Consider the following 54,634-nt stretch of genomic DNA (forward strand, 5'->3'; position numbering starts at 1 on the left):
CACGGAGACCGCAGTGTTCCGGGTGCGCTCGTTGTGCCGCTGCTCCTCCTGCTTGCGCCACCCGTACCGGGTCAGGCCCTTCGGCTTGAACACCGAGAGGATCACGATGAGGAGCAGGACCACCAGCCCGCCGACGGAATGGGGCAGCGTGCCCGGCAGCTCGCGGGGGTCGGCGGTGCTTGCCGCTGTCTCTGCCAGGTGGCTCACGGTCCGTGTCTCGATCAGCAGGACGGTGGCGGCGAAGACGGTGAGGAGGAGTTTGACCAGCACCCAGTAGTGCCGGAGCAAGCCCCATGGGGTGCCCAGGGCGTTGACGATGCCGATGAGGACCGACGCGAGGGCGAGGGGGACGATGGCGTACAGCACCGTCACTTCCATCGCGGCATAGGCGCCACGCACCGTCGACGCGTCCTGCCCGGTCACCGCCGTGACGTCGAGAGCGAGGTAGGCGAAGACGGCACCGAGCCAGCCGACCGAGGTGGTGACGTGGGCGGTGAGGACCGCCTTGCGGAGGCGCGGCGGCATGGCCATCAGCGGTGTGCCTCCGGTGCGTACGCGGCCGGGTGGCCGCCGGACGTCTGGATCACGGTGACGCCGGTCGACGGTGTCTCTCCGATGCCCGTGTGCCGGCCGGGGCCGTGGTCGCCGCCGAGGCCGGTGAGCTTCACGACCACGGCCAGCAGGATCAGGACGCCGACGACGACGGCGGACACCTTCGCCCAGCGTGGCGCCTTGGGTGGGCCGCTGTGGGGGGACGGGGACGGGTCGGCCATGAGATGTCCTCCACGGGTGCCGGATCTTCGAGCACCGGGCAGTTTACGAGACACTCTGTCTCTATCACGTCAACATGTCACGACAGCGTCGACCCGTACAATGCAGGGGTGCCCAAGCTGTGGAACGAGACGATCGCGACGCACCGCCACGCGGTACGTGAAGCGATCCTGGAAACTACCTGGGAGCTGGTGGCCGAGCGCGGTCTGATGTCGGTGACGATGACGCAGATCGCCGAGAAGGCCGGGATCGGGCGCGCGACGCTGTACAAGTACTTCCCGGACGTCGAATCGATCCTGGCGTCCCACCACGAACGCCACGTCGCCGCCCACCTGGAACAGCTTGCCGAACTCAGGGACGGGCCCGGCGACCCCGGCGAGCGGCTCGAAGCGGTGCTCGGGCGCTATGCGCTCATCTCCCACCACCGCGGGCGGCACGGCACCGAGGAGCTCTCGGCGCTCCTGCACCGCGGCGAGCACGTCACCCGTGCGCAGCAGCAGCTCGTCGACGTTTTCCGCGATGTGCTGGCCGAGGCCGTGGCGAGCGGTGACCTCCGGGACGACGTCGCACCCGACGAGCTCGCGCGCTACTGCCTCCATGCCCTGACCGCAGCCGGTTCCCTGCCCTCCGAAGCTGCGGTCCGCCGACTCGTCGCGGTCACTCTGGCCGGGCTTCGCCCCGCGCGTTGAACCATCGGTCTGTGTGATGTCCGGGACGGTGCTGTCGGCGACGGTGAAGGGGCCCGATTACGATGCGGGGCATGAGTCAGCAGGCGTGGCGCGTGAACCGGCCCAGTGGGGTCCGGGCGTACGTGCTGCTCGTGCTGGCTGTGCTGGCCGGTGTGGTGGCCATGCACGGACTGGGGCCCACCGTCCCGTCGGCGCCCTCCCATGCCGCCCACAGCGCGCACCCGACCGCCATGGCCGGGGTCCTGGAGCACGCCGGCGCTTCAGGCTGTGCTGAGTGCCTTCACGTCGATCACGGCAACGGCGATGCGGGCGGACACGCGGAGCATGCCGACGCCACGTGTGCGGCCGGCGGCACGGCCGGAGCGCCCGCGCTTCCTGCCCTGGCTCTGTCCGGCTCCGCCATGTGCCCGACCTCGGACATGGCCACAGCCGTTCCCGCGGCGACGCTGGGCGGTCGCGCTCCGCCTTCGCTGAGCGAACTGCAACTCCTGCGCATATAGGCCGTCTTGGCGTGCCCGGTCACCGTGACCGGCGCGTCTTCGACAGCCATGCCTGATCCCGTGAAGACACAGGAGTCGCACCACCATGACCGCACACCGTTCCATGATCCGCCGTGCCGCCGCTGTGGCGGCCGCAGGAGCAGCCGCCGTCGTACTCGCCGCCTGCGGCGGGGGAGGCGACATCTCGTCCGGCCACGGCGGCCACGACAAGTCCCCGACGCCGACCGCGTCGGCCTCCGCCCGCCAGGGGGACCACAACGCGGCGGACGTCGCCTTCGCGAAGGGGATGATCCCTCACCACCGGCAAGCGATCGAGATGGCCGACCTGGCGGAGTCCCGCGCAGGGTCCGCGGAGGTCAAGGCGCTGGCCGCAGAGATCAAGAAGGCGCAGGACCCGGAGATCAGGACGCTGTCCGGGTGGCTCACGTCCTGGGGTGAGGAAGTCCCCGAGGAGGGCGAGGGCGGCGAGCACGCCGGGCACTCCATGTCCGGGATGATGACCGCCGAGGAGATGACCGAGCTGGAGAAGGCGTCCGGCGAGGCCTTCGACACCGCATTCCTCGAGATGATGGTCAAGCACCACGAGGGTGCCGTCGAGATGGCCAGGACGGAACAGTCCGACGGCTCGTACCGGCCCGCCAAGGACATGGCCGGCGACATCATCACGTCCCAGAGTGCCGAGATCACGCGCATGAACGAGCTGCTCGGCAAGAACTGACCGCCGGAGCGTCACCGAGCGGGGACGGCCCACCCGTCCCCGCTGCCTCCAGGCCAAGCGCCCCCGGTTCGGTCCATGGATTTCCAGGAGACCAGGCCGGATAACCTGGAGCAATGCTCTCCGAAGTCACAGCGACCCGCTACGTCACGCCCTTGCGTGAGGGCGGTTCGCTCCCCGGGATCGTCGAGGCCGACGATCTCGGCACCTACGTCATGAAGTTCACGGGCGCGGGGCAGGGCCGCAAGACCCTGGTCGCCGAGGTCGTCTGCGGGCAGCTCGGGCGGCGCCTGGGGCTGCGCGTCCCCGACCTCGTCGCCATCCAGCTCGACCCCGTCATCGGACTCTCCGAGCCCGACCAGGAGGTGCAGGAGCTGCTCAAGGCCAGCGGCGGCCTCAACCTCGGCATGGACTACCTGCCCGGGTCGCTCGGCTTCGACCCGCTCGCCTACGAGGTCGACGCGCGGGAGGCGGGCAGGATCGTCTGGTTCGACGCCCTGATCAACAACGTCGACCGCTCCTGGCGCAACCCCAACATGCTCGTCTGGCACGGGGATCTGTGGCTCATCGACCACGGCGCCACCATGATCTGGCACCACAACTGGCCGGGCGCCGCCGCCTCCGCCGACAAGCCGTACGACGCCTCCGACCACGCGCTGGCGCGCTTCGGTCCCGACATCGCCGCGGCCGCCGCCGAGCTCGCGCCCCGCGTCACCGAGGAGCTGCTGACCGAGGTCGCGGCCGACGTGCCCGACGAGTGGCTGGTCGACGAGCCCGGCTTCGACTCCACGGACGCCCTGCGCCGCGCCTACGTCGAGGCGCTGCTGCCGCGTGCGGCGAGCATCCACGAGCGCATCACCCTGGACGCCCCCGCGAAGCCCAGGCAGCCGCAGCCGCCCGGCTGGCTGACCGAGCACCTGACGGAGTGGCCGCACCCGGCCAAGAAGAGCAAGGACGCCGACCGGTGAGCGAGAGGGACGTATTCGAGTACGCGCTGCTGCGCGTGGTGCCCCGGGTCGAGCGCGGGGAGTGCTTCAACGCGGGTGTCGTCGTGTACTGCCGGGCGAGGACCTTCGTGGCCGCCCGCACCCACCTGGACGTGGCCAAGCTGAAGGCCCTCGACCCCGACGCGGACGTCACCGGCGTGCGCGCCGCGCTGCACGCCGTCGAGGGTGTCTGCCGGGGCGGGGAGGACGCGGGACAGGCGGGGCGCGACGACGCCGGGCGGCGCTTCCGCTGGCTGATCGCCCCCCGGTCCACCGTCGTCCAGCCGGGCCCCGTGCACACCGGTCTGACGCTCGACCCCGAGGCGGAGGTGGAGCGGCTGCTGGACCTGCTGGTGCGCTGAGAACCCGTCCGAGCCGGTGTGATGTCCGACGCCGCGCCCTGGTGCCGTTGACACCGGGTGCCAGGGCTTCTAGCGTCCTTTCTGCCGAGGTACTAAGCGGTCGCTCAGCGCATGAGCCGGGAGCGGCCGCCCCGGGGACCCGGCTTAGGCATTTGACGGGCTTCAAGGGCGAGGAGAACCAGAATGTCCACCACCGAGCAGCGCGTGGCTGTCGTGACCGGAGCCGCGCGCGGCATTGGCGCCGCCACCGCCGTCAGGCTGGCGGCCGAGGGCCGCGCCGTGGCCGTACTCGACCTCGACGAGGCCGCGTGCAAGGACACGGTCGAGAAGATCACCGCGGCCGGCGGCAAGGCCGTCGCCATCGGCTGCGACGTCTCCGACGCCGCCCAGGTGGAGGCCGCCGTCGCCCGCGTCGCCGAGGAGCTCGGTGCGCCCACGATCCTGGTCAACAACGCCGGCGTGCTCCGCGACAACCTGCTGTTCAAGATGAGCGAGTCCGACTGGGACACGGTGATGAACGTGCACCTCAAGGGCGCGTTCCTGATGGCCAAGGCGTGCCAGAAGCACATGGTGGACGCCGGCTTCGGCCGTATCGTCTCGCTCTCGTCGTCCTCCGCCCTGGGCAACCGGGGCCAGGCCAACTACTCCGCCGTCAAGGCGGGTCTGCAGGGCTTCACCAAGACCCTGGCCAAGGAGCTCGGCAAGTTCGGCATCACGGCCAACTCCGTCGCGCCGGGCTTCATCGTCACCGAGATGACCGCCCAGACCGCGGCCCGGATGGGCATGGGCTTCGAGGAGTTCCAGGCCGCGGCGGCGAGCCAGATCCCCGTCCAGCGGGTCGGCCGCCCCGAGGACATCGCGAATGCGATCGCCTTCTTCACGGGCGACGACGCCGGCTTCGTCTCCGGCCAGGTCATGTACGTGGCCGGCGGCCCGCTCAACTGATACGGGGGACGACGGACATGGCAGAGGTACACGGAGCAGGGGAGCGGCACGTGCCGGACAGCGGAAGGGTCGCACTGGTCACCGGTGGGAGCCGGGGCATCGGATACGGCATCGCCGAGGCGTTCGTCGCCCGCGGCGACCGGGTGTGCATCACCGGGCGCGGTGAGGAGGCGCTCAAGGAGGCCGTCGAGCGGCTCGGAGCCGACCGGGTCATCGCGGTGGCGGGCAAGGCCCACGACGAGGCGCACCAGGCGGCCGCGGTCGAACGCACCATGGAGGCGTTCGGCCGGGTGGACTTCCTGGTGAACAACGCGGGTACGAATCCGGTCTACGGTCCCATCGCCGATCTCGACCTGAACGTGGCGCGCAAGGTCTACGAGACCAATGTGATCTCGGCGCTCGGCTTCGCCCAGCAGACCTGGAAGGCCTGGCAGAAGGAGAACGGCGGTGCGATCGTGAACATCGCCTCCATCGCCGGCGTCTCCGCGTCCCCGTTCATCGGCGCCTACGGCATGAGCAAGGCGGCCATGGTCAACCTGACCCTCCAGCTGGCGCACGAGTTCGCGCCGGTCGTACGGGTCAACGCGATCGCCCCCGCGGTGATCAAGACCAAGTTCGCCGAGGCCCTGTACGAGGGCCGCGAGGCCGAGGCGGCCGCCGCGTACCCCATGCGCAGGCTCGGGGCGCCCGAGGACATCGGCGGCGCGGCCGCGTTCCTCACCTCCGACCAGGCGGGTTGGATCACGGGACAGACACTCGTCGTGGACGGCGGTATGTTCCTCAACGCAGGTGTGCACTGACGCCCACCGGACCAGCCTGAGCGGTTTTGTGCCGCAATGATCCAAGTGCCCCGCCGGACCACCAGGTTGCTCCGGTGGGGCGCTGCGGTATGGTCTGCCGACCCATGGCTGAACGAGGAGCGTGCACGTGTTCTACCGGACCTGTCTGCAGGCCGCTGCAGCCCTAGCGTCCATATCTCTGCTGGCGGGATGCGGCCTTTTCTCCGACGAGGACTCCGGCGGTGAGCGGAAGATAGCGGTCGGCACGACGAGTGAGCCCAGCACACTCGACCCGGCCGCGGCCTGGGACGGCTCGTGGGAGCTGTACCGGAACGTCTTCCAGACCCTGGTCAGCTTCCCGACGGGCTCCACGACCCCGCAGCCGGACGCGGCGGAGGGCTGCCGCTTCACCGACGCCGCCAACAAGGTCCTCGAGTGCAAGCTCCGCTCCGGACTGTCCTTCACCAACGGTGAGAAGCTGGACGCGGCGGCGGTCAAGCACTCCATCGACCGGATCAGGACGATCGACGCACAGGGCGGTCCCGTCGGACTGCTCGGGTCCCTCGACAGGATCGAGGCGACCGACGACCGCACGGTGACCTTCCGGCTCAAGACGTCGGACGCCACGTTCCCGTTCATCCTCGCCACCCCGGCCATGTCGATCGTCCCGCCCTCGGAGTACCCCGCCGACAAGCTCCGTGAGGACGGGAAGCTGACCGGCTCCGGCCCGTACGCCCTGGACTCCTACGCCAAGGGCGAGCACGCCGAGCTGAGCCGGTTCAGCAAGTACAAGGGCTTCGCCAAGATCCAGAACGACGCCGTCACGATCCGGTACTACCAGGACTCGGACGTGATGATCCAGGCGCTCAAGGACCGGGAGATCGACGCGATCAACCGTGGCCTGACCGCCGAGGAGGTCGTCGAGCTCCAGGAGAAGAAGCCGGAGAACGACCACCTCCAGCTTGTCGAGACCGTCGGCGCCGACATCCGCTACCTGGTCTTCAACCCGAAGGACCCCTACGCGGGCAAGCTCGCCGTACGCCAGGCGATCGCCCAGGTCATCGACCGCGGGGCGCTGGTCGAGAAGGTCTACCACGGTACGGCCGAGCCGCTGTACTCGATGGTCCCCAAGGGCATCGCCGGCCACACCACCGGGTTCTTCGACCGCTTCGGCGAGCCCAATGTGACCAAGGCCAGGGAGACCCTGGAGGAGGCCGGGATCACCGAGCCGGTGCCGCTGACCTTCTGGTACACCACGGACCGCTACGGCTCGTCCACCGCGCCCGAGTTCGCCGAGCTCAAGCGGCAGCTCGACGAGACGGGCCTGTTCAAGATCACGGTCCAGGGCAAGCCCTGGACGGAGTTCCAGGCGGGCTACCAGGCCGGCGAGTACCCGGTCTTCGGCCGAGGCTGGTTCCCCGACTTCCCGGACCCCGACAACTTCATCGCTCCCTTCGTCGGCCCCAAGAACGTGCTCGGTACCCCGTACAACAGCCCCGAGATCACCGAAGAGCTGCTGCCCCAGTCCCGGCGCGAGAGCGACCGCGGGGCGGTCACCAGCCAGTTCGAGCGGGCCCAGGAGATCCTGGTCCAGGACGTGCGGCTGCTCCCCCTCTGGCAGGGCAAGCTGTACGTGGCGGCGAACGAGGAGATCGGCGGCGGCGAGCGTGCCCTCGACCCGCAGACCGTCATGCAGATGTGGGAGCTGTACCGCAAGAAGAGCTGGTAAGCGGATTGTCAGTGGCGGCAGGTAGGTTCTGGGATCTCGGCTCCGAGATCTCGGAACCGCCTGCTGTCTACCGGAGGTTGTTGACGTGACCGACACCGACATGCTGCCCGAGTCCTGGCGCGGCGTCCTCGGCGAAGAGCTCCAGAAGCCGTACTTCAGGGAGCTCACCGAGTTCGTCGAGAAGGAGCGGGCGAACGGTCCGGTGTACCCGCCGCGCGACGAGGTGTTCGCCGCGCTGGAGGCCACGCCGTACGACCGGGTCAAGGTGCTCGTCCTCGGCCAGGACCCGTACCACGGCGAGGGCCAGGGCCACGGCCTGTGCTTCTCGGTCCGCCCGGGTGTGAAGACCCCGCCCTCCCTGCGGAACATCTACAAGGAGATGCAGGCCGAGCTCGGCCACCCCGTCCCGGACAACGGCTACCTGATGCCCTGGGCCGAGCAGGGCGTCCTCCTGCTCAACGCGGTGCTGACCGTCCGCGCCGGCGAGCCGAACTCCCACAAGGGCAAGGGCTGGGAGAAGGTCACCGACGCCGTGATCCGCGCCGTCGCCTCGCGGCCGGACCCGGCGGTCTTCGTCCTGTGGGGCGCCTACGCCCAGAAGAAGCTGCCGCTGATCGACGAGACGCGCCACGCGGTCGTCAAGGGCGCGCACCCCTCGCCGCTGTCGGCGAAGAAGTTCTTCGGCTCCCGACCCTTCACGCAGATCAACGAGGCGATCGCGGCACAGGGCCACGACCCGATCGACTGGCGGATCCCCGACCTCGGCTGACCGTTCACACTCCGGGCTGACGGGCTCGGGCGATGCGCCCGAGCCTGTGCCGGATTGCCGGGGACGGCGGCTAGCGTCGGTACGTCGCAAGCGAGCCAGCGAGCCGTTCGGACGTGGGAGAGCACCGTGGAGGACCAGCAGGAGACGTCAGGGGACGCCGTCATGACCCGGATCGGGCAGGCGGTCATGCTGCTCCACGGCGGCGACCGCGAGGAGGCGCGACTGCGGTTCGCCTCGATCTGGGCGGAGATCTCGGACGCCGACGACGTCCTGCACCGGTGCACCCTGGCCCACTACATGGCCGACGCCCAGGACGACCCGGCCGACGAACTGGCCTGGGACCTGCGCGCCCTGGCCGCGGCGGAGGGACCGAGCGAGGAGCGGACGACCTGGCACGAGCAGTCGCTCGCCGTGCGGGCCTTCTACCCCTCGCTGCACCTGAATCTCGCCGCCGACTACATCAAACTGCGCCACCCGGAGGCCGCGCGGGTCCACCTGGACCGGGCGCGCGCGGCGACGGATGCCTTGGCGGACGACGGGTACGGGAACGGCGTACGGGCCGCGATCGACCGCCTGGAGCGCGCGCTGGGCGCCGACTGAGGGTCAATCGCCGTATGCCTCACGGCAGATGCGGGCCTCGGGGCTGTCGCCGCGCCACCCGCCGTAGTTCTGGCCGAGATCGCAGACGTCGCCCCGGTCCACGGGGATCTCGGGCAGCGGCGGCAGCTTCGGCCGGGGCACGGCAGGAGCCTGCGGCGCGCGGCTGTGCGGACGGGGCGGCGGGGCCTGCGGGGGCGGTGCGGGCATGGCGGCCTTCTCGCGGCGAGGGGCCGGGGGCGATGTTGCTGCCTCGGTCCGCTTCGGCAGGGCGGCCTCCAGGGCGTCGCGGGCGGGTCCCTGGACGATCTGCGGTTCCACCACCTGGTCCGGCTGTCCGGCCGGAGGAGCGGTCGGTGCGGGAGCGCGCTGCGCCTCCACGGAGACGCAGCCGGTCGCGGCGCACGCCGCCACCCCGACCAGGACCATTGCTGTGATCGATGTTCGCTGCACCCGCGCAACTCTGCTGTGCGGAAGGGCGTTTGTCGGGGAGTACAGGCCGTAAGTGGCCCGCACGGGTGAAGCGGCTTTCAGCCGGACTGCCGGGAGTGGCTCATTCGCCGGTGGCGCCGTCGATGCGCTCGCGCAGCAGATCGGCATGGCCGTTGTGCCGGGCGTACTCCTCGATCATGTGCGTGATGATCCAGCGCAGGTTGTAGCTGCGTTCCCCGGACGTCCTGCCCGCGCTCAGGTTGTCGAGCCCCAGCCCTGCGGCCGCCTCGCGGGCGGCGGCCACCTCGGCACGCCAGTCGGCGAGCGTCCGCTCCCAGGTGACCTCCTCGGTGACACGGAAGTCCCCGTCCGGGTCCTCCTCGCTGTAGTAGAGGGCGCCGATGTCCTCGCCGGCCATGACCTGGCGGAACCACCAGCGCTCGACGTCCGCGAGGTGGCGTACGAGGCCCATCAGGGTCAGGGACGACGGCTCGGCCGATGCCGTCCTCAGCTGCTCGTCGCTCAGACCGGCGCACTTGGAGATCAGGGTTTCGCGGTGATAGTCCAACCAGCCCTCCAGCATGTCGCGTTCGGCTGCGGTGGTGGACGGTTCGGTGCGCTCGACTGTGGTCATGGCGGCCATCCTCGTGCAGGAGGGGCCTTCCCGGCCAAGGGTTATCCCCGTTTGCGGTCTCGGTTCTCCCCCTGGCTTCGCCGGGGGTACCCCCACCGGGGCGCTTTCAGCGTGTGTCGACGGTCGATCGTGCCCGACCCCTCGTTCCTCGGGGCCTCCGCGCTCCCCCAGCTACCGCTGGGAGGTGCCCCCACTCCCTTTCGACACCCGCGCGCCCCTTCGGCTCACTTGCCGGCGGCCGGGCCGAGCATGCCGCGCAGCAGCTCGTCGAAACCGGTGCGCAGTTCCTCCTCGCTGGGCACCGCCCGGTGGTACGAACCGGCCGCGCAGGAGAACATCAGGCCCTCGCACCAGGCGACCAGGGACAGCGCGTGCCGCTCCGGCTCGGGGGAGCCCGCGGCGGCCATCATCGCGTTCAGCGGTTCCCGGAAGCGGGCGCCGGCGTTGTCGTAGAACGCCCGAAGCTCCGGGCGGCGGACCGCCTCCAGGGCCAGCTCGTACCGGGCGACCAACAGCTCCCGGTGCCGGGTCAGGTAGTGGTGGAGTGCGCGCGCGAGCCCGTCGAGCAGCGCCTCGCGGCCGTCGTCGCCGGGGGCGGGCATCTCCTCCGGGGCGAGGACGGCCGCCTCGCGTTCGGCCAGCCGGCGCACCGCCGTCTCCAGCAGGGACTGCCGGGTGCGGGCGAGATTGGACGTGGAGCCCTGGGGGAGTCCCGCCGCCTCGTCGACCGCGCGGTGGGTCAGACCGCGCATCCCGCGCTCGAAGAGAAGGGCCAGCGCCGTGTCGCCGATGATCCCGGCGCGCGAGCCGGCGGCCGACGCGGGCGCTCCGGGGGAGCCGGTGCGGGCGGCGGTGCCCGAGGTGCGGGATGTGTGCGGGGTGCTGCGTGCGGCCATGGCGCCAACCTATCGCGCCGACTACAGCTGTAGTACCGTGTGTCTGTCACTACAGGTGTAGTCACCGTGTCGAGGAGCAGTCATGCCCGAAGCCCGTGCAACCGCCCGTGCCGTCGTCGTCGGCAGCGGCATCGGCGGACTCACCGCGGCCGTCGCCCTCAGTCGGCGGGGCTGGCACGTCACCGTCCTGGAGCGGGCCGCGTCCCTGGAGCCGGTCGGCGCCGGCATCGGACTCGCTCCCAACTCCCAGCGCGCCCTGGACGTCATCGGCCTCGGCGACGAGATCCGCGACCTCGCCGCCTGGCAGGGCGCCGGCGGCATGCGCAACCCCGCGGGCCGCTGGCTCGCCCGTACCGACGCGGCCGCCGCGGCCGAGCGGTTCGGCGGCCCCCTCGTCCTCGTCCACCGCGCCACGCTCGTCGACCGCCTCGCACGCCGCCTGCCCGAGGGGGCCGTACGCACCGGATGCCCCGGCGAACTGGCCGACCCCGGAGTCGCCGGCGGCCGACGCGCGCGTGTCACCACGCCCGACGGCGAGATCGAGGCCGACCTCGTGATCGGGGCCGACGGCATCCACTCCGCACTGCGCCGCAGCCTGTTCCCCCGACACCCGGGCCCCGCGTACTCCGGGTTCACCACCTGGCGCCTGGTCGTCCCCGCCCCCGACGCCCCGTTCGCGCCCCACGAGACCTGGGGGCCCGGCTCCCTGTGGGGCACCCAGCCCCTCAAGGACGGCCGGATCTACGCGTACGCCGCCGCCACCGCACCCGCCGGGGCCGCCGCGGGCGACCAGAAGGCCGAACTGCTGCGCCGCTTCGGCCAGTGGCACGACCCGATCCCGGCCGTCATCGCCGCCGCCGACCCCGCCGAGGTGCTGCGCAACGACGTGCACCACATCCTCGAACCGTTGCCCGCCTTCCACCGCGGCCGCACCGCCCTCGTCGGCGACGCCGCCCACGCCATGGCCCCCACCCTCGGCCAGGGCGGCAACCAGGCCATCGAGGACGCGATCGTCCTCGCCCACCACGCCCCGCCCGCCGGCGACCTCGGCACCGGCCTCGCCTCCTACAGCGCCGAGCGGCTGCCGCGCACCATGGCCGTCGTCCGCAAGTCCGCCCGCGTCGCCCGGCTCATGGCGCTGTCCGGCACGCCCGCCGTCGCCGTCCGCGAGACCCTGATGTCCGCGGTCTCCCGCCTCGGCCCCGGCCTCGTACTGCGCACCTTCGACGGCATCGCCGACTGGCGCCCGCCGCAGCGCACGTATGCTGCCGGAGCACAGGACGTGCACGAAGAACAGCCGGCGGCGCGCCGCTGACGCCGGTACGGCATCGAGGGAGACCCCTGTGAAGGTCGGCTGCATCGGGCTCGGTGACATCGCGCAGAAGGCGTATCTGCCGGTCCTCACCACCCTGCCCGGCGTCGAACTGCACCTGCAGACCCGCACGCCCGCCACGCTGATCCGCGTCGCCGACACCCACCACATCCCCGCCCGGCACCGCCACACCGACCTCGACACGCTCCTCGCCGAGGGCCTCGACGCCGCCTTCGTCCACGCGCCGACCTCGGCGCACGCCGAGATCGTCACACGGCTGCTCGAAGCGGGCGTGGCCACCTACGTCGACAAGCCGCTCTCCTACGAACTCGCCGAGTCCGAGCGGCTCGTCGCCCTCGCCGAGGAGCGCGGCACCGCCCTCGCCGTCGGCTTCAACCGCAGGTTCGCCCCCGGCTACGCGCAGTGCCTGGAGCACCCGCGCGAACTGATCCTCATGCAGAAGAACCGCGTCGGGCTCCCCGAGGACCCGCGCACCCTCGTCCTCGACGACTTCATCCATGTCGTGGACACCCTGCGGTTCCTGGCACCCGGGCCCGTCCAGCACACCGATGTGAGGGCCCGGATCGTCGACGGACTCATGCACCACGTGGTCCTCCAGCTGTCCGGCGACGGCTTCACCGCCATCGGCGTCATGAACCGGATGAGCGGCTCCACGGAGGAGATCCTGGAGGTCTCCGGCCAGGACTCCAAGCGCGAGGTCCGCAACCTGGCCGAGATCGTGGACCACAAGGGGCAGCCGAGCGTCAGGCGCCGCGGCGACTGGGTGCCGGTCGCCCGCCAGCGCGGCATCGAACAGGCCGTGCACGCCTTTCTCGACGCCGTCCGCGCCGGGAAGCACCTCAGCGCACAGGACGCGCTGCGGACCCACGAGCTGTGCGAACGGGTCGTACTGAGGGCCCTGGAGCAGGCCGCCGGATAGCCCGCGAGCCCTCGGCCGCCGCCAGCGCGGCCAGCACCGCGAGCGCTCCGTACACCGCCCAGTCGCCGAACCGGACGTACAGCGTCGTGCCCGTCGCCCGCGGCATCTCGTACACCGCCGCGCCGCTGGTCTCCGTGGAGAGCGGGCCGCCGACCGGCTGCCCGTGCGCACCGAACACGGCACCCACACCGGTGAGCGTCGCGTGCACCATCGGGCGGCCGGTCTCGGCCGCCCGCAGCGCCGCCAGCGACGCGTGCTGCTCGGGCGCCCAGCTCTCCTGGAACGTCGACGTGGCGGACTGGGCCACCAGCAGCTGGGCGCCGTCCCGCACCAGGTGCCTGCTCATGTCGGGGAACGCCGACTCGAAGCAGACCAGCGGGCCGACGCGCAGGCCCGCGCCCTGTTCGGCGGGCAGGGTCATCACGACCGGCGCGGTCCCGCGGATCCTGTCCTCGCCCGCCGCCTTGCCCACCGAGGTCACCCAGCCGAGCACGGACCGGGCCGGGATGTACTCGCCGAACGGCACCAGGCGCATCTTGTCGTAGCGGTCGCCGGTCGGACCGGTGGGTCCGACGAGCACGGAGCTCTTGTAGATGCCGGCGGGGCCCGACGCCGTCTCGCTGCGCGCGTCCACGTTCACGAGCACGGGCGCGCCGACGTCCCTGGACAGGGCGGCGAGGCGGTCCGCGAGATCGGGCCGCACACGCAGGTCGGCGCCCACGCTGCTCTCGCCCCACACCACCAGGTCCAGCGCCTTCTCCCGGCGCGCCAGGTCACGCGTCAGCTCCTCGCCCCGGTCGAACCGGCGCTGCACGCTGTCCGCGCCCGTCACGACGCCCGGCTGGACCACCGCGATCCGTATCGGCGCCGACTCGCGGGGCTCCGGCGCCCACGCCCAGGCGGACCCGGCCGCCGTCGCGCACGCCACGACGCCCGCGACGGCGGGCGCACGGGCCCGCTCGACGGCGACGAGCAGCGCGACGGCGGTGTTCACCGCGAGGACCAGGAGGCTCACCAGCCATACGCCGCCGACCGAGGCGAGCCGCAGGGCGGGCGGCACGTTCCACTGGCTGGCACCGAGCAGGCCCCACGGTCCGCCGAGGCCCTCCCAGGACCGGACCAGCTCGATCATGAGCCAGCCCGACGGGATCACCGCGAAGGAGGCCGTGGCCCGTGCCGCGGAGGGACTGCCGCCGGTCATGAGCCGCACGAGCAGGCCCCACGGCGCCCACAGAAGTCCCAGCAGCGCGGCGAGGACCAGCAGGAAGACATGCAGGCTGGGCAGCAGCCAGTGGTGCACCGCGATCATGAACCCGATGCCGCCGAGCCAGCCCTCCACGAGCGCGCGGCGGCCGGTCGGCGCGCTGCGCAGCAGCAGCAGCCACGGGACCAGGGCGACGTAGGCGAACCACCACAGCGAGGGCTCGGGCAGGGCGAGCGCGGGCAGCGCCCCGGCGGCGACGGCAGCGGCCGCGCGCGACACGCGCCCTCCACGCCGGCTGCCCCGCTGCTGCCCTTCCCGGCCGCCCGGAATCCGCATACCGCGCCTCCTCACGACCAGTGTGGGCCACGGAGACCGGGGACGACAGGGCGCGGTGCAGGCCCGGGGCGGGCTGATCCCCCTGCCCGCCCTTTCCCGAAACCGGGGGTCGCCCCCGGGCCCCGCCTGTCCGTCCGCGGGGCTCCGCCCCGGATCCTCTCCCTACGGCCTGGCGGCCGTGGGAGGTACGCCCCATCCGCCCAACCGGGGCTCCCCCTACCGAAACCGGGAATCCGCCGCCGCCCTCTCCGTACGCCCTGTGGGCGTGGCCGACGCCAGCGTCTCAATCGCCGGCGGGATGCTTGTGCGATGCACCCGTTGGGGCTTGGCCCTATGGCGCCCGCGCCTCGAACGCCGGTGAGGCTGCAGGGCCGCACGTCCGGGGCGCCCCTGGGTGCGCCCCGGGCCGCGACGGCCCGCTCGGGCACGGGCCCCGGGGCGGAGGGTCCGGGGGCTTGGCCCCGGTCACGCGAAGGGGCAGGGTGGGGGAAGCGCCCGCCTCAGTCACCCGCGGGCACACCGCCCGCGCGGCGCCACCTCTCCTCCGTCACCACCGTGCGCAGGCGCCACCCCGCGTCCCCGCGCGCCAGGGTGAAGCGGTAGCGGCCGCCCGAGACGAAGTCCTGGCCGGACGCCGGGAGCATCGGGTTGATGTAGTCGGCCCGGACCTCGGCGCTGTCACCCGGGTATCCGCCGAGGTCCTGGAGGCCGACGCGGCGGTTGACGATCAGGTGCTGGCGGACCGGGAACAGCCGCATGGCCTCCGCCAGCCAGCCGGCGACCTCGTCCGCCGTTCCCTCGATGCCGCCGGACCCCCGGTAGTCGGCGCGCCCGTCGTGGGTGAACAGGGCCCGGTAGGCGTTCCAGTCGCCGTCGTCCACGGCGACGGCGTAGCCGGTGATCAGTTCGTCGATGGCAAGGCGGTCCATCACGGTCGCGAGATCCACGCGCTGCGTCATCGGCTCAGTGTCGGGCAGTGCCGGGCAGGGCGCCAGAGCCGTGCGGCGCGCGTCGTCCCTGGGAGACGCCGGGCGGGACACCCCACCGCGTCCGCCGTCGACGAAAGAGCTAGCGGCGCTTCACCGCGCGCAGGACGACGAACTTCGGGTCGCTCGCGACGACGTCGCAGTTCCCGAACAGCCGCCTCAGCCGTACGTGGTAGCCCAGGTGACGGTTGCCGACGACCCACAGTTCACCGCCGGGCCGCAGCACGCGCCGCGCGTCCGCGAACATCCGGCGCGCGGCGGTGTCCGTCGTCGCCCGGTGCGAGTGGAACGGCGGGTTGTTCAGCACGAGGTCCGCCGAGCCGTCGCCCAGCGCCGAGAGACCGTCGTCGACGACGAACTCGGCCTTCCCGGCGGGGACGTTGGCGCGGAACGTCGCCTCCGCCGAGGCGACCGCCGAGAACGACTCGTCCGTGAACGTCACCCGTGCCTCCGGGGCGGCGAGCGCCGCCGCCGTACCGACGACGCCGTTGCCGCAGCCCAGGTCCACGACGTGTTCGGCACCGTGTCCGGTCGGCAGATGGCGCAGGAAGAACCGGGTGCCGATGTCGAGGCGCTCCGCGCAGAAGATGCCCGCGTGGTTGGTGACGGTGCGGCCCGCGAGCGCGCCCGTGTCGGCCGGCAGGTCGTACCGCAGCGGCCACGGGCTCGGCACCCGCGGCAGGTCCGGGTCGGGTGTGCAGAAGATCAGCCGGGCCTTCTTGGCCGCGAGGGAGGTCCGCGTCGGGCCGATGATCCGCTCGAAGAGCTTCAGCGTGGAGGTGTGGATCTCGCTCACCATGCCGGTGCCGACGACGACCGTGTCCGCGTGGACGGCGGGCGCCAGCCGGTGCAGTTGGTCCTCCAGGAGCGCGAGGCTCTTGGGCACGCGCACCAGCAGCACGTCGACGCGCTCCGGCGGGGTGTCCCTGGCCGACAGCAGCCGTACCGCGCCCGAGTCGATCCCGGCCCGCGCGAGGTTCGCCCGGGTCGCCTGCTGCCCGAGGTACGAGTCGGTGATCTGCACCACCGGGTGGTGGCCCGCGATCGAGGTGACCAGCGCGCCCCAGCGGTCGCCGACGACGGCCACGGTGCCGGTCAGCGGTACGGGGGCGGCGTCGTCGATGCCGTGCAGATGCCGCAGCAGGTACTCGTCGGCGGCGTCCCAGGCACGGAGCGTGTCGCGGGGGTCCTCGGGAAAGCGGGCGAGTTCGAACGCGCCCCATGACGTGGTCAAACGGTTCATCGTGCCCTCAGGCTAGCCGAGCGCGGGGCACCTGCCGGTCTCAGGCCGCGTAGCCCTCGTGGGCGGCGCCACCGCGCCACTCCACCAGATGCGGGTCGTCGAGGATCATGTCCGCGTCGTCGAGCCCCGCTCTGCGCAGGAACTCCACGAGGTCCTTGTCGCTGCGGGCGAGCCCCACGATCTCGCCGCGCACGGTGACATGCCGCCCGCCGCCGGGCGAGGGCGGGTGCACGACGATGGGTGCCTGCCAGGCCATGACTCCAGGGTGCGCCGGGCGGGACGGGCGCGCAGCCCGGCGTCAGGCCGCCGGGCGCACGTCCTCGCGTGCCGCGGCGGCCCACTCCACGACGAGCGCCTCGTACTCCGGCCGCCGGTCGTCGGGAAGCTCCCCGTCGGCCCACAGGTCACGGATGCGGGCGTTCAGCTCGGTGGCGGACAGGGCGGCTTCGGAGTCGGTGCGAATGGGGGACATGGCATCAGATTACGGCCTCGCAACGGTCACCGTCCCCCACCGCAGAGTGACCGTCAGCCCCCCGACTCACCCGCGTGCGGGCTCAGCACATCGGTTCCGACCAGGATGAACAGCAGGATCCCGAGCAGGATCCGGTAGATCACGAACGGCATGAAGCTCTTCGTAGTGATGAATTTCATGAACCACGCGATCACCGCGTAGCCCACGCCGAACGCGATGAACGTGGCGAAGATCGTCGGCCCCCATGAGACATGTCCCTCACCGGCGTCCTTCAGTTCGAACAGGCCGGACGCCAGCACCGCGGGGATCGCGAGCAGGAACGAGTACCGGGCCGCCGCCTCGCGGGTGTAGCCCATCAGCAGACCGCCGCTGATGGTCGCGCCGGAGCGCGAGACGCCCGGGATCAGCGCCATCGCCTGGCACACGCCGTAGATCAGACCGTCGCGGACGCTCAACTGCTCCAGCGTCTTGCGCTCCCGGAGCGCCCGGTGGCGGCCGCCGATCTCGTCGCGGGCGGCCAGCCGGTCCGCGACGCCGAGGACGATGCCCATGACGATCAGCGTCGTCGCGATCAGACGCAGATCACGGAACGGGCCCTCGATCTGGTCCTTGAGGGTGACGCCGAGCACTCCGATCGGGATCGAGCCGACGATGACGAGCCAGCCCATCTTGGCGTCGTGGTCCCGGCGCATCGCCTTGTCGGTGAGCGAACGGAACCAGGCCGTCACGATCCGCGCGATGTCCTTGCGGAAGTAGATCAGCACCGCCGTCTCCGTGCCGATCTGGGTGATCGCGGTGAACGCCGCGCCCGGGTCGTGCCAGCCGGCGAACGCGGCCGTGAGCCGCAGATGCGCGCTGGAAGAGATCGGCAGGAACTCCGTCAGCCCCTGGACGAGTCCCAGGATGAATGATTCGAACCAAGACATTGAAAGCTACGCCACCCAAGAAATGATCACGGTCCGACCGGCACACGCACGGGCCGGCGCTGAGGTATCGGTTGCCGGCCGGGACACCGGCCGGTTCATGGGCAGGCGTGTTCAATCGTCGTCATGCGGACCCTTTGCTGACTTGACTGACGGACTGTCAGGCGCCCATGGGACTGACGGCCCGTGAGACGCGCGGGTGCGCGTACGTCTCGGGCCGGCGCCGATCGTGAGGCAGCGTAGCGCCCCGCAACGACGGCACTTCGCCCAGGTCCCGTCCCGCTCCCGGCCGCGCCCGGTTCCGGGGCCCTCCCGGTCACGGAGAATCCGGTCACCGGGGCCGCAGCCGGTGCCGCTTGGTCCAGGCGACGACCGCCGCCGCCACGCCCGTCACCACGATGAACCCGGCCGCGATCAGGAACGCGGGCGAGGTCGGCGACCCCGCCCGGCTGCCCGCGATCACGTACGCCGCCGTGTTGGGGATCGACCCGAGGCCCGTGGCGAGGAGGAACGGCAGGTAGCCCATCCGCGAGACCGCCGCACAGTAGTTGGCCGCGGCGAACGGCACGCCGGGGAACAGCCGGATCGCCAGCATCGACCGGAAGCCGTGCCGGCTGAGCTGCCCGTCCGCCGCCTTCAGCCAGCGTCCGCGCACCAGCGGCCGCAGCGCGTCCTGGCCCAGCACCCGGCCGAGCGTGAACGCGATGCCCGCGCCCAGCACCGTGCCGCCGATCGCCGCGACGAGCCCGGCCTGCGAACCGAAGAGGGCGCCCGCCGCCAGATTGAGGATCGGCCGTGGCACGAAAGCCGCCGTGCACACCCCGTACGCCACGCCGAACAGCACCACCGCCGCGGCCCCGCTCAGCTGCGGCGGCCAGCCCGCCGAGAGCAGCCGCTGCGGCTCGTAGAGCAGCATTGCCGACGCGGCGGACGCGAGCAGGACGAGGAGCAGCGACAGCCGCGACCACGGCGAGAACAGGGCCTTGGTGCAGCGGACGGCGAGACCGGATGCCGGCCGGGGGACGGGGTCGAGCATCCGGGGAGACTAACCGACGAACATGTCCGAACGCCGTAGCGCGGCACACATCGTCCCGCCGGCCGCCACCGCGCCGACCGGCAGGCGCGGTGGCGGCCGGGCCGTGCGGTCCCGTCCCACTGCGGCCCCGGGAAAACCATTCGACGCGGCGGGTGCCGCGCACGATCATCGAGGACATGGTCCGGTACGCCTTCCCCGCAGCGCCGTCCGCAGTCGCGGACGCGCCGAAGGCTGCCGCATTCCCGGCTGCCGCGCTCGCGGCGACCGCATTCCACGCCGCCGCGGTCGCGGCCGACGTCGCCGTGGCTCCCGGCGGCGCCCGAAGCTGACCCTTCCCGGATCGTCCGGCGGACCCCGCAGGGGGAGGGTCGGCGAGGTCCAGGGGTCCTGATCACGCTTCGAGTTCCGGGAAGGAACGAACCCAGTCATGCCCAAGACGGCATACGTGCGCACCAAGCCGCACCTCAACATCGGGACCATGGGCCACGTCGACCACGGCAAGACCACCCTGACCGCCGCCATCACCAAGGTGCTCAGCGAGCGCTCCGGCGGCGGCACGTCGTACGTCTCCTTCGACCGCATCGACCGGGCGCCGGAGGAGGCCGCGCGGGGCATCACGATCAACATCGCGCACGTCGAGTACGAGACGGACACCCGGCACTACGCCCACGTCGACATGCCGGGCCACGCCGACTACGTCAAGAACATGGTCACCGGGGCGGCCCAGCTCGACGGCGCCATCCTCGTCGTCTCGGCCCTCGACGGCGTTATGCCACAGACCGCCGAGCACGTGCTGCTCGCCCGCCAGGTGGGCGTCGACCACATCGTCGTCGCGCTCAACAAGGCGGACGCCGGCGACGACGAGCTCACCGACCTCGTGGAGCTGGAGGTCCGTGACCTCCTCACCGCCCACGGCTACGGCGGCGACGCGGCGCCCGTCGTCCGCGTGTCCGGACTCGGGGCGCTGCAGGGCGACCCGCGCTGGACGGCCGCCGTCGAGGCGCTGCTCGACGCCGTCGACACCTATGTGCCCATGCCGGTCAGGTACACGGACGCGCCGTTCCTGCTGCCGGTGGAGAACGTCCTCACCATCACCGGACGCGGCACGGTCGTCACGGGAGCCGTCGAGCGCGGCACCGTACGCATGGGGGACCGGGTGCAGATCCTCGGGGCGACTGCGTCATGGAAAGAGGGCGACACGGTCGTCACGGGGCTGGAGACCTTCGGCAAGCCGATGGAGTCGGCCGAGGCCGGCGACAACGTCGCGCTGCTGCTGCGCGGGGTGCCGCGCGACGCGGTGCGCCGCGGCCATGTGGTCGCGGCGCCGGGCAGCGTCGTGCCCAGCCGCCGCTTCACCGCGCAGGTCTACGTCCTGTCGGCGCGCGAGGGCGGCCGCAGCACGCCGGTGACCACCGGGTACCGGCCGCAGTTCTACATCCGCACCGCGGACGTCGTCGGGGACGTCGACCTCGGCGCGGCCGGGGTCGCCCGTCCCGGGGAGACGGTCACCATGACCGTCGAACTGGGCCGGGACGTGCCCTTGGAGTCCGGCCTCGGCTTCGCGATCCGCGAGGGCGGCCGCACGGTCGGGGCCGGGACGGTGACCGCGGTCGGGTGACCGCGGGCCGGGGGGCCTCCGCAGGGGGCTGCCCCGGCCCGCCCGGCACAATGGAGCGGTGAACGAGCAGATCCCCGTCCTGCGCGACGTCGACGGCGGCACCGCCAAGCTCATGCCCGACGTCGACCGGGACCGGGCCTGGCTGCTGACCGTCGACGACGCGCCCCAGTCGTACGTCGACCTGGACGAGCCGACGCACCTCGAGTTCGAGTACGCGCGCCGGCTCGCCCATGTCGTCGACCGTGCGACGGACGGCGCCGTGGCGCCGTCCGTCGTGCACCTCGGCGGCGGCGCGCTCGCCCTGCCGCGCCGGATGGCGGCGGTCCGGCCGGACGCCCGCCAGCACGTGGTGGAGGCCGACCGGGGCCTCGTCGCGCTCGTCGCCGAACACCTGCCCCTGCCGCCCGGCAGCGGGATCACGGTCCACGCCGCGGACGCGCGGACCTGGCTGGAGGAGGCGCCGGCAGGCAGCGCCGACGTGGTGATCGGCGACGTGTTCGGCGGCTCGCGCGTCCCCGCGCATCTGACGTCCCTGGAGTACGCCCGGGCGGTGGAGCGGGTGCTGCGCGCGGACGGTACGTACGCGGCGAACCTGGCGGACGGTGCGCCCTTCGCCTTCCTGCGCTCCCAACTCGCCACGTTCGCGGAGGTGTTCGCGGAACTGGCGCTCATCGCCGAACCGGCCGTGCTGCGGGGCCGCCGCTTCGGCAACGCGGTGCTCGTCGCCTCCCACGAGCCGATCGACGTCGCCCGCCTCACCCGCCTGGTCGCGGCCGACGCGTTCCCGGCCCGCGTCGAGTACGGCGAGGCCCTGGCGCGTTTCACCGGAGACGCCCGCCCGGTCCACGACACGGACGCGGTCGCCTCGCCTCCGCCGCCCGACGGCGCGTTCAGCGTGGGCTGAACCCGTCCACTGCCGGAGCCCGCGGCGGCCCGGCCGTGACGGGCGCTGCCGTCACGGCCGGGGAGGGGTCAGGAGTCCGACTCCGTCGGCTCGACCAGACGCACGGTGCTGAGGATCTTCTGGATGGTCGCGTCGTCGACCTCGTCCTTGACGCCGGTGTTGGCGTAGAGCACCCAGCTCTTGAAGTCACCCTCGGTGTTCTTGAAGGAGAAGGCGATCGACTTGCCGTCGGTCTCGCACTTGTTCTCCTTCTTCACGCCCAGGGCCGTGGCCGTGGCCACGCTGCCCTTCAGGCCGGACGTGGTCGTGTAGTCCTTGGCCTCGGTGATCTTGACCGTGCCCTTGGGCTCGGTCTGCGCGTAGCCGGCCCACACCCAGTTGCCGGCCTCGTTGTAGGCGGCCTCGGCGGACGTCTTGGCGCCCTTGCCGCCCTTGGTGCCGACGGTGCTCAGGCCCCACGTCTCGAGGCTGCCGTCCTTGTCGGTGTCGAACTCGCACCACTTGCTCTTGTAGTGAGCAGGAGCGCCCATCACCACCGCGGGCGAACCGTCGCCCTTCTTCTCGTCCTCGAAGAAGGTGCTCACGCCCGAGCCCGCCACCTCCCACTCGGGCGGGACGTCGAACTGGGTTCCGTGCTTGGGGTTGGTGACGACCTTCCAGCCCGCGATGGTGGGCTTGGCGTCACTGCCGTCGCGCGGGTTGTCCACCGACGGCGACGGCGTCGGCTCCGACGAGGCGTCGCCGCCGGGCGACTTGGAGGCCGTGGTGCCGCCGCCCTTGTCGGACGTGCCCTGGTCGTCGTCCTTCAGCACGACGAAGCCGGTGACCGCGGCGGCCACGACCACGGCGGTCGCGGCGACGACGGCGACGATCGTCGTCTTCTTCTTGTCGTCCTGCGGCGGCATGGGCGCACCCGGCATCTGGCCGGGCACGGCGTACTGCGGCGCGGTCGGCTGCTGGTACGGGTTCGGCTGCTGGTACCCCGGCTGCTGATAGGGGTTCGGCTGCTGGTACCCCGGCTGCTGGTACGGGTTCTGGTCCTGCGGGTTCTGCTCGCCCCCGGGCGGCTGCTGTCCTGGCCACATGGCGAGTAACCATAGAGGGGCCGCGACGGCGGATCCACGTCCGCCCCCGGCCGGCTCCCCGCAGGGGATGGCCAAGCGCCCCTACTCGTGGGTAACATCCGGCCCATGAGCGCAGACCAGATGTCCATCGGCGAGATGCTCGCCGCCACCGTTCCCATGGTCCGGACCCTCAACCTCGAGTTCCTGGAGACCACCGCGGAGCGGGCGGTCCTCCGGATGCCGGACCAGGCCGACTTCCACAACCACGTCGGCGGTCCGCACGCCGGTGCCATGTTCACGCTCGCCGAGTCGGCGAGCGGCGCGATCGTCCTCACCGCCTTCGGCGACCAGCTGAGCCGTGCCGTGCCCCTCGCGGTCAAGGCCGAGATCGGGTACAAGAAGCTCGCCATGGGCGTCGTCACGGCCACCGCCACACTCGCCCGCCCGGTGGCGGACGTCGTCAAGGAGCTCGACGCCGGACAGCGTCCCGAGTTCCCGGTGCACATCAGCATCCAGCGCGAGGACGGCGCCGTCACCGGCGAAATGACCATCGTCTGGACCCTGCGCCCCAGCAGCTGACGCCGTCGCACCGGGTAGGCTGCCCCGGCGTGCGCCGACGCGGGTGCACGCCGGGCAGCGGCCCGGTGGGTACGGAAGGAACCGGCGTTGCACGTCCAGGAGTGGCTCGAGACCATCCCTCCGCTCAGCATCTACCTCCTGGTGGGTGTGGTCATCGGACTCGAAAGCCTCGGCATCCCGCTGCCGGGCGAGATCGTCCTCGTCAGCTCGGCACTGCTCGCGTCCCAGCACGGCGAGATCAACCCGTACGTCCTCGGCGCCTGTGCCACCGCCGGCGCCATCATCGGGGACTCCATCGGATACGCCATCGGCCGCAAGGGCGGCCGGCCGCTGCTGGCCTGGCTCGGCGGAAAGTTCCCCAAGCACTGCGGCGAAGCCCAGATCGCGATGGCGGAGCGCTCGTTCGAGAAGTGGGGCATGTGGGCCGTCTTCTTCGGCCGCTTCGTCGCCCTGCTGCGCATCTTCGCTGGCCCGCTGGCCGGCGTGCTGCGCATGCCGTACTGGAAGTTCCTGATCGCCAACGTCTTCGGCGGCATCCTCTGGGCGGGCGGGACGACGGCCGTCGTCTACTCGGTCGGCGTGGTCGCCGAGGCGTGGCTGAAGCGGTTCTCCTGGCTGGGCCTGGTCCTCGCGGTGCTGATCGGCGTCACGTCGATGCTCGTGCTGAAGAACCGTGCCAAGAAGGCCGCGGCCGAGGCGCCCCCGGTCCGCGAGCCGGAGCCCGTTCCCGTCGCCGACTGACGGCGAGACGAATCCGGTTCCGTGAGCCCCGGCCCCGCTCCCGTCGAGGGGGCGGGGCCGCGCTGTGCCGGGCCGCGGGATCACGCCCCGGACGCCGAGCGGCCGCGAGGGTCGCCCAGGCGTGTGCCGCGCCGAGCGGGCCGCGCGGTTCAACCGCCCCGCGCGAGGCGGCCTTCCGCGCGCCGTGCAGGGCCCGGCGGTCACCCGCCGTGTGCCGCGCGGTGCTCCTTCGCCAGGTCCACGTACACCGCCGCGTTCAGCTTGATGCCCTCGCGCTCCTCGTCCGTCAGCTCCCGGCGGACCTTCGCCGGGACGCCCGCGACCAGCGAACCCGGCGGCACCCGCATGCCCTGCGGGACCAGCGCCTGGGCCGCGATCAGCGAACCCGCCCCGATGTGCGCGCCGTTCAGGACCGTCGCACCCATGCCGACCAGGACGTCGTCCTCCACCGTGCAGCCGTGCAGCACCGCGTTGTGGCCGACCGACACCCGCTCGCCCACGGTCACCGGGAAACCGGGGTCGACGTGGACGGTGCAGTTGTCCTGGATGTTGCTCTGCGCGCCGATCACGATCGGACCGCCGTCCCCGCGCAGCACGCTCTGGTACCAGACGCTCGCACCGGCGGCCAGCGTCACCTCGCCCATGACCACCGACGTGGGCGCGGTGAAGGCGTCCGGGTCGACGTTCGGTTGCTTGCCACCCACACCCGCGATCAGTGCCCGCTCCGCCATGCCGTCTCTCCTCGGTGATCCGTGCCGCGCCTGCCTGCACCGTAAGCGACCTTGCCGCGGGCCGAACGGCCAGGGTGCACCGACCCGGTTGGGGCGAACGTCACAGCACCGTGCGCGGATCGGGCCCCGGGCGGCCGACTACCGTGTGCGGGTGCCGAAGAACAGAAACACGTTCTCATCGCTGACCGCCTGGCGGCGGCGTGTTCTCGCGCGTGCCGTCCACCGCGGCTGGCGCTGGGTGCAGGAGGCGGGTTCCGTCACCGCCGAACACCCCGGCCGGCTGCGCTTCAGGCGGCTGGGCCACGGCACCCGGCTGGCCTTCCCGCAGGGGACCGTCTTCGGCGAGGGCTGGATCGAACTGGGCGACCACTGCATCATCGCCGAGCAGGTCACGCTCACGGCCGGCATGATGCCGGGCCTGGACCTCGGCCCCGACCCGGTCCTGACCCTCGGCGACGGCGTCGTCCTCGGACGCGGCAGCCACGTCATCGCCGACACGCGCGTCACCATCGGCTCGGACACCTACTGCGGTCCGTACGTCTACATCACGTCGACCAACCACAGTTACGACGACCCCCGAGAGCCGGTCGGCAAGCAGTGGCCGCGTACGGAGCCGGTCGAGATCGGACCGGGCTGCTGGCTGGGCACGGGCGCCGTGATCCTGCCCGGCGCCCGGCTCGGCCGCAACGTCGTGGTCGCCGCGGGCGCCGTCGTACGGGGGGAGGTGCCCGACCACGCGGTGGTGGCGGGGGCGCCGGCACGCGTCGTGCGCCGCTGGGACCCGGTGGACGGCTGGCAGCCGCCGCTGCGGACGCCCGCCCCCGTGCCGATCCCGGAAGGCGTCACGCCCGAGCAACTGCTCGCGCTCGCCGAGCTGGAGGAAGGCTGACGGGCACGTCCCCCGGCCGTGCACACCGGGGGTGATCAGCCCGTCGCCAGAAGCACCGTGCCGACGAGGGCGAGCCCCGCGCCCGCCGCCTGCACCGCGCGCAGCCGTTCCTTCAGGACGGCCAGCGCGGCGAGCACTGTCACCACCGGATAGAGGTTGGCCAGGACGGCCGCGACCGTGACGGGTCCCGTCTGCGCCGCGACGGAGTACGTGCCGTTCGCCGCCACGTCGGCCAGCCCCACGAACGCGCGCGCCGGGAGCGACGCCAGGACGACGCGCATGCCGCCGTCCTCGGGAAGCGCCCGCCCGCCGCGCCTGACCGAGAGGTACAGCGCGGCGCCGCCCACCGCCACGTTGGTCACCCGCTGCACGAACAGGGCGAGGAAGAGGCCGGCGAGCGTGGTGGACGCCTCGGCGATCAGCGCCATCACGGCGCCGAAGCCGAACGCCGCCGTCAGGGTCAGCAGGACCGCCTGCCGCTGCACCGGTGCGCCGCGCAGTTCGGGTCCGCCGGCGAGGACGATGCCGACGACGGCCACGCCGATGCCCGCGAACTGCAGCAGGCCCGGCCGCTCGCCCAGCACGAGGCCGACCCCCACGGGCACGGCCACACCCAGGGAGCCCAGCGGCGACACGACGCCCATCGGTCCGAGGGCCAGCGCCTTGTAGAACGAGAGCATCGCGACCGGCCCGACCACGCCCGCCGCGGCCGCGTACCACAGCTGCGGTCCGGCCTCGGCGAAGCCGCCGGTGGCCACCACGATCGCGCCGAGCACCACGACCGCGATCGACTGCGAGGCGACCACGACGGTCAGAGCCGGCAGCCGTCGGGTGAGCGGTCCGCCGGCCGAAGTCGGCCAGCCCCCACAGGAGGCTGGTGGCCAGGGCGAACAGTGCGGTCATGACGGCCTCGCAGTACAGTGCGGTGAACGATGGGGTGCACCACACGGTAGTTCACTCCATTGAACTCTGTCATTGAAAATATTGGACGGAACGTGTCGGATCTCGACCAGCTCACGCAGTCGCTCGCCCGCAACCTCAAGCACTGGCGCGGTGAGCGGGGATTCACCCTGGACGCCCTCGCCGCCCGCTCCGGCGTGAGCCGGGGCATGATCATCCAGATCGAGCAGGCGCGCACCAACCCCAGCATCGGCACCACGGTGAAGCTCGCCGACGCCCTCGGCGTCAGCATCACCACGCTCCTCGACTACGGGCAGGGCCCCCAGGTGCGGATCGTCCCGCCCGAGCAGGCCGTACGCATGTGGTCCACCCCGGCGGGCAGTTCCACCACCCTGCTGGTCGGCAACGAACGCGGCGGCCCGCTCGAACTGTGGGCCTGGCGGCTGGTGCCCGGCGACGAAAGCGTCTCCGACCCCCACCCCGAGGGCACCACCGAACTCCTGCACGTCACCGCCGGCGAGCTCACCCTCGTCGTCGACGGACGGCCCCACGCCGTGCCGGCGGGCACCTCCGCCAGTTTCGACGCGAACGTCCCGCACGCCTACCGCAACGACGGCGACGAGACCGTCGAACTGACCATGGCCGTCTCCGTGCCGCCTGTGCGCTGAGACACCCGAACACGGCCCAGCGGCGCGCTGTTAGCGTGCGGTACATGCGCGCACCCATCGGAAACTTCGACAACGCCAGGCCCGCCCGCGACTGCCTCGACGAGCTCACCGCACCGGTCGCCCAGGCCGTGCGCGCCTGGCACGGGGACGTCCCCGCCGACCAGTTGATCTACGTCGACACCGACCCCGAGATCGCCGACACCGCCGTGTTCGTCGAGCACTACGGCCAGGAGCTGCTGGACGAGTCGGCCAACTGCGTCATCGTCGCGGGCAAGCGCTCGGGCGAGATCACCCTCGCCGGCTGTGTCGTCCTCTCCGCCACCCGCGTCGACGTCAACGGCGCCGTGCGCAAGCAACTGGGCGCCCGCAAGGCCTCGTTCGCGTCCATGGACGCGGCGACCGGCGAGAGCGGCATGGAGTACGGCGGGATCACCCCCATCGGCCTGCCCGCCGACTGGCCGCTGCTGGTGGACTCCCGGGTCGTCGACACCGAATGGGTCCTCATCGGCAGCGGCCGCCGCCGCGGCAAGCTGATCGTTCCGGGCAAGGCGCTGGCCGCCCTGCCGGGCGCGGTGGTCATCGAGGGGCTCGGGATCTAGAGCGCACGTCACGCTCCTGGGGGGCGCGGTAGCACAGGACAACGAACTCGGTAGCGCCGCATCCTCGAAGTCGCTGCCGAACTGGTCGCGGCGTCTCCCGACGGCGACATCTCCACGCGGGCCGTGTGCGACGCGGCCCAGGTCGGGGCCCCCGCCCTCTACCGGCACTTCGGGGACAAGGAAGGGCTGCTCTCGGCAGTCGTCGACCACGGATTCGACAAATACCTCGCCACGAAGCGCGAGCACAGCCCCGGAGCGGACCCCGTACAGGACCTGCGCGACGGCTGGGACAGCCACGTGGCCTTCGCTCTGGCCAACCCCAATCTCTACCGGCTCATGAACTCCCCCGCCATGCGCACTCCGCCGGCGGCCGCCCTGGAGTCCCACCGGATCCTCACCCGGGACCTGGAGCGCGCGGCGGCACTCGGCAAGCTGCGGCTCGCACCGCGCGTGGCCGCGCAGATGGTCATGGCGGCGAACGTGGGAGTGGCGCTGATGCTGGTGTCCCGCCCGACCACCTTCGAGGACGCGGCCCTGTCCGCCCGGGTCCGCGACGCCGTCCACGCCGCGGTTCTCACCCCGGACGCCTACGCCGCAGCCACGTCGGCCGCCGGAGCGGCGGAGGTGCGGAGCGGGGCCGACATCCCCTCGACCGCGGCGAAACTCGACGCCTTGCTGGCCCACGCGCCGTCCCCGGCCCTGACCGGCGCAGAGAGCGGTCTGCTGAGCGAGTGGCTGGGACGCCTGTCCGACACCTCGTGAGCACGGCGCCCGAACCGTACGGAACGGGCTGACTTCGGGAACGTGGAACGGGACGGGACCACCACCTGGTGGAGCGGGGCCGGCCTCCCGGCCGGTCCGGTCCTCAGCCCAGCTGCGGGATCTCGATCGCCGGACAGCGGTCCATCACCATGTCGAGCCCCGCCTCGCGGGTGCGGGCGTACGCCTCCACGTCGATCACACCCAGCTGGAACCAGACCGCCTTCGCCCCGATCGCCACCGCCTCGTCGGCCACGTTTCCGGCGAGCGCGGAGTTCACGAACACGTCCACGACGTCGACCGGGAACGGGATCTCGGCCAGCGAGGCGTACCCCTGCTCCCCGTGGACCCTCTCCGCCTTCGGATGCACCGGCACGACGCGCTTGCCGAAGCGCTGGAGCACCCGGGCCACCCCGTAGGCCGCGCGCGACTCGTTGTTCGACAGGCCCACCACCGCCCAGGTGTCACCCGTCGAGGTCAGGATTCTGCGGATCGTCTCAGCGTCTGCGTCCATGCACCGGACAACCGGCGGACCCGGCCCGATCATTCCCCGGGGGAAGGGACCCCGGCGGGCGCCGCATAGGGTGGCGGGATGCAGGACCAGTACCGGACGGTCGCCCGCGAGGGCGTCCACGAGAGCGAGATCAACCGCTCCCGCTTCCTCTGCTCGCTCGCGCCCGCCGCGACCGAGGAGGAGGCGCAGGCGTTCGTCGCGCGCATCCGCAAGGAGCATCCGACCGCCACGCACAACTGCTTCGCCTACGTCATCGGCGCCGACGCCGCCGTGCAGAAGGCGAGCGACGACGGCGAGCCGGGCGGGACCGCGGGGGTGCCGATGCTGCAGATGCTCATGCGGCGCGAGGTGCGGTACGTCGTCGCGGTCGTCACCCGGTACTACGGCGGCATCAAGCTCGGTGCCGGCGGACTGATCAGGGCGTACGGGGGAGTGGTCGGCGAAGCCCTCGACGCGCTCGGCACGATCACCAGGCAGCGCTTCCGGCTGGCCACCGTCACGGTCGACCACCAGCGCGCGGGCAAGCTGGAGAACGACCTGCGGGCCACCGGCCGCGCTGTCCGCGAGGTGACGTACGCCGACGCCGTCACGATCGGGATCGGCCTGCCCGACTCCGACGTCGACGCCTTCCGGGCCTGGCTGGCCGACGCCACGGCGGGCACCGCCACGCTGGAACTGGGCGGGGAAGCGTACGGAGATGTGTGAACCCACCCGCATTGTCCGACCCCGCCGATACGCTCACCGATCATGAGACTCCTCCATACGTCGGACTGGCACCTGGGCCGGTCGCTGCACCGCGTGAGCATGCTCGACGCCCAGGCCGCCTTCCTCGACCACCTCGTGGCGACTGCCCGCGAGCGCGAGGTCGACGCGGTGCTCGTGGCAGGGGACGTGTACGACCGGGCCGTGCCCCCGCTCGCCGCCGTGGAGCTCTTCGACGACGCGCTGCACCGGCTCGCGGCGGCCGGCGTGCCGACCGTGATGATCTCCGGCAACCACGACTCGGCCCGCCGCCTCGGCGTCGGCGCCGGGCTCATCGACCGTGCGGGCATCCACCTGCGCACCGACCCTGCGGGCTGCGGCACCCCCGTCCTGCTCGCCGACGCGCATGGGCCGGTGGCCTGCTACGGCCTGCCGTATCTCGAACCGGCCCTGGTCAAGGAGCAGTTCGGGGCCGCGAAGGCCGCGCACGAGCCGGTGCTGGCGGCGGCCATGCGGCGGGTGCGTCAGGACCTCGCCGCCCGGGAGCCCGGCACGCGCTCCGTCGTCCTCGCGCATGCCTTCGTCGCCGGCGGCGAGGAGAGCGACAGCGAGCGCGACATCACCGTCGGCGGAGTCGCGGCCGTGCCCTCGGCCGTCTTCCACGGCGTCGACTACGTCGCACTCGGCCACCTGCACGGTTGCCAGACCGTCACCGAGCGCGTCCGCTACTCGGGCTCCCCGCTCGCGTACTCGTTCTCCGAGGCGAACCACCGCAAATCCATGTGGTTCGTCGACCTCGACGCCCAGGGCGACGTGAGCGCCGAGCGCATCGACTGCCCCGTGCCCCGGCCCCTCGCACGGCTGCGCGGCACGCTCGGCGAGCTGCTCGACGATCCCGCGCTCGCGCGCCACGAGGACTCCTTCGTCGAGGCGACCCTCACCGACGCGGTGCGGCCCGCCGATCCCATGGCCCGGCTCACCGAGCGGTTCCCGCACACCCTCAGCCTCGCCTTCGACCCGGAGCGCGCCGAGCAGCACGGCGCCGCCTCCTACGCCCAGCGGCTCAGGGGCCGCACCGACCAGCAGATCGCGGAGGACTTCGTGGCCCACGTGCGCGGCGGCAGCGCCCCCGACGACGAGGAACGCGCCGTGCTGCACGGGGCGTTCGACGACGTCCGGGTGGACGCGGGTGTGCGCGAGGTGGCCGGGTGAGGCTGCACCGGTTGACCGTCACGGCCTTCGGGCCGTTCGGCTCCACCCAGGAAGTCGACTTCGACACGCTCTCCGCCGCGGGGCTCTTCCTGCTCCACGGCCCCACCGGCGCGGGCAAGACGTCCGTCCTCGACGCGGTCTGCTTCGCGCTCTACGGAGCCGTGCCCGGCGCGCGGCAGAGCCCCGGCACCTCGCTGCGCAGCGACCACGCCGCGGTGGGCACGCCGACCGAGGTCCGGCTCGAACTGACCGTCGCGGGCCGGCGGCTGGAGGTCACCCGCCGGCCCGCACAACCACGTCCCAAGGCGCGCGGCACCGGCTTCGTCACCGAGAGGGCGCAGAGCCTGCTGCGGGAGTACGACGCCGAGGCCCGTGAATGGCGCCCGCTGAGCAAGTCGCACCAGGAGATCGGCGAGGAGATCACCCAGCTCCTCGGCATGAGCCGCGACCAGTTCTGCCAGGTCGTCCTGCTGCCGCAGGGCGACTTCGCGCGTTTCCTGCGCGCCGACGCCGAGGCACGCGGCAAGCTCCTCGGGCGCCTCTTCGACACACGCCGCTTCGCCGCCGTCGAGGAACGCCTCGCCGAGCTGCGGCGCGCCGCCGAAGCGGAGGTGCGCGCCGGGGACGAGCGGCTGCTCGCGCTGGCCCACCGCATGGCACAGGCCGCGGGCGACGCGGCGGACGGCCGGTCCCTGCCCGAGCAGCAGCCCGGCGACCCCGGGCTCGCCGCGGCCGTCCTTCAGTGGGCGGCCGTGGCGCGGTCCGGAGCCCGGGAGCGGCTGGACATCGCCGGGCAGGCCGTCGCGGCGGCCGAGCGCCGGCAGGCCGCGGCCCGGCATGTGCTCGACACGGAGCGGGACCTGGCCCGCCTCCAGCAGCGGTACGCCGACGCCCGGCGCCGGGCGGAGTCCTTGGAGGCCGAGCGGCCCGGGCACGAGGCGCTCGTCGCGGACCTGGAGCGGGCCCGCAAGGCGGACCTCGTCGGGCCCGCGCTGCGGCTGCGCGACGAGGCCGAGCGCGCCCATCGGGCGGCGGGCGCGGAGCGTGAGCGGACGCGGGGCGGCCTGACCGCCGACCTGGCCGAGGCGGGCGCGGAGCAGCTCCTCGGACGCGAGCACACGCTCCGCCAGGAGCTGGGCGGTCTGGAGTCGGCCCGCCGGGCGGAGCGGCGCAGTGCGGACATCGCCCGCGAACGTGCCGACCTGGACCGTCAGGCGCGTGCGGACGAGGAGATGCTCGAGGAGGCGACCGCGTGGCTCGCCGAGTGGGAGGGCCTGCGCCGCTCCCACCTGGACCGGATCGCTGCGGCGCAGGAGGCCGCGACCCGCGCGGAGCAGCTGGCGGGCCGGGTTGAGCCGGCCCGCGACCGGCTGGGCGCGGCGTGCGAACGGGACGAGCTGACGGTCCGCGCCGACCGTGCCGAGATCCGCCTGCGCACCCTCCACGAGGGCGCCAACCGGGCGAAGGCGGCCTGGCTGGACCTGAAGGAGCGCCGGCTGCTCGGGATCGCCGCAGAGCTGGCGTCCCAGCTGACGCCCGGTCAGCCGTGCGCGGTCTGCGGCTCGGAGTCCCATCCGGCCCCCGCCCGCGCGGCCTCGGGCCATGTGGACCGGGCCGCGGAGGAGGAGGCGTACGCGGCGAGCGCGCGAGCGGAGACGGCGAGGGCCGAGGCCGAACGCGACCTGGCGGTCCTCCACGAGGCCCGCACCACGGCGGCGTCCCGCGCCCGCGCGACCACGCGCCCGACGACGCCCGCCGAGCCCCGCGGGGCTGAGACCGAGGGCGTCGCCGCGCTGGGGGTCGCTGCTCGCGGCAGCGCGGAGGATGCTGTCCCCGCGGCGCGCGGCGGCGCCCGCGCCGGGGACGGGGTCCGCGAAGGAGACGCGGGGAGCGCCGCGTTGGAGGTCGCTGCTCGTGGCAGCGCGGGGGACGCTGTGCGGTCGGCTCTACCGAACGCCCCGGCGTCGCCGGGTGGCGGGCGGGAGGCCGTCGAGGCGGGCCGGGGCGGCCGTGGGAGCGCCGCCGTGGACGCCGGCGAGCCGGGCCGGTCCGGTGTCCTCGGCGGTGACGCCGTGCCGTCGGAAGCCGTCGGTGCCGCGGGCGCTGGGGACGGGGTGCGCGGGGCGGGCCACGGCGTCGCGCCCGACGCTGCCGCGGGCGCGGACGCGGCTGAGCGGTCCGGTGTCCTCGGCGGCGTCGGCGGGGCCGCCCCGGAGGAGTCCGGCAGCGCACCGGAAGCCGGCGCCGCTGCGCCGCCACGCGGGCGCGTGCCCGGGCCCCGGGAGGAGATGGGGGATCCCTCCGTCGGTGAACTGCGTGCCGCTCTCGAGCAGTTGGAGCGCGAGCACGCCCAGGCGCATCGCCTCGCCTCCGGTATCCACGCGGCGCAGGAAGCCCTGGAGCAGGCCGAGCGCGAGCACCGGGAGCGCGTCGACGCGCGGCAGCAGGCGGAACGGCGTATCTCCGCCCGGACATCGCGGCGGGAGGCCCTCGACCAGGAACAGGCGGCGCTGGAGGCCGAGTTGACCCGGGCGCGCGGCGACGCCGCGAGCGTGGCCGACCGCGCCGCCGTCCTCGAGCGCCGCGTCGGGCTGCTCGCCGCGGCCGCGGAGGCCGTACGGGCGCTCGACGCCGCCGAGCAGCGGCTGAAGGACGCCGACGACCGACTGGCCGACGCCGCGTTCCGCGCCGGGTTCGACACCCCGGCCGACGCGGCGGCGGCCGTCGTCGCCGAGGGCGCCCAGCGCGACATGCAGCGGCGGATCGATGCCTGGCGCACCGAGGAGGCCGCGGTCGCCGAGCGGCTCGCCGAGGACGACGCGAGGTGCGCGGCCGAGCGCCCCGCCGCCGACCCCGCGTCGGCCGAGGCCGGCGCCCTGGCCGCCGACCGGGCCCTGCGCGACGCCGCGTCCCGGCTCGCCGCGGCCCGGGACCGCTGCGCCGAACTGGACCGGCTCTCGCGCGAGTCCGAGCGGGAGGTCCTGCGGCTCGGCCCGCTGCGCGAGCGGTACGACCGCGTGGCCCGCCTCGCCGGCCTGACCGCGGGCACGTCCGCCGACAACGAACGCAGGATGCGCCTGGAGTCGTACGTCCTCGCCGCGCGGCTGGAGCAGGTCGCGGCGGCGGCCACCGTTCGGCTGCAGCGCATGTCGTCCGGGCGGTACACGCTCGTGCACTCCGACGCCCGCACCGGCGGGAAGCGCGCCGGGCTCGGTCTGCACGTGGTGGACGCGTGGACCGGCAGGGAGCGGGACACGGCGACCCTCTCGGGCGGTGAGACGTTCTTCGCCTCGCTGGCCCTCGCCCTCGGCCTCGCCGATGTCGTCACCGACGAGGCGGGCGGCATGCGGCTCGACACGCTGTTCATCGACGAGGGTTTCGGCAGCCTCGACGACCAGACCCTCGACGAGGTGCTGGACGTTCTGGACTCGCTGCGCGAGAGGGACCGCAGCGTCGGCATCGTCAGCCACGTCGGCGATCTGCGCCGGCGCGTCCCCGCCCAGCTGGAGGTCGTCAAGGAGCGCCACGGGTCCGCGGTGCGGCTGCGGACCGGCGGGTCGGGGGACTGAGCGGGAGGCCGCGGGCCGGCCGGTCAGCGGCTGATCGGCCGGCTCGGCAGCGGCGACGAGTACACCACGCTCGTCGTCACCGACCCCAGCGCGCCGACCTTCCCGGAGACCTCCTCGAGGTGGCGCATGGAGCGGGCGGCGACCTTCAGGACGAAGCAGTCGTCGCCCGTGACATGGTGTGCCTCGAGGATCTCCGGGGTCGTGTCCAGCAGGTCGTGGAACGGCTTGTAGTTCCCGTTCGGGTACCGCAGGCGGACGAACGCCAGGATGGGCAGTCCCAGCCGGTCCTGGTCGACCACCGCCGCGTATCCCTTGATGACGCCGGCCTCCTCCAGCCGGCGCACCCGCTCCGTGACGGCACTCGCCGACATGGAGACGGACCGGGCCAGCTCGGCGAAGCTGGCCCGGCCCTGCGTCTGGAGGGCCTGGAGGATGCGCCAGTCCGTGGCGTCCGGTGAATATCCGCTCATCCCTGAGAGATAGCAGGGGAATCACCGGCAGATCAAGGGATGTGCCGGTGATCTCCCCTTCAGGGAAGCGATCGGTGAGCCTAGATTTCTGATCATGACAACGACGCAGACCCATGCCCCGCAGAGCGCCGCAGCCCACCCCGTCCTGCGGGTGCCGCCCGCCGCCCCGGCCGCCGCGGCCGCGTACTTCAGGGCGAGCCTCGCCTTCCACGCCGACGTCTCCGACGTCGCCGCCGCCCTCGCGGCGGGCGGTGACCCCGGCTTCGTGGTGCTCGACTCCCGGTCGACCGAGTCCTGGGACCAGGGCCATGTGCCCGGCGCGATCCACCTGCCGACCGCGCTGATCCCCGAGCAGGCGGAGACCCTGCTCGACAAGTCCGTCCCCGTCGTCACGTACTGCTGGGGACCGGGCTGCAACGGCGCCACGCGCGCCGCGCTCGCCCTCGCCGAACTCGGCTTCCAGGTCAAGGAGATGCTCGGCGGCTTCGAGTACTGGGCGAGGGAGGGCTTCGCGTACGAGACGTGGCAGGGCAGTGCCACCCGCGACGCCGACCCGCTCACGGCGCCCGTCGCCGCGGACGACTGCGGCTGCTGATCCGGCCACTGCCGCAGGTCACGAGCGGGCGGGTGCCGCGAAAAGCGCGTGACGGTCTGCGCCTGGCCGACCATGACGGGCCGTCATGCCGAAGATCCCCCCTCCCGCCGCCGACGCCCTGCGCCGCGACCCGCTGCCCCTGCTCGGCCGGACCGCGCTGGTCACCGGTGCCAGCCGCAGAGGCGGCATCGGGTACGCGGTGGCCAGACGGCTCGCCGCGTACGGTGCGAGCGTCTGCGTGCACCACCATGTGCCGCACGACGCCGAGCAGCCGTGGGGCGCCGACCCCGGCGGCCCCGAGGCGGTCGCCGCCGGGGTGCGCGAGGCGCTCGCCGGCCCCGGGGCCCGTGTCGTCCACGCCGCGGCGGACCTGTCCGATCCCCACGCTCCGGCACGCCTGGTGACGACCGCGGCGGAGGCTCTCGGCGGCCGGCTCGACATCCTCGTGGCCAACCACGCGCTGAGTGGCTCCGACGGCGCACTCGACGCCGTCGACGCGCGGATGTTCGACGCCTACTGGGCGGTCGACACGCGCTCGGTGATCCTGCTGAGCCAGGCGTACGCGCGGCTGCGCGCGGAGCTGCCCGGCCGGCCGCCGGGCGGCCGGATCATGACGATGACCTCCGGCCAGGAGATCGCCTACGGCGTCGCCGAAGTCGCCCTGGCCTCCGCGACCCGTTCCCTCGCCACGTCGCTCGCCGGCCTCGCGGTCACGGTGAACTGCGTGAACCCCGGCCCGGTCGACACCGACTGCATGGACGGCGCGGACTACGACGCGATCGCAGCCCGCTTCCCGTCCGGCCGCTGGGGCATGCCCGACGACCCGGCGTGCCTCATCGCCTGGCCGGCGACGGACGAGGCGCAGTGGGTCACCGGCCAGGTGATCGACTCCGAGGGCGGCTTCCGCCGGGGCTGACGGCCGGTGGCCCACCGGGGGACGGGCGTGACCGCTGCGCGCGGCACACCCGTGGCCCTCACCCGGTCACAGCTTCGACAGCTCCTTTACCAGGTCGTCCAGTCCCAGCGGCCCCTGGGACAGGGCGGCCATGTGCCACGCCTTGGCGTCGAACGCGGCCCCGTGCGCGCGGCGGGCGTTCTCGCGGCCCAGCAGCCAGGCCCGCTCGCCCAGCTTGTAGCCGATCGCCTGCCCCGGCATGGACAGGTAGCGGGTCAGCTCGCTCTCCACGAAGTCCGCCGGGCGGCCGCTGTGGTTCCCGAAGAACTCCTGCGCCAGATCCGGGGTCCACCGCTCTCCCGGGCGGAAGGGCGAGTCCGCCGGAATACGGAGTCCCAGGTGCATGCCGATGTCCACGATCACCCGGCACGCGCGCATCATCTGTGCGTCGAGATAACCGAGCCGGCGCTCGGGATCGGGCAGGAAGCCCAGTTCGTCCATCAGCCGCTCCGCGTACAGCGCCCATCCCTCGGCATTGGCGCTCACCATGCCGATCGTCGCCTGGTAGCGGGAGAGGCGGTCGGCGACGTGCACCCACTGCGCCAGCTGGAGATGGTGGCCGGGCACGCCCTCGTGGTACCAGGTCGACACCAGGTCGTAGACGGGGAACCGGGTCTCGCCCCGCGTCGGAAGCCAGGTGCGTCCGGGGCGCGAGAAGTCCTCCGACGGCACGGTGTAGTACGGAGCCGCCGCGCCGCCGGGCGGGGCGATACAGGACTCCACTCTCCGTACGCGCTCGGCGAGTTCGAAGTGGGTGCCGTCCAGTGCCGCGATCGCGTCGTCCATCAGCTTCTGCAGCCAGGCGCGGACCTCCTCCTCGCCCTCGATGTGCTCGCCGTGCGCGTCGAGATGGGCCAGCGCCTCCCACGGGCCCGCGCCGGGCAGGATCTTGTCCGCCTCCGCCTCCATCTCGCCCAGCAGGCGGTGGTATTCGGACCAGCCGTAGGCGTACGCCTCGTCGAGGTCCAGGTCCGTGCCGTTGAAGTAGCGCGCCCAGCGGGCGTAGCGTTCGCGGCCGACGGTGTCCGGCGCGTCGGCGACGGCGGGGGTGTACACATCGCGCACCCAGTCGCGCAGCGCCACCAGGGACTCGGTCGCGGTGCCGGCCGCTACGTCCAGTTCGACGCGCAGCGACGAGGGGCCGTCCGCGACGAAGTCCTCGAACCAGCTGCGACCGCCGCCGATCCAGTCCGTCATCTGTCCGACGAACGTGCGGGTCGCCCGGGGCCCGGCGAACAGTTTCCGGTCGAGGCCGAGAGCGAGCGAGGCGCGGTAGCCCTCCAGGGCCCGCGGGACGGCGCGCAGCCGTTCGGCGACCGCGGCCCAGTCCTCCTCGGTCCGCGTCGGCGTCACGGTGAACACCTCCCGCACCGCGTGGGCCGGCGACCGCAGGTTGCTCACCGTCCGCAGGCCCTCGTCCGCCTCGTGCACGGCGAGCTCGGCGGTCAGCCGCTCGCGCAGCAGGCGGGCACAGCGCCGCTCGGCGTCGCTGTCGGCGCCCGGCAGCTTCTCGGCGGCGTCGAGGCCGGCGAGGGTGGCGCGGGCGAGGTCGGCGATCTCCTCCTGACCGGCCGGCGAGAAGTCGGGCAGGAGTCCGGAACTCCCCTTGACGCCCAGATACGTTCCGGCGATCGGATCGAGCTCGACGAGTGCGTCGACATAGGCGTCGGCGACCTGACGGGGCAGCGCGCTGCTGGAAGTGGGTGGCATGGGGCCATCCTCGTACGCGGAAGCCCTCCGCGTCATCACCATCAGGCGTCGGACGCCTGACGGCCCTGAGCGGGGGGCAGCAGCGGCCCGCACTCCCACTGCTGGAATATCAACCGGGTCTCCACACGGGCCACTTCGCGCTGCGAGGTGAACTCGTCCAGGACCAGCCGCTGGAGGTCCGCCATGTCGGTGACGGCCACGTGCACCAGGTAGTCGTCGGGGCCGGTCAGATGGAACAGCGCCAGCGACTCGGGCAGCGCCCGGATCCGCTCGACGAACGGTCCGATCAGTTCGCGCCGGTGCGGACGCACCTGGACCATCAGGAGGGCCTGCAGTCCGCGCCCGAGCCGGGCGGGGTCCAGGGAGAGACGGTGGCCGAGGATCACGCCGGAGCGGCGCAGCCTGGCGACCCGGTCCAAGCAGGTCGAGGGCGCCACACCGACCTCTGCCGCGAGCTCCCGGTAGGTGGTCCGGGCGTCGTTCTGCAGCAGACGCAGGATGTGCAGGTCCACCGGGTCCAGTGCGACAGATTCAGCCATCTTCCGAACGTAACACGGAGAAGAATCGCTACGTCCCGGTAGTTGTTCACAGTGCCGCCATGGAGAACGCAGCAGCGGCCACGCCCGCACCCCGGGCCCTGGCCACCGAAGCCGTACACGCCGGACGCGAGGACCTCGCGGAGCTGGGAGTGCACGCCCCGCCGCTCGATCTTTCGACCACCTACCCCTCCTACGACGCCGCTGCCGAGGCCGCACGGATCGACGCCTTCGCCGAGACCGGCGCCCGCCTCGACGGCCCGCCCGTCTACGCGCGGCTGGACAATCCCACCACCGCGCGGTTCGAGACGGCCCTCGCCAAGCTGGAGGGCACGGAGTCCGCGGTCGCGTTCGCCAGCGGCATGGCGGCACTCACCGCCGTGCTGCTGGTCCGCGCGAGCATGGGCCTGCGGCACGTCGTCGCCGTCCGGCCGTTGTACGGCTGCAGCGACCATCTGCTGAACGCCGGACTCCTCGGCACCGAGGTCACGTGGACGGATCCGGCCGGGATCACCGAGGCCCTGCGGCCCGACACCGGCCTCGTGATGGTGGAGACCCCGGCGAATCCGACCCTGGCCGAGGTCGACCTGCGCGCCGTGCGGCAGGCCTGCGGTTCGGTCCCGCTGCTCGTCGACAACACCTTCGCCACCCCCGTGCTCCAGCGGCCCGCCGAGGAGGGCGCCCGGCTGGTGCTGCACAGCGCGACCAAGTACCTGGGCGGGCACGGCGACGTGATGGGCGGCGTCGTGGCCTGCGACGAGGAGTTCGCGCGCAAACTGCGGCAGGTGCGGTTCGCCACGGGCGGCGTCCTGCACCCACTGGCCGGCTATCTGCTGCTGCGCGGGCTGTCGACCCTGCCCGTACGGGTCAGGGCCGCGTCGACCACCGCCGCCGAACTCGCCCGCCGGCTCGCCGCCGACCCGCGGGTCGCGCGCGTGCACTACCCGAGCATCGGCGGCGCGATGGTCTCCTTCGAGGTCTACGGCGACCCGCACGGGGTGATCGCCGGTGTCCGGCTGATCACCCCGGCGGTGAGCCTCGGCAGCGTCGACACCCTGATCCAGCACCCGGCGTCCATCAGTCACCGGATCGTGGCCGAGGGCGACCGGCGCGCTCACGGGGTCAGCGACCGGCTGCTGCGGATGTCGGTCGGCCTGGAGGACGTCGAGGACCTGTGGCGGGACCTGACCGAGGCGCTCAGCGCCAGGCCGGACGACGCCCTGGCCGCCCGGCGCCCGGGCGCGGCGGCCGAGGTCCTCAGCGCTCCGCCTGCTCGTAACGGATCGCAGGGCGTACCGGCACCGCATCCAGCCGTGCGGTGACGACCAGAGTGCCTTCCTCGATCTGGTAGTCCAGCGGCAGGCCGAGGCCGCGCATCGCCGCGACCATCCCGGTGTTCGACGACTGCGTGACGGCGTAGACGCTGTCGCAGCCGGCCTCGGCGGCCAGGGCCACCAGACGGCCGAGCAGCTCCGATCCGATGCCGCGGCGCTGCCACTCGTCCTCGACGAGGAGGGCGACCTCGGTCTCGTCGCCGTCCCACAGCAGATGGCCGAGGGCGACCAGCCGGCCCGAGGCCGTCTGCACCGCGAGCGTGCGGCCGAAGCGCGGGCTGAGCAGGTGGTTGAGGTAGCGGTTGGCGTCGCCGACGGGGCCGTGGTACCGCAGGCTCAGCGTCCGGTCCGAGCAGCGCTCGTGCATGGCGACCGCCGCCTCCACGTCGCCCTGGTCGGCGCGGCGGACGGTGATCTCGTTGCCCTCGGGGAGGGTGAGCACGTCCTGGCTGCGCGGGATGCGCGGGCCGAGGCGGGCGTCCAGCTCGACGAGCGCACGGACGCGGGCGAACTCGGTGGGGGTGAAGGGCAGGTAGGGACGTTCGACGGTGATCGCGCCGCCGTTCGGATCGCGCAGATGCATCACGGTCTCTTCCAGGACGCCCTCCACCGGCGGCATGTCGCCGGTCGGCCGGCCGCTCAGCGAGAGCGCCGGGCGCGAGCGGATCGTGCAGCGTCCGAGCAGCTGGCGCAGGGCGAGCGGCAGCTCCGCGGCGTCGAGGGCGGTGCGCGTGGCGAGGCCGAGCACGCGGGTCGGGGTGTCGACGAGGTCGTGCGCGTCGGCACGCTCGGTCCAGGTGTTCGTGCCGCCGGCCGCGGCGATCTCGCCGCTGAGCTGCTGAGCCTGGAGCGCGGCGGGGGCGCGCAGCAGGAACTCGTCCACCGTGCCGTCGCCCAGCGGGTGCGTCTGCAGGGTCAGGATGTCGACGTCGAGGTGGGCCAGGGCGGTGCAGAGGGCGGCCAGGCTGCCGGGGGCGTCCTTGACGGTCGTGCGCATCCGCCACAGCACGGTCTCGCGCGGCTCGTCGCCGGACAGGTCCGGGCCCCTCCCCTCGGCGGGGGCCGTGGTGTCCGGTGCTGCCGTGGTGGGAGGCGCATGACTGTGGCGCCGTGCCCACCATGTGTGGAACGCCGCCGTGGCGATCAGCGCGACGGCGGAGGCGACGAGCAGGAACGGGCCGTCGGGGCCGTGTCCGATCAGGCTGGCGATCGCGTCGGCGACGGCGACGGCGGTGAACAGGGCGGCCAGTTCGACGAGGTCCCGCCGCCAGTGGTGCGGACGGCGGGCACTCTTTGCAGAAGTCACATCGGTCATGGCATCACTGTGACCGAAGGGTGTTGCGTGATCACGAACGCTTTGTGACTGATGGGTTAAGTGCCCATCTGGACTGCTATCAGCTGGTTTTGGCTGTTTCTGGCGTGCGATGTTCGCTTCCCTGACGCAGTGCGGCCAGCAACCGTGACGCCTGGACCACGAGCCGGGACGAACCGCCCCGTCCCGCCTGCTCCGTCAGTCCCGCGACCAGGCCGGAGCCCGCGGCCCGCGACGCCGTGTCCGGACCGCAGCGCTGAACAGTCGGCGGCCACCTCCAGTATCTCGCCCAGACCGCGCGGAGCGGGCGCGACGGCCGGCAGGGCGGGCAGCGCGGCCGAAAGCAGCCCCCACACCGTCCTGAACGCCCCGGTCGCCGCAGCCGTACGGGCCGGGTCCGCAAGGCGGTTGAGCTTCACCGTTCCCTCCGCACCAGCGCCGTCCCGGCCCACGCTGTCGGCGGTCCGGAGGCCACGTGGCACCCCGAACCCGTAGTCGCAGAAGCACCCATGGCGTGGGCGCGCACCCGCACCGGTGCGCGCCCACGCCATGGGGCAGGTGACCGCCGTCAGAAGGACGTGAGTCCGAGCAGACGCTCCTTGGTGCCGTCGCCGTCCTGCGAGGGCCAGGTCCAGTCGAGGCTGCCGGCGGCCTGCAGAGCCGTCTTGACGCTCTGCGGCAGTGCGCCGGGGTGGGTGGCCCGGTACAGCGCTGCGCCGCCCGCGACGTGGGGCGCGGCCATCGAGGTGCCGGACAGCGTGGTGTAGCCGCCGGTGTTGGAGGTGGAGCGGATGCACACGCCGGGCGCGATCAGGTCGACGTCGGAGCCGTAGTTGGAGAAGTCGGCGAAGGTGTCGTCCTGGTCGCTGAGGCACGTCGGCCGGCCGAGACGCCCCGGCTTGCCGTCGAAGTCGGCCAGGGCGCTGACGGTGATCACTTCGTCGTACGCGGCGGGGATCATGTTCTTGGCGTCGGCGTGGTTGTTGCCGGCCGCTACGGTGTAGGTGACGCCCTTGGCGACGGAGTTGCAGATCGCCTGGTGCATGGCGTCGTTGTTGCTCTTGCCGCAGTTGCCGTCGTCGGTTCCCGCGCCGCCCAGGCTCATGTTGGCGACCTCGATCTCGTCGGCGTGCTGGGTGACGTAGTCGATGCCACAGACGACCGCCGAGGTGGTGCCGCTGCCCAGGGGGTCGAGCACCTGCACCGGCCAGAGCCGGACGCCCGGCGCCGTACCGACCACCCCGGTGCCGTTGTCCAGGGCACCGATGGTTCCGGCGACATGCGTGCCGTGACCGTGCCAGTCGGAGGGGGGCAGGACGGGCAGCCAGCAGTTCTTGCCGCCGGCCCGGTGCACGTTGAGGTCGGGGTGGTTCGGGTTGATCCCGGTGTCGATGACGGCGACGTCGGCGTTCACCCGGGTGTCGACACCGTCGATGGCCGCCGTGGGGCTCTTGTCGGCCTCTACCCGGTCCACACCGGTCGGGACGGACTGAGCGGTGGCCTGTACCCGCCGGTCGGGCTCCACCGAGCGCACTCGCGGGTCGTCGGCGAGGGTGGCCGCGACGCTCGGGCTCATGGACGCGGAGTAGCCCTGGAGGGCGTAGCGGTACACGTGCTGCACATCGGCACCCAGGGTGGCGGCCTGCTCGACAGCCGCGTTCACGGCCGCTTCCACGCCGGCAGCGTCGGCAGCGGCTGTGTCCTTGAGGGTCACGATGTAACGGCCGGGAACCTGGTCGGACTGCGGAGGCGCCTTGGCCACCGCCGGGGCCAGCGGTGCGGCGGCAAGAGTGAGCGCGAGGAGGGCCACAGGGAAGATTTTGGGCATCCCAGACCTTTCGTGAGGGCATAGAGACCGGAGAGCAACGCGGTGTTCCGGACAATTTGTCGTAGCGTGTACATTTCGCTACCGCGCTCACAGCTAGCAGGTTCGCGGCGGTGGCGGCAGGCCGACATTCGGCGTTCACCGGATTCGCTGACCCTCTGTCAACCATGTGGTCCTGTGGCGACCGTGCTCCCGGCCGCAGCCCGAGGTCGCCCCCGGGCTGCCGTGCCCCGTGAACGACCGTCGGCCGTGCCTTCCGGGAGCGGAAGAGCACGGCCGACGGCCACGTCCGGCACCAGGGCGAGGCCGGCACCGTTGCGGCGCCCGCGCCGGTCCGGTGCACCACGAGGCGCGGACAGCCGGTGCCCCGACGCCCGCGGCTACTGCCCCACGCGCCCCGGCTGGAGCGTCTTGGTGAACAGGACCGTTCCGCCCTCGGCGCGCAGCCGTACCGTCAACTCGCCGCTGTCACCGTCGATGTCCACCTCGCCGAAGTACTGCGGTGACTCCATCGGCGACACGTTCGCCCGCTGCGGGGCACGCACGAAGACGCGGTCGGGGCCGAACGTGGCGTCGAGCGCGTTCGCCGGGAAGCCGCCCGCGGCGAGCGGGCCCGAGACGAACTCCCAGAACGGCGCGAAGTCCTTGAACACCGCACGCTCGGGCGCGTAGTGCTGGGCCGACGTGTAGTGCACGTCGGCGGTCAGCCACACCGTGCCGGTGATGCGGCGGTGCTTGACGTACCGCAGCAGGTCGGCGATCTGCAGTTCGCGTCCGAGCGGCGCCCCCGGGTCGCCCTGCGCCACGGCCTCGAAGTTCGCCGAGCCGTCCGGCACGATCAGGCCGAGCGGCATGTCGGAGGCGATCACCTTCCACACCGCGCGCGACCGGGACAGTTCGCGCTTGAGCCAGGCGAGCTGCTCCGCGCCGAGGATGCCCTGGGTGTCGTCGGCCTGCCGGCCCGGCGAGTTGGCGTTGCGGAAGCTGCGCATGTCGAGGACGAACACGTCCAGCAGGGGCCCGTGGTGCACCACCCGGTGGATGCGGCCCTCGCTCCCGCGCGCGGAGAGCGTGCCGACGGGGAAGTACTCGGCGAACGCCCGCATCGAGCGCCGCGCGAGCACGTCGACGTTCTTCTCCGTGTACCGCGCGTCCTCGAGGATCTGGCCCGGGTACCAGTTGTTGCGCACCTCGTGGTCGTCCCACTGCACGATCGTCGGGACCTGCGCGTTGAACCGCCGCACGTTCTCGTCGAGCAGGTTGTAGCGGAAGTTGCCGCGGTACTCGTCCAGCGTCTCGGCGACCTTGGACTTCTCCTCGGTCACGAGGTTGCGCCACACCCGCCCGTCCGGCAGGGTCACGCTCGGCACGAGCGGCCCGTCCGCGTAGACGGTGTCACCGCTGCACAGGAAGAAGTCCGGGTCGAGACGGCGCATCTCCTCGTACGCGCGGTAGCCGCCGATGTCCGGGTTGATGCCCCAGCCCTGCCCGGCGATGTCGCCCGACCACAGGAACCGCACGCCCTGCCGGCGCCGCGCGGGTGCGGTGCGGAAGGCGCCCTGGACCGTCTCGCCGGTGCGGCGGGGGTCGTCCGGGTCGACGAGCGTGACGCGGTAGTGGACCTGCTCGCCGGGCGGCAGCCCGTGCAGCGCGGTCGTCCCGGTGAAGTCGGTGTCCGGCCCCAGCAGCGGACCGTGCCAGGTGCGCGGCCGGCGGAAGGACTCCGTCGCCGACGTCTCCACGATCATGCGGGCGGGCCGGTCGGAACGCACCCAGACGAGTCCCGACGTCGTCGTCACGTCACCGGTCTGCACCCCCCACGCCGCGCGCGGCCGGCCCGACAGCGCCAGGGCGGGGGCCGATCCCGCGGCCGGCAGGGCCAGCGCCGCCGAGGCGGCGCCCGTTCCGCGCAGGACGGAACGGCGGGCGGGGGTGAATCTCCGGGGGCTCTGGGACATCGCTGCGCCTCCATACGGGGTCCGGACGGTGTGCCGCCATGCCTAATGCCCGGCCGCGGCGGGGACAAGAACCCCAAATGAACAGCCGGATGCGCTCGTTGTGTCACGGCCCGCCCGGCCCCCGTGTCCCCGTGGCCCCGGGCACGCGGGAGGCGTCAGCGGCTGCCGTCCAGCAGGACGCGGGCGACGAGCGCCGGGTCGTCGCTCATCGGCACGTGGCCGCAGCCCGGCAGCCGTACGAGCCGTGCGCCGGGGATCACGTGCTTGGCACGCAGCCCCTGGCGGCGGAGCAGGAGCCGGTCCTTGGTGCCCCAGCCGATGGTGACGGGAATGTCGCGGATGTCGTCGGTGAACAGCACGTCCCGGCCGGCCGCGAGGGTCCGGTGGAAGCCGGTGGCCCTGCGCAGGGCGTACGTCTCGGCGACGGCGGCCTCGGGCGAACGGCGGGCGGGCCGGGCGTAGATGGTGCTCACGAGCGCCGTGCGGCCCACGGCGGAGCGGGACAGCCGCTCGATCACCGGCCCGGGCATCGAGGTGGCGCCCACCCGCATCGCGCGCAGCAGCCCGAAGGCGTAGATCCGCTCGCGCTCCGACCAGAAGCCGCCGGGGGACAGCGCGGTGACCGACCGCACGAGCTTCTCGCGGCCGAGTTCCAGGGCGAGCAGCCCGCCCAGCGAGTTGCCCGCGGCGTGGGGGCGCTCGATGCCGACGGCCTCGCAGAACGCGCCCAGCGCGGCGCCGACCGTACCGAGGCTGTACGGCAGCCCGTCCGGCAGTGCGGCCGAGGCGCCGAAGCCGGGCAGGTCCACGGCGACGACGTCCCGTTCCGTGGCGAGGATGTCCATCACGGGCTCCCATGCCTGCCAGTGGTGGCCGATGCCGTGGAGCAGCAGCAGCGGTTCGCCGGCGCCCCTGCGCTCGTAGTGCAGGGTCAGGGTGCGGCTGCCGTCGGCGGCCTGGACGGCGAACGCGATCTCTTCGGCCATGTAGCCAACTCCCTGAGCACCCGAAGGATGTAGACGGCTTGTCAGTAATAATTACCGCTCGGTAGCCGACAGTTCAAGAACCGTGGCGCAGACGCCTGCCGATGTGCCCCGTGCCGCACTGATACCTCCTGGACACCCGGGGTCGCGTCGGCTGGGATGGGATCGTGGCAACCGACACCGTGACCGACGTCTTCGAAGAACACCGGCCCGTCCTGACCGGCGTGGCCTACCGCATGCTCGGGCGCGTCGCCGACGCAGAGGACGTGGTCCAGGAGGCGTGGCTGCGCTGGTCCGCGGACGCCCGTGACGACGTGCGCGAGCCGCGCGGTTTCCTCGTACGCATCACGACCCGCCTCGCCATCGACCGGCTGCGGCACCTCCAGTCGCGCCGTGAGTCCTACGTGGGGCCCTGGCTGCCCGAGCCGATCGTCACCGACTTCGGCCCGTCGGTCCCCGACACCGCCGAGCAGGCCGTCCTCGCCGACTCCGTCTCGCTGGCCGTGCTCGTGGTCCTCGAATCCCTCTCGCCGCTGGAACGCGCGGTGTTCGTGCTCCGGGAGGCCTTCGGCTTCCCGTACGCGGAGATCGCCGCCACCCTGGAGAAGACCGAGGCGGCCGTGCGTCAGCTCGCCGGCCGCGCCCGCAAGCACGTCGACGAGCGCAGGCGCCGCTACGACGTCGACCCCGGCGAATGCCGTGCACTGACCGAACGGTTCCTCGCTGCGGCGGCCGGAGGCGACCTGTCCGGACTGCTCGCCCTGCTCGCCCCCGACGTGACTCTGGTCGGCGACAGCGGCGGCAAGTCCAAGGCGCCGCTGCGGGTCATGCGCACCGCCGACAAGGTGGGCCGCTTCCTCTTCGCGGTGTCCCGGCAGCCGCTCGAGGAGATGGAGGTCCGCTTCGTCGAACTCAACGGCGCACCCGCGCTGCTGATCCTGTCGGGCGGGCGGCCGGACAGCGTCTTCCAGATGGAAGTCCTCGACGGGCGCATCAGCTGCGTCTATATCGTTAGAAACCCGGACAAGCTCGCCTCGCTGGCCGTCGCCGGCACCGCCTGAAACCGCCTGCGCCCCACGTCGGACCCGCGTCCGCTTGCGGATGCGGGGTCTTGTGCTGCCCCGCGACGCCTCGGTACGAACACCCTGTGAACGCTCTGCGAAGCGACACGGTTCCCCTGCGTGACCGCCGCAGCATTGGTCTTGACCAAGAGTGGGACCCGTCCTATGGTCGCAGGGATAGTGCAGGAACCTTTAATAAACAAGGGCGCGGAAAGCCGCCGGGACACGGCGATTGCGGAGGATCAGGGTGGGGACCACGCAGCTGGACACGGTGCCGGAACCTAAGTACTGGCACCTCAAGACCGTGATCGGCGAAGCGCTCGACTCGGACTTCTCGGTGGGCGAGATCCTGCCCAACGAGCGTGATCTCGCCGCCCGTTTCGGAGTCGCCCGCGCCACGCTCCGGCAGGCGCTCGAACAACTCGAGCTCGAAGGCCGCCTCCAGCGCCGCCGCGGCGTCGGCACCACCGTCGCGCCGCCCCGCAGGGGCGTCGACGTCTCGCCGTCGCCGCACGACTGGCCGGGCGCCGGCGCCACCGAGGCATGGCAGGCCACCGAGTGCGGCTCCGCGGTACCGCCCGCGTCCGTCGCGCGCCTGCTGGACCTCGACGGTGACGAGGAGACGCACGTGGTGCGCCGCGTGCGCGCCGACCACGGTCAGCCCGTCGCCACGGAGCTCCTCTACGTGCCGGCCTCCTCCGTGCCCGACCTGCCGGCCATCGACGCCCCTTCCGGTCCCGCGCTCGCCCGCGGCGTCCTGCGCGACCTGGCCCGCCTCGACCTGGAGGGCCAGGACCGCGCGGTGGAGCTGGGCTCCGCCGGCGCCGTCGACGCCAAGGAGCTGGACCGGCTGCCCGGCGCCCCCGTCCTGGTCGTCACCACGCGCTACTTCTCCGAAGGCCGCACCGCCGCCGTGTCCGTCGCGACCTACCGGGCCGACACCTGCCGGCTCACCTTCGGCGCCTACGGGGACCTGGAGATCAGCCACGGGGCCGAGGAGCGCCGCGCCTCCTGACGGAGGGTCCACCGCCTTCTCCCGCGGCCCGTCGCCGAGCGCCCCGCTCGGCGGGGGGCCGTTGCCCGCGGCCGGGTGTGCAGGCGTCGCACCGCCCGGTCCCGGACCCGCCGGTCCTCAACGGCGGGCCGTCACCGTGCCCTCCACGGCGAACAACTGCTCCTCCACGTGGTCGAGCGCCAGCCGCAGCGCACCCGTCGCCACCGCGGCCTCGCCCAGCAGCGACAGGGTCACCCGCGGCGGCCGCAGACAGTAACGGGACAACTCGTCGCGCAGCGGCTCCAGTACGCCGTCGAGCCCGGCCGCCCAGCCGCCGATCACCACCAGCTCCGGATCGAGCGCCAGCACCAGCGCGGCGACGTCGTGCACGAGGCGCTGGTTGAAGCGGTCGACAGCGGCCCGCGCCCGCTCGTCCCCGCTCTTCGCGAGCGAGAACACGTCGGCGACCGCCTGTTCGTCCAGCGGATGCAGCGGCTCGTCCGTCGTCGACAGCAGTCTCTCCGGGGTCACCTCGCGGCCCAGCAGGTGCAGCGCCCCGATCTCGCCCGCCGCGCCGCCGTAGCCCCGGTGCAGCCTCCCGCCGATCAGCGATCCGGCACCCGGGCTCAGCCCGGCCAGGACGAACACGATGTCGTCCGATTCCGTGGCCGCGCCCTTCCAGTGCTCGGCGACCGCGGCCGCGTTGGCGTCGTTCTCCACCAGCACCGGACAGCGGAAGGACCGGCGCAGCCGGTCCCCGAGCGGCAGCCCCGTCCAGCCGGGCAGCGCCGTCGACAGCCGCACCGTGCCGTCGGTCTCCACGATCCCCGGCGAGCCCACGCCCACCGCCCGCAGACTGCTGCGCGCCACACCGGTCCTGCGGAGCACGTCCGCGACGACCGTGCGCACCTTCTCCAGCCTGTCGTCCGCCGACGCCGTCTCCGACACGTCCCGGGAGCCGGCGCCGATGATGCGCCCGTCGAGACCCGACATCAGCACCGCGACCCGGTGCGCCCCGATCTCGATGCCCAGCAGATGACCGGCCTCGGCGCGGAACCGGAAACGGCGGGCCGGGCGCCCCTGCCGGCGAGCCTCGCCCTCCTCGGGAACGCTCTCGACGACCAGACCGGCCTCGACCAGCCCCTCGACCACGCCCTCGACCGTCGGCCTGGACAGTCCGGTGATCCGGGTCAGGTCCGTGAGCGTGGAGGAGTCGGCGCCGCGCAGGGAATGGAGTACCACTGCGGAGTTGATCCGCCGCAGCAGCGACGGGTCTCCGCCGGTCAGCCGCCCCACTGTGTGTCCTTCCAGCTCGAGCGCGTGTCTGCGGGATCGTACTCGCTGCCGCCGCTCGCCGCGCGCACGCCCCGGAGGGCGTCGGCCGTCCGCCTCGGGCGCGGCTCGTGGGTCGCCCGGGCGCAGGGCTCGGCACGCCGTGGCCGAACGCCGCCTGACGGTGTGCCAATTGTCAGTCGGGGCCGCTTTACTGGCGTCATGACCACTGCACAGCACCTCGCTGCGATCGACCTGCTGCGGGGCCGGGCGTTCCCGGCCGTGCGCGGCCGGTCGGAGCTCGGCGACAGTGGCCCCGGCTACCACCTCGCCCGCCTCCCCCCGGCGGGGGCGGACGGGCAGGAGTGCGGCGTGCGGCAGGAGGAGGCGGCCGAGCAGTGCCGCGCGGAGTGCGAGGCGCTGGCCGACGCGCTCAGCACCCGCTGGGGGCAGCCGCAGCGGGTCAGCCTGTGGTCGGTCTCGGTGAGGAGCATCGCGGGGGAGGAGGTTCCGGACCCGTGGGAGGAGCTCGGCCAGGTCGCGGACGACCTCCATCTGTGGCGGGTGGACGGCCACTGGATAGCCGTCGGCGTCGCGCGCGCGGACGAGCACCGGTGGGAACTGCTCGCGGTCGTCACGGAGACGGACCCTCCCTGAGGCAGTTCCGGGCGGCCCGCTCAGGCAGGAGCGTCGGCCGCCTCGGCGGCCTCCCGCAGCTCCCCGTACGCCGCCGCCATGGTCTGCGCCGTCCAGTGGGCGTTCAGCCCGCTCGGATTGGGCAGCACCCAGATCCGGGTGTCCCCGATCGTCCGCTCCTGCGGTCCGATCGCGGCCCCGCGTTCGCCGAAGGCCGTGCGGTACGCGGTCACGCCGACCACCGCGAGCCAGCTCGGCCGCAGCCGCTCCACCTTCGCGGTGAGGATCCGTCCGCCCTCGCGGTACTCCTGCGCACTCAGCTCGTCGGCGCGTGCCGTGGCCCGCGCCACCACGTTCGTGATCCCCAGCCCGAGCGCCGGCAGCTCGTGCTGCTCCGACGGCTTCAGCAGCCGTGGCGTGAAGCCCGACAGGTGCAGCACGGGCCAGAACCGGTTGCCGGGACGGGCGAAATGGTGGCCCGTGGCGGCCGTCATGAGCCCGGGGTTGATCCCGCAGAACAGCACGCGGAGGCCGTCCGCGACGACATCCGGCACGAGCCGGTCGCGGGCGGCCTCCAGCTCCGCCGGTCCGAGCCGGGTCAGAGGATCGCTCCCGGGGCGTACCCTGCGGCCTCGGGGTGCTGCTTGGCGATCTCCTCGATGCGGGAGACGAGAACGGCCACCTGGTCGGCGGCCGCGCCGGTGAACGACAGCTTGTCCGCCATCAGCTCGTCCAGCTGCGCCCGGTCCAGCGGGATGCGCTCGTCGGCGGCCAGCTTGTCGAGCAGCTCGTTGCGCTCCGCGCCCTGCTCGCGCATCGCGAGCGCGGACGCCACCGCGTTCTCCTTGATGGCCTCGTGCGCGACCTCGCGGCCGACACCGGCGCGTACCGCGCCCATCAGCACCTTGGTCGTGGCGAGGAAGGGCAGGTAGCGGTCCAGCTCGCGGGCGACCACGGCCGGGAACGCGCCGAACTCGTCGAGCACCGTCAGGAACGTCTCGACCAGGCCGTCGAACGCGAAGAACGCGTCCGGCAGCGCCACGCGGCGGACCACGGAGCAGGACACGTCGCCCTCGTTCCACTGGTCGCCGGCGAGCTCACCGGTCATCGAGGCGTAGCCGCGCAGGATCACCATGAGGCCGTTGACGCGCTCGCAGGAGCGGGTGTTCATCTTGTGCGGCATGGCGGACGAACCGACCTGGCCCGGCTTGAAGCCCTCGGTCACCAGCTCGTGACCGGCCATCAGACGGATCGTCTTGGCCACGGAGGACGGGGCCGCCGCGAGCTGCACCAGCGCCGAGACGACGTCGTAGTCCAGCGAGCGCGGGTAGACCTGGCCCACGGAGGTGAAGGCGTGCGCGAAGCCGAGGTGGGCCGCGATGCGCTGCTCCAGCTCGGCCAGCTTGCCGGCGTCGCCGCCCAGCAGGTCGAGCATGTCCTGTGCGGTGCCGACCGGGCCCTTGATCCCGCGCAGCGGGTAGCGGCCGAGGAGGTCCTCGAGCCGGCTGTAGGCGACCAGCAGCTCGTCGGCGGCCGTCGCGAACCGCTTGCCGAGCGTCGTGGCCTGCGCGGCCACGTTGTGCGAGCGGCCCGCCATGACCAGCTCCGCGTACTCGCCGGACAGCTTGCCCAGCCGCGCGAGCACCGCCACGGTGCGGTCGCGCATCAGCTCCAGGGACAGCCGGATCTGCAGCTGCTCGACGTTCTCGGTGAGGTCGCGCGAGGTCATGCCCTTGTGGACGTGCTCGTGCCCCGCGAGGGCGTTGAACTCCTCGATGCGGGCCTTCACATCGTGGCGCGTGACCTTCTCGCGCTCGGCGATGGAGGCCAGGTCGACCTGGTCGAGCACGCGCTCGTAGTCGGCGATCGCCGCGTCCGGCACGTCGATTCCCAGGTCCTTCTGGGCGCGCAGCACCGCGAGCCAGAGCTGACGCTCCAGCTTGACCTTCTGCTCGGGGGACCAGAGGACGGCGAGCTCCGTGGAGGCGTAGCGGCCGGCCAGGACATTGGGGATGCGAGGCTTCGCAGACACAGCAGTCACGTGACCAGATTCTACTGGCGGTTTCTGCAGGCCAGCGCCACGGTCCCGGTTGTACCTTGCTACGAACCGGCGACACGGTCCGGCCGCAGGACCAGGTCCTGCGTCGCCGGCGGCTCGTACGGCAGGAGTTCGGGCCGCTTCGCCGGCCGGCCGTCACCCGACGAGCGGCCCGTCAGCCGCCGCGCGATCCACGGACCCAGGTGCTCGCGCGCGAAGCGCAGGTCGGCCGCCCTGCGCGCCGCCCAGCCCGCCCGCGCCGGCGGGGGCAGCAGCGCCTGCCAGTCGGTCTCGGCGTCCAGGCCCAGCGTCTGCCACACGGCCTCGGCGACGCGAGCGTGTCCCTCGGCCGTCAGGTGCAGCCGGTCCACGTCCCACATCCGCTGGTCGCCCAGCACCGGCGAGCCGTAGACGTCGACCACCAGCGCGCCGTGCCGCGCCGCCAGCGCGTCGACGTGGGCGAACAGCTCCTCCATGCGCGGGCGGAACCGTTCCATCACGGGGCCGTTGCGGCCCGGGCTGCGCATCAGGATCAGCGTCCCGCACGAGGGGGCGAGCCGCTCCACCGCCTCCTCCAGCAGACCGCGCACCCTGGCCATGTCGCACTTGGGGCGCAGGGTGTCGTTGAGCCCGCCGACGAGGGTGACCACATCGGCCTCCATCGCGGCCGCCACGTCGACCTGCTCGGAGACGATCTGGCCGATCAGCTTCCCGCGCACGGCGAGGTTCGCGTAGCGGAAGCCCGGCGTACGGGCCGCCAGGCGCGCCGCCAGCAGATCGGCCCACCCGCGGTAGGAGCCGTCGGGGAGCAGGTCCGACATCCCCTCGGTGAACGAATCACCCACCGCGACAAAGCTCGTGTAATTGGCATGCGTCTCCATGGCGGAGCGATCCTACCGCGCGGTAAGGTCCGTCGGTTCCGTACCGGGAGGGGAGCATTCGTGAGCGACGCACTGCTCAACGCGCTGGCCGAAGCGCTGGCCGATGTGGTGATCTCGATCGACACCTGTGACGACGACGTACTCGACCCGGACACCGCGGTGAAGTGGCTGGAGACCACGGGATCCCTGCTCGACCGGCTCCCGCCCGCCGACCGGCGCGAGCTCGCCCGGCTCTTCCGGCGCACCGCCCGCAGGTACCCCGAAGGTGCCCGGCGCGACGAGCTGCTGCGCATACCCGACGGCTTCGGCCTCGACGACGACCAGCACGAGCTGTACTGCGACGCCATCGAGCACATCGAGCGGCGCTTCGTGGCGACCGTACGGGAGGCGGATCCGGCCGCGCCGGTGACCACCTGCCCGGGCTGGACCTTCGCCGACCTCGTACGCCACCACGGCACCACGCACCGCTGGATGGAGCACCTGGTACGGACCCGGGCCTGCGAGCGCGTCCGGTCGCGCGAGATCCCCCTCGACCTGCCCGACGACCCGGCCGCCTTTCCGGACTGGCTCGCCCGCGGCGCGGACAGCGTGCTCGGCATGCTGCGCAAGGTCGACCCGGACACCCCGATGTGGTCCAACGGGGCGGACCGGCGAGTGGCCTACTTCCCGCGCCGGCTGCTGTTCGAGGCGCTGGTCCACCTCGCCGACGCGGAGCTGTCGCTGGGGCGCGAGCCGAGCGTCGATCCGGGCACGGCGGCGGACGGGATCGAGGAGTTCCTGGAGAACCTGCCGTACTTCTCGTGGCTCGCCGAACCGGTGTCACGCCTCGCGAACGGCTCCGTCGTCCTGACGGCGACGGACACCGGAGCGTCCTGGACGGCCGGGTTCGGCGAGGCGGGTTTCCGCTGGTCGAAGTCCGCGACGGCCGAGCCGTCGGCGCGCGTCGAGGGCCGGGCCGGTGACCTGCTGCTCCTGACGTACGGCCGCCGCTCGGCGGACGATCCGCGCTTCACGGTCACGGGAGACGCGTCCGTGCTGGCGTCCTGGCTCGCCGCGACGGCGTTCTGAGCGACGCCGCTCCGCGAGCGGATCCCGCACGGACCGGGGCCGGGAGGCATCGTGCTCTCCCGGCCCCGGGACCGCCCGCGGACGTCGCGCGTCAGGCGGGACGGCCCACCAGCTCGCGCAGGATGTCCTCCATCGTCACCAGCCCCTCCGGCCTGCCCTGCTCGTCGAGGACGGCCGCCAGGTGGGTGCGGCTGCGGCGCATCGCGGTGAGCACGTCGTCCAGCGGCGTCGTGGCCCGCACCCGGGCGATCGGGCGCATCGCGCCCACCGGGAACGGCACGTCACGCGGAGCGGCGTCCAG

Annotated in this window: 58 protein-coding genes and 1 pseudogene (2 of these 59 running past the window's edge); 31 read left to right on the forward strand and 28 right to left on the reverse strand. The window is 72.8% G+C overall.

Annotated features, from left to right (window positions below; translation table 11 throughout):
• Positions 1–531: the 5' portion of a hypothetical protein gene (locus ACWD0A_RS11405; RefSeq protein ID WP_451296904.1), read on the reverse strand. It extends 6 nt beyond the left edge of the window; the window shows 531 of its 537 coding nt (coding positions 1–531); its start codon is at positions 529–531; its stop codon lies beyond the left edge, outside the window.
• Positions 531–773, reverse strand: coding sequence for a hypothetical protein (locus ACWD0A_RS11410; protein ID WP_451296906.1), 243 nt, complete (start codon positions 771–773; stop codon positions 531–533). The genes ACWD0A_RS11405 and ACWD0A_RS11410 overlap by 1 nt, the downstream gene beginning before the upstream one ends.
• 108 nt (positions 774–881) lie before the next feature.
• Here ACWD0A_RS11410 and ACWD0A_RS11415 point away from each other — a divergent pair, with 108 nt between their 5' ends.
• From ACWD0A_RS11415 to ACWD0A_RS11460, 10 genes are all read left to right on the forward strand, one after another.
• Positions 882–1,460, forward strand: a complete 579-nt coding sequence (locus ACWD0A_RS11415) for a TetR/AcrR family transcriptional regulator (protein ID WP_451296908.1) — start codon at positions 882–884, stop codon at positions 1,458–1,460.
• A gap of 71 nt (positions 1,461–1,531) precedes the next feature.
• Positions 1,532–1,960 (forward strand): DUF6153 family protein, encoded by a 429-nt coding sequence (locus tag ACWD0A_RS11420; RefSeq protein WP_451296910.1) that lies wholly within the window; start codon positions 1,532–1,534, stop codon positions 1,958–1,960.
• Positions 1,961–2,045: 85 nt separating this feature from the next.
• On the forward strand, positions 2,046–2,678 hold the full coding sequence (locus tag ACWD0A_RS11425; protein WP_451296912.1) for a DUF305 domain-containing protein: 633 nt from the start codon (positions 2,046–2,048) through the stop codon (positions 2,676–2,678).
• A 113-nt stretch (positions 2,679–2,791) separates the two neighbouring features.
• On the forward strand, positions 2,792–3,643 hold the full coding sequence (locus ACWD0A_RS11430; protein ID WP_451296914.1) for a HipA family kinase: 852 nt from the start codon (positions 2,792–2,794) through the stop codon (positions 3,641–3,643).
• A complete protein-coding gene (locus ACWD0A_RS11435; protein ID WP_307716640.1) occupies positions 3,640–4,023 on the forward strand; it encodes a DUF3037 domain-containing protein in 384 nt (127 codons plus the stop codon). Before ACWD0A_RS11430 ends, ACWD0A_RS11435 begins: the two co-directional genes overlap by 4 nt.
• Before the next feature lie 183 nt (positions 4,024–4,206).
• Positions 4,207–4,968, forward strand: coding sequence for a 3-oxoacyl-ACP reductase FabG (fabG, locus tag ACWD0A_RS11440; protein WP_307716641.1), 762 nt, complete (start codon positions 4,207–4,209; stop codon positions 4,966–4,968).
• 17 nt (positions 4,969–4,985) lie between these two features.
• On the forward strand, positions 4,986–5,768 hold the full coding sequence (locus ACWD0A_RS11445) for an SDR family oxidoreductase (protein WP_451296916.1): 783 nt from the start codon (positions 4,986–4,988) through the stop codon (positions 5,766–5,768).
• 127 nt (positions 5,769–5,895) lie between these two features.
• On the forward strand, positions 5,896–7,476 hold the full coding sequence (locus ACWD0A_RS11450) for an ABC transporter substrate-binding protein (RefSeq protein ID WP_451296918.1): 1,581 nt from the start codon (positions 5,896–5,898) through the stop codon (positions 7,474–7,476).
• Positions 7,477–7,561: 85 nt separating this feature from the next.
• Positions 7,562–8,245, forward strand: a complete 684-nt coding sequence (locus tag ACWD0A_RS11455) for a uracil-DNA glycosylase (RefSeq protein ID WP_451296920.1) — start codon at positions 7,562–7,564, stop codon at positions 8,243–8,245.
• Positions 8,246–8,407: 162 nt separating this feature from the next.
• Positions 8,408–8,845, forward strand: coding sequence for a hypothetical protein (locus ACWD0A_RS11460; RefSeq protein ID WP_451297195.1), 438 nt, complete (start codon positions 8,408–8,410; stop codon positions 8,843–8,845).
• Between the two features lie 3 nt (positions 8,846–8,848).
• Here ACWD0A_RS11460 and ACWD0A_RS11465 read toward each other — a convergent pair whose 3' ends face one another.
• The 3 genes from ACWD0A_RS11465 to ACWD0A_RS11475 all read right to left on the reverse strand — a co-directional run bounded on the left by ACWD0A_RS11465 (position 8,849) and on the right by ACWD0A_RS11475 (position 10,804).
• On the reverse strand, positions 8,849–9,295 hold the full coding sequence (locus ACWD0A_RS11465) for a hypothetical protein (RefSeq protein WP_451296922.1): 447 nt from the start codon (positions 9,293–9,295) through the stop codon (positions 8,849–8,851).
• Between the two features lie 100 nt (positions 9,296–9,395).
• Complete coding sequence (locus ACWD0A_RS11470) at positions 9,396–9,908, reverse strand: DinB family protein (protein ID WP_451296924.1); 513 nt, start codon at positions 9,906–9,908, stop codon at positions 9,396–9,398.
• Between the two features lie 224 nt (positions 9,909–10,132).
• Positions 10,133–10,804: a TetR/AcrR family transcriptional regulator gene (locus ACWD0A_RS11475; RefSeq protein WP_451296926.1), complete on the reverse strand. Its 672-nt coding sequence runs from the start codon at positions 10,802–10,804 to the stop codon at positions 10,133–10,135.
• A gap of 82 nt (positions 10,805–10,886) precedes the next feature.
• Here ACWD0A_RS11475 and ACWD0A_RS11480 point away from each other — a divergent pair, with 82 nt between their 5' ends.
• Positions 10,887–12,119, forward strand: a complete 1,233-nt coding sequence (locus ACWD0A_RS11480) for an FAD-dependent monooxygenase (protein ID WP_451296928.1) — start codon at positions 10,887–10,889, stop codon at positions 12,117–12,119.
• A 28-nt stretch (positions 12,120–12,147) separates the two neighbouring features.
• Positions 12,148–13,056, forward strand: coding sequence for a Gfo/Idh/MocA family protein (locus ACWD0A_RS11485; RefSeq protein WP_451296930.1), 909 nt, complete (start codon positions 12,148–12,150; stop codon positions 13,054–13,056).
• On the opposite strand, the gene lnt is transcribed toward ACWD0A_RS11485, so the two are convergent.
• From lnt to ACWD0A_RS11520, 7 genes are all read right to left on the reverse strand, one after another.
• Positions 12,977–14,596: an apolipoprotein N-acyltransferase gene (gene lnt, locus ACWD0A_RS11490; RefSeq protein ID WP_451296932.1), complete on the reverse strand. Its 1,620-nt coding sequence runs from the start codon at positions 14,594–14,596 to the stop codon at positions 12,977–12,979. The genes ACWD0A_RS11485 and lnt overlap by 80 nt on opposite strands.
• 500 nt (positions 14,597–15,096) lie before the next feature.
• Complete coding sequence (locus ACWD0A_RS11495) at positions 15,097–15,555, reverse strand: nuclear transport factor 2 family protein (RefSeq protein WP_451296934.1); 459 nt, start codon at positions 15,553–15,555, stop codon at positions 15,097–15,099.
• Between the two features lie 109 nt (positions 15,556–15,664).
• Complete coding sequence (locus ACWD0A_RS11500) at positions 15,665–16,825, reverse strand: methyltransferase (RefSeq protein ID WP_451296936.1); 1,161 nt, start codon at positions 16,823–16,825, stop codon at positions 15,665–15,667.
• Positions 16,826–16,865: 40 nt separating this feature from the next.
• Complete coding sequence (locus tag ACWD0A_RS11505) at positions 16,866–17,081, reverse strand: hypothetical protein (protein ID WP_307716654.1); 216 nt, start codon at positions 17,079–17,081, stop codon at positions 16,866–16,868.
• A gap of 42 nt (positions 17,082–17,123) precedes the next feature.
• Positions 17,124–17,297 (reverse strand): hypothetical protein, encoded by a 174-nt coding sequence (locus ACWD0A_RS11510; RefSeq protein ID WP_451296938.1) that lies wholly within the window; start codon positions 17,295–17,297, stop codon positions 17,124–17,126.
• Positions 17,298–17,350: 53 nt separating this feature from the next.
• Complete coding sequence (locus ACWD0A_RS11515) at positions 17,351–18,223, reverse strand: undecaprenyl-diphosphate phosphatase (RefSeq protein WP_451296940.1); 873 nt, start codon at positions 18,221–18,223, stop codon at positions 17,351–17,353.
• A 328-nt stretch (positions 18,224–18,551) separates the two neighbouring features.
• A complete protein-coding gene (locus tag ACWD0A_RS11520) occupies positions 18,552–19,256 on the reverse strand; it encodes a TVP38/TMEM64 family protein (RefSeq protein ID WP_451296942.1) in 705 nt (234 codons plus the stop codon).
• A 152-nt stretch (positions 19,257–19,408) separates the two neighbouring features.
• Between ACWD0A_RS11520 and ACWD0A_RS11525 the strand changes: the two genes are divergently transcribed.
• The 3 genes from ACWD0A_RS11525 (at position 19,409) to ACWD0A_RS11535 (ending at position 21,778) form a co-directional block, all read left to right on the forward strand.
• On the forward strand, positions 19,409–19,585 hold the full coding sequence (locus ACWD0A_RS11525) for a hypothetical protein (RefSeq protein WP_451297212.1): 177 nt from the start codon (positions 19,409–19,411) through the stop codon (positions 19,583–19,585).
• A gap of 98 nt (positions 19,586–19,683) precedes the next feature.
• The gene (tuf, locus tag ACWD0A_RS11530; RefSeq protein ID WP_451296944.1) at positions 19,684–20,874 is read left to right on the forward strand and encodes an elongation factor Tu; all 1,191 of its coding nucleotides are present in this window, start codon (positions 19,684–19,686) and stop codon (positions 20,872–20,874) included.
• 58 nt (positions 20,875–20,932) lie between these two features.
• Positions 20,933–21,778, forward strand: coding sequence for a spermidine synthase (locus tag ACWD0A_RS11535; RefSeq protein WP_451296946.1), 846 nt, complete (start codon positions 20,933–20,935; stop codon positions 21,776–21,778).
• Between the two features lie 68 nt (positions 21,779–21,846).
• On the opposite strand, the gene ACWD0A_RS11540 is transcribed toward ACWD0A_RS11535, so the two are convergent.
• Positions 21,847–22,863: a hypothetical protein gene (locus ACWD0A_RS11540; protein ID WP_451296948.1), complete on the reverse strand. Its 1,017-nt coding sequence runs from the start codon at positions 22,861–22,863 to the stop codon at positions 21,847–21,849.
• 120 nt (positions 22,864–22,983) lie between these two features.
• On the opposite strand from ACWD0A_RS11540, the gene ACWD0A_RS11545 reads away from it, so the two are divergent.
• On the forward strand, positions 22,984–23,421 hold the full coding sequence (locus tag ACWD0A_RS11545; protein ID WP_451297198.1) for a DUF4442 domain-containing protein: 438 nt from the start codon (positions 22,984–22,986) through the stop codon (positions 23,419–23,421).
• 87 nt (positions 23,422–23,508) lie between these two features.
• Entirely contained in the window at positions 23,509–24,162 is a 654-nt protein-coding gene (locus tag ACWD0A_RS11550) for a DedA family protein (protein WP_451296950.1), read from the forward strand.
• A 200-nt stretch (positions 24,163–24,362) separates the two neighbouring features.
• On the opposite strand, the gene ACWD0A_RS11555 is transcribed toward ACWD0A_RS11550, so the two are convergent.
• Positions 24,363–24,893 carry a gamma carbonic anhydrase family protein gene (locus tag ACWD0A_RS11555; RefSeq protein ID WP_451296952.1) on the reverse strand — a complete coding sequence of 177 codons (531 nt, stop codon included), beginning with the start codon at positions 24,891–24,893 and terminating at the stop codon, positions 24,363–24,365.
• 151 nt (positions 24,894–25,044) lie between these two features.
• On the opposite strand from ACWD0A_RS11555, the gene ACWD0A_RS11560 reads away from it, so the two are divergent.
• Complete coding sequence (locus ACWD0A_RS11560) at positions 25,045–25,782, forward strand: acyltransferase (RefSeq protein WP_451296954.1); 738 nt, start codon at positions 25,045–25,047, stop codon at positions 25,780–25,782.
• 35 nt (positions 25,783–25,817) lie between these two features.
• Here ACWD0A_RS11560 and ACWD0A_RS11565 read toward each other — a convergent pair.
• Positions 25,818–26,685: pseudogene (locus ACWD0A_RS11565) on the reverse strand (EamA family transporter).
• 92 nt (positions 26,686–26,777) lie between these two features.
• On the opposite strand from ACWD0A_RS11565, the gene ACWD0A_RS11570 reads away from it, so the two are divergent.
• Genes ACWD0A_RS11570 through ACWD0A_RS11580 form a run of 3 tightly spaced genes read left to right on the forward strand, consistent with a single transcriptional unit; the run spans position 26,778 to position 28,711 of the window.
• Positions 26,778–27,350, forward strand: coding sequence for a helix-turn-helix domain-containing protein (locus ACWD0A_RS11570; protein WP_177152838.1), 573 nt, complete (start codon positions 26,778–26,780; stop codon positions 27,348–27,350).
• Between the two features lie 44 nt (positions 27,351–27,394).
• Positions 27,395–27,949 (forward strand): YbaK/EbsC family protein, encoded by a 555-nt coding sequence (locus ACWD0A_RS11575; RefSeq protein WP_451296956.1) that lies wholly within the window; start codon positions 27,395–27,397, stop codon positions 27,947–27,949.
• A gap of 60 nt (positions 27,950–28,009) precedes the next feature.
• Entirely contained in the window at positions 28,010–28,711 is a 702-nt protein-coding gene (locus ACWD0A_RS11580) for a TetR/AcrR family transcriptional regulator (RefSeq protein ID WP_451297200.1), read from the forward strand.
• A gap of 103 nt (positions 28,712–28,814) precedes the next feature.
• Here ACWD0A_RS11580 and ACWD0A_RS11585 read toward each other — a convergent pair whose 3' ends face one another.
• Positions 28,815–29,222: a CoA-binding protein gene (locus tag ACWD0A_RS11585; protein WP_451296958.1), complete on the reverse strand. Its 408-nt coding sequence runs from the start codon at positions 29,220–29,222 to the stop codon at positions 28,815–28,817.
• A gap of 78 nt (positions 29,223–29,300) precedes the next feature.
• Here ACWD0A_RS11585 and ACWD0A_RS11590 point away from each other — a divergent pair, with 78 nt between their 5' ends.
• Genes ACWD0A_RS11590 through ACWD0A_RS11600 form a run of 3 tightly spaced genes read left to right on the forward strand, consistent with a single transcriptional unit; the run spans position 29,301 to position 34,705 of the window.
• Complete coding sequence (locus ACWD0A_RS11590; protein ID WP_451296960.1) at positions 29,301–29,927, forward strand: YigZ family protein; 627 nt, start codon at positions 29,301–29,303, stop codon at positions 29,925–29,927.
• A gap of 42 nt (positions 29,928–29,969) precedes the next feature.
• Complete coding sequence (locus ACWD0A_RS11595) at positions 29,970–31,136, forward strand: exonuclease SbcCD subunit D (protein WP_451296962.1); 1,167 nt, start codon at positions 29,970–29,972, stop codon at positions 31,134–31,136.
• Entirely contained in the window at positions 31,133–34,705 is a 3,573-nt protein-coding gene (locus tag ACWD0A_RS11600) for an AAA family ATPase (protein WP_451296964.1), read from the forward strand. Before ACWD0A_RS11595 ends, ACWD0A_RS11600 begins: the two co-directional genes overlap by 4 nt.
• Before the next feature lie 23 nt (positions 34,706–34,728).
• Here the strand turns inward: ACWD0A_RS11600 and ACWD0A_RS11605 are convergent, their stop codons facing one another.
• Positions 34,729–35,175 (reverse strand): Lrp/AsnC family transcriptional regulator, encoded by a 447-nt coding sequence (locus ACWD0A_RS11605; protein WP_451296966.1) that lies wholly within the window; start codon positions 35,173–35,175, stop codon positions 34,729–34,731.
• A gap of 94 nt (positions 35,176–35,269) precedes the next feature.
• Here ACWD0A_RS11605 and ACWD0A_RS11610 point away from each other — a divergent pair, with 94 nt between their 5' ends.
• A complete protein-coding gene (locus ACWD0A_RS11610; protein ID WP_451296968.1) occupies positions 35,270–35,770 on the forward strand; it encodes a rhodanese-like domain-containing protein in 501 nt (166 codons plus the stop codon).
• Between the two features lie 85 nt (positions 35,771–35,855).
• Positions 35,856–36,686 carry an SDR family oxidoreductase gene (locus ACWD0A_RS11615; RefSeq protein ID WP_451296970.1) on the forward strand — a complete coding sequence of 277 codons (831 nt, stop codon included), beginning with the start codon at positions 35,856–35,858 and terminating at the stop codon, positions 36,684–36,686.
• A gap of 66 nt (positions 36,687–36,752) precedes the next feature.
• On the opposite strand, the gene ACWD0A_RS11620 is transcribed toward ACWD0A_RS11615, so the two are convergent.
• Together ACWD0A_RS11620 and ACWD0A_RS11625 are read right to left on the reverse strand one after the other, a co-directional pair.
• The gene (locus ACWD0A_RS11620; RefSeq protein WP_451296972.1) at positions 36,753–38,435 is read right to left on the reverse strand and encodes a DUF885 domain-containing protein; all 1,683 of its coding nucleotides are present in this window, start codon (positions 38,433–38,435) and stop codon (positions 36,753–36,755) included.
• Positions 38,436–38,476: 41 nt separating this feature from the next.
• Positions 38,477–38,974 (reverse strand): Lrp/AsnC family transcriptional regulator, encoded by a 498-nt coding sequence (locus ACWD0A_RS11625; RefSeq protein ID WP_451296974.1) that lies wholly within the window; start codon positions 38,972–38,974, stop codon positions 38,477–38,479.
• Between the two features lie 59 nt (positions 38,975–39,033).
• On the opposite strand from ACWD0A_RS11625, the gene ACWD0A_RS11630 reads away from it, so the two are divergent.
• Complete coding sequence (locus tag ACWD0A_RS11630) at positions 39,034–40,293, forward strand: trans-sulfuration enzyme family protein (RefSeq protein ID WP_451296976.1); 1,260 nt, start codon at positions 39,034–39,036, stop codon at positions 40,291–40,293.
• Here ACWD0A_RS11630 and ACWD0A_RS11635 read toward each other — a convergent pair.
• The 4 genes from ACWD0A_RS11635 to ACWD0A_RS11650 all read right to left on the reverse strand — a co-directional run bounded on the left by ACWD0A_RS11635 (position 40,229) and on the right by ACWD0A_RS11650 (position 46,386).
• Entirely contained in the window at positions 40,229–41,620 is a 1,392-nt protein-coding gene (locus ACWD0A_RS11635; RefSeq protein WP_451296978.1) for a GNAT family N-acetyltransferase, read from the reverse strand. The genes ACWD0A_RS11630 and ACWD0A_RS11635 overlap by 65 nt on opposite strands.
• A 565-nt stretch (positions 41,621–42,185) precedes the next feature.
• Positions 42,186–43,445: a S8 family serine peptidase gene (locus ACWD0A_RS11640; RefSeq protein ID WP_451296980.1), complete on the reverse strand. Its 1,260-nt coding sequence runs from the start codon at positions 43,443–43,445 to the stop codon at positions 42,186–42,188.
• Positions 43,446–43,822: 377 nt separating this feature from the next.
• Positions 43,823–45,400, reverse strand: coding sequence for an alkaline phosphatase D family protein (locus tag ACWD0A_RS11645; protein WP_451296982.1), 1,578 nt, complete (start codon positions 45,398–45,400; stop codon positions 43,823–43,825).
• Between the two features lie 155 nt (positions 45,401–45,555).
• A complete protein-coding gene (locus ACWD0A_RS11650; RefSeq protein WP_451296984.1) occupies positions 45,556–46,386 on the reverse strand; it encodes an alpha/beta fold hydrolase in 831 nt (276 codons plus the stop codon).
• A 164-nt stretch (positions 46,387–46,550) separates the two neighbouring features.
• Here ACWD0A_RS11650 and ACWD0A_RS11655 point away from each other — a divergent pair, with 164 nt between their 5' ends.
• Complete coding sequence (locus tag ACWD0A_RS11655) at positions 46,551–47,444, forward strand: RNA polymerase sigma-70 factor (RefSeq protein WP_451296986.1); 894 nt, start codon at positions 46,551–46,553, stop codon at positions 47,442–47,444.
• A 247-nt stretch (positions 47,445–47,691) separates the two neighbouring features.
• Positions 47,692–48,459 (forward strand): GntR family transcriptional regulator, encoded by a 768-nt coding sequence (locus tag ACWD0A_RS11660; protein ID WP_451296988.1) that lies wholly within the window; start codon positions 47,692–47,694, stop codon positions 48,457–48,459.
• 117 nt (positions 48,460–48,576) lie between these two features.
• On the opposite strand, the gene ACWD0A_RS11665 is transcribed toward ACWD0A_RS11660, so the two are convergent.
• Entirely contained in the window at positions 48,577–49,734 is a 1,158-nt protein-coding gene (locus ACWD0A_RS11665) for an ROK family transcriptional regulator (protein WP_451296990.1), read from the reverse strand.
• Between the two features lie 198 nt (positions 49,735–49,932).
• Here ACWD0A_RS11665 and ACWD0A_RS11670 point away from each other — a divergent pair, with 198 nt between their 5' ends.
• Positions 49,933–50,367, forward strand: coding sequence for a hypothetical protein (locus ACWD0A_RS11670; RefSeq protein WP_451296992.1), 435 nt, complete (start codon positions 49,933–49,935; stop codon positions 50,365–50,367).
• A gap of 20 nt (positions 50,368–50,387) precedes the next feature.
• On the opposite strand, the gene mug is transcribed toward ACWD0A_RS11670, so the two are convergent.
• Genes mug through ACWD0A_RS11685 form a run of 3 tightly spaced genes read right to left on the reverse strand, consistent with a single transcriptional unit; the run spans position 50,388 to position 53,265 of the window.
• On the reverse strand, positions 50,388–50,948 hold the full coding sequence (mug, locus tag ACWD0A_RS11675) for a G/U mismatch-specific DNA glycosylase (protein ID WP_451297202.1): 561 nt from the start codon (positions 50,946–50,948) through the stop codon (positions 50,388–50,390).
• A complete protein-coding gene (gene purB, locus ACWD0A_RS11680; RefSeq protein WP_177152998.1) occupies positions 50,945–52,387 on the reverse strand; it encodes an adenylosuccinate lyase in 1,443 nt (480 codons plus the stop codon). The genes mug and purB overlap by 4 nt, the downstream gene beginning before the upstream one ends.
• A gap of 59 nt (positions 52,388–52,446) precedes the next feature.
• Entirely contained in the window at positions 52,447–53,265 is an 819-nt protein-coding gene (locus ACWD0A_RS11685) for an SGNH/GDSL hydrolase family protein (protein ID WP_451296994.1), read from the reverse strand.
• Positions 53,266–53,325: 60 nt separating this feature from the next.
• On the opposite strand from ACWD0A_RS11685, the gene ACWD0A_RS11690 reads away from it, so the two are divergent.
• On the forward strand, positions 53,326–54,333 hold the full coding sequence (locus ACWD0A_RS11690) for a maleylpyruvate isomerase family mycothiol-dependent enzyme (protein ID WP_451296996.1): 1,008 nt from the start codon (positions 53,326–53,328) through the stop codon (positions 54,331–54,333).
• Between the two features lie 91 nt (positions 54,334–54,424).
• On the opposite strand, the gene ACWD0A_RS11695 is transcribed toward ACWD0A_RS11690, so the two are convergent.
• Positions 54,425–54,634: the 3' end of a hemolysin family protein gene (locus ACWD0A_RS11695; RefSeq protein ID WP_451296998.1), read on the reverse strand. 804 nt of this gene lie beyond the right edge of the window; 210 of the gene's 1,014 nt are visible here — the last part of the coding sequence; its start codon lies beyond the right edge, outside the window; its stop codon occupies positions 54,425–54,427.

The sequence above is a fragment of the Streptomyces sp. NPDC002867 genome (assembly GCF_053591895.1).

Coding starts and splice junctions, on each gene's coding strand:
- ACWD0A_RS11410 (WP_451296906.1), bottom strand. CDS start 773: ATGGCCGACCCGTCCCCGTCCCCCCACAGCGGCCCACCCAAGGCGCCA.
- ACWD0A_RS11420 (WP_451296910.1), top strand. CDS start 1,532: ATGAGTCAGCAGGCGTGGCGCGTGAACCGGCCCAGTGGGGTCCGGGCG.
- ACWD0A_RS11425 (WP_451296912.1), top strand. CDS start 2,046: ATGACCGCACACCGTTCCATGATCCGCCGTGCCGCCGCTGTGGCGGCC.
- ACWD0A_RS11430 (WP_451296914.1), top strand. CDS start 2,792: ATGCTCTCCGAAGTCACAGCGACCCGCTACGTCACGCCCTTGCGTGAG.
- fabG (WP_307716641.1), top strand. CDS start 4,207: ATGTCCACCACCGAGCAGCGCGTGGCTGTCGTGACCGGAGCCGCGCGC.
- ACWD0A_RS11445 (WP_451296916.1), top strand. CDS start 4,986: ATGGCAGAGGTACACGGAGCAGGGGAGCGGCACGTGCCGGACAGCGGA.
- ACWD0A_RS11460 (WP_451297195.1), top strand. CDS start 8,408: ATGACCCGGATCGGGCAGGCGGTCATGCTGCTCCACGGCGGCGACCGC.
- ACWD0A_RS11470 (WP_451296924.1), bottom strand. CDS start 9,908: ATGACCACAGTCGAGCGCACCGAACCGTCCACCACCGCAGCCGAACGC.
- ACWD0A_RS11475 (WP_451296926.1), bottom strand. CDS start 10,804: ATGGCCGCACGCAGCACCCCGCACACATCCCGCACCTCGGGCACCGCC.
- ACWD0A_RS11480 (WP_451296928.1), top strand. CDS start 10,887: ATGCCCGAAGCCCGTGCAACCGCCCGTGCCGTCGTCGTCGGCAGCGGC.
- lnt (WP_451296932.1), bottom strand. CDS start 14,596: ATGCGGATTCCGGGCGGCCGGGAAGGGCAGCAGCGGGGCAGCCGGCGT.
- ACWD0A_RS11495 (WP_451296934.1), bottom strand. CDS start 15,555: ATGACGCAGCGCGTGGATCTCGCGACCGTGATGGACCGCCTTGCCATC.
- ACWD0A_RS11500 (WP_451296936.1), bottom strand. CDS start 16,825: ATGAACCGTTTGACCACGTCATGGGGCGCGTTCGAACTCGCCCGCTTT.
- ACWD0A_RS11505 (WP_307716654.1), bottom strand. CDS start 17,081: ATGGCCTGGCAGGCACCCATCGTCGTGCACCCGCCCTCGCCCGGCGGC.
- ACWD0A_RS11510 (WP_451296938.1), bottom strand. CDS start 17,297: ATGTCCCCCATTCGCACCGACTCCGAAGCCGCCCTGTCCGCCACCGAG.
- ACWD0A_RS11515 (WP_451296940.1), bottom strand. CDS start 18,223: ATGTCTTGGTTCGAATCATTCATCCTGGGACTCGTCCAGGGGCTGACG.
- ACWD0A_RS11520 (WP_451296942.1), bottom strand. CDS start 19,256: ATGCTCGACCCCGTCCCCCGGCCGGCATCCGGTCTCGCCGTCCGCTGC.
- tuf (WP_451296944.1), top strand. CDS start 19,684: ATGCCCAAGACGGCATACGTGCGCACCAAGCCGCACCTCAACATCGGG.
- ACWD0A_RS11540 (WP_451296948.1), bottom strand. CDS start 22,863: ATGTGGCCAGGACAGCAGCCGCCCGGGGGCGAGCAGAACCCGCAGGAC.
- ACWD0A_RS11545 (WP_451297198.1), top strand. CDS start 22,984: ATGTCCATCGGCGAGATGCTCGCCGCCACCGTTCCCATGGTCCGGACC.
- ACWD0A_RS11555 (WP_451296952.1), bottom strand. CDS start 24,893: ATGGCGGAGCGGGCACTGATCGCGGGTGTGGGTGGCAAGCAACCGAAC.
- ACWD0A_RS11575 (WP_451296956.1), top strand. CDS start 27,395: ATGCGCGCACCCATCGGAAACTTCGACAACGCCAGGCCCGCCCGCGAC.
- ACWD0A_RS11585 (WP_451296958.1), bottom strand. CDS start 29,222: ATGGACGCAGACGCTGAGACGATCCGCAGAATCCTGACCTCGACGGGT.
- ACWD0A_RS11590 (WP_451296960.1), top strand. CDS start 29,301: ATGCAGGACCAGTACCGGACGGTCGCCCGCGAGGGCGTCCACGAGAGC.
- ACWD0A_RS11595 (WP_451296962.1), top strand. CDS start 29,970: ATGAGACTCCTCCATACGTCGGACTGGCACCTGGGCCGGTCGCTGCAC.
- ACWD0A_RS11605 (WP_451296966.1), bottom strand. CDS start 35,175: ATGAGCGGATATTCACCGGACGCCACGGACTGGCGCATCCTCCAGGCC.
- ACWD0A_RS11610 (WP_451296968.1), top strand. CDS start 35,270: ATGACAACGACGCAGACCCATGCCCCGCAGAGCGCCGCAGCCCACCCC.
- ACWD0A_RS11615 (WP_451296970.1), top strand. CDS start 35,856: ATGCCGAAGATCCCCCCTCCCGCCGCCGACGCCCTGCGCCGCGACCCG.
- ACWD0A_RS11620 (WP_451296972.1), bottom strand. CDS start 38,435: ATGCCACCCACTTCCAGCAGCGCGCTGCCCCGTCAGGTCGCCGACGCC.
- ACWD0A_RS11625 (WP_451296974.1), bottom strand. CDS start 38,974: ATGGCTGAATCTGTCGCACTGGACCCGGTGGACCTGCACATCCTGCGT.
- ACWD0A_RS11630 (WP_451296976.1), top strand. CDS start 39,034: ATGGAGAACGCAGCAGCGGCCACGCCCGCACCCCGGGCCCTGGCCACC.
- ACWD0A_RS11635 (WP_451296978.1), bottom strand. CDS start 41,620: ATGACCGATGTGACTTCTGCAAAGAGTGCCCGCCGTCCGCACCACTGG.
- ACWD0A_RS11640 (WP_451296980.1), bottom strand. CDS start 43,445: ATGCCCAAAATCTTCCCTGTGGCCCTCCTCGCGCTCACTCTTGCCGCC.
- ACWD0A_RS11645 (WP_451296982.1), bottom strand. CDS start 45,400: ATGTCCCAGAGCCCCCGGAGATTCACCCCCGCCCGCCGTTCCGTCCTG.
- ACWD0A_RS11650 (WP_451296984.1), bottom strand. CDS start 46,386: ATGGCCGAAGAGATCGCGTTCGCCGTCCAGGCCGCCGACGGCAGCCGC.
- ACWD0A_RS11670 (WP_451296992.1), top strand. CDS start 49,933: ATGACCACTGCACAGCACCTCGCTGCGATCGACCTGCTGCGGGGCCGG.
- ACWD0A_RS11685 (WP_451296994.1), bottom strand. CDS start 53,265: ATGGAGACGCATGCCAATTACACGAGCTTTGTCGCGGTGGGTGATTCG.